This is a genomic window from Jannaschia halovivens, from assembly GCF_046452375.1.
GTDB lineage: Bacteria > Pseudomonadota > Alphaproteobacteria > Rhodobacterales > Rhodobacteraceae > Jannaschia > Jannaschia halovivens.
Window position 1 is genome coordinate 1 of sequence record NZ_JBKFDJ010000002.1, and the last position, 54276, is coordinate 54276.

62 protein-coding genes and 1 tRNA gene (1 of these 63 only partly in view) are annotated in these 54276 nt (G+C 66.1%); 37 read left to right on the forward strand and 26 right to left on the reverse strand.

Going from position 1 to position 54276, the window contains the following annotated elements; all coding sequences use genetic code 11:
* The first annotated feature begins 685 nt into the window (after positions 1–685).
* Genes ACK8OR_RS13220 through ACK8OR_RS13235 form a run of 4 tightly spaced genes read left to right on the forward strand, consistent with a single transcriptional unit; the run spans position 686 to position 4396 of the window.
* Positions 686–1429: a GP88 family protein gene (locus ACK8OR_RS13220; protein ID WP_410189910.1), complete on the forward strand. Its 744-nt coding sequence runs from the start codon at positions 686–688 to the stop codon at positions 1427–1429.
* Positions 1416–2669 carry a hypothetical protein gene (locus ACK8OR_RS13225; RefSeq protein ID WP_410189911.1) on the forward strand — a complete coding sequence of 418 codons (1254 nt, stop codon included), beginning with the start codon at positions 1416–1418 and terminating at the stop codon, positions 2667–2669. Before ACK8OR_RS13220 ends, ACK8OR_RS13225 begins: the two co-directional genes overlap by 14 nt.
* Positions 2666–3559 (forward strand): thymidylate synthase, encoded by an 894-nt coding sequence (locus ACK8OR_RS13230; protein WP_410189912.1) that lies wholly within the window; start codon positions 2666–2668, stop codon positions 3557–3559. The genes ACK8OR_RS13225 and ACK8OR_RS13230 overlap by 4 nt, the downstream gene beginning before the upstream one ends.
* A gap of 30 nt (positions 3560–3589) precedes the next feature.
* Positions 3590–4396 (forward strand): hypothetical protein, encoded by an 807-nt coding sequence (locus tag ACK8OR_RS13235; RefSeq protein WP_410189913.1) that lies wholly within the window; start codon positions 3590–3592, stop codon positions 4394–4396.
* Positions 4397–4657: 261 nt separating this feature from the next.
* Here ACK8OR_RS13235 and ACK8OR_RS13240 read toward each other — a convergent pair.
* Positions 4658–4733 (reverse strand) — tRNA-Thr (locus ACK8OR_RS13240).
* An 8-nt stretch (positions 4734–4741) separates the two neighbouring features.
* Positions 4742–6400, reverse strand: a complete 1659-nt coding sequence (locus ACK8OR_RS13245; RefSeq protein WP_410189914.1) for an ABC transporter permease — start codon at positions 6398–6400, stop codon at positions 4742–4744.
* A gap of 86 nt (positions 6401–6486) precedes the next feature.
* Here ACK8OR_RS13245 and ACK8OR_RS13250 point away from each other — a divergent pair, with 86 nt between their 5' ends.
* The gene (locus tag ACK8OR_RS13250; RefSeq protein WP_410189915.1) at positions 6487–7365 is read left to right on the forward strand and encodes a hypothetical protein; all 879 of its coding nucleotides are present in this window, start codon (positions 6487–6489) and stop codon (positions 7363–7365) included.
* A 50-nt stretch (positions 7366–7415) separates the two neighbouring features.
* Here the strand turns inward: ACK8OR_RS13250 and ACK8OR_RS13255 are convergent, their stop codons facing one another.
* Complete coding sequence (locus tag ACK8OR_RS13255; protein WP_298430668.1) at positions 7416–7691, reverse strand: DUF2312 domain-containing protein; 276 nt, start codon at positions 7689–7691, stop codon at positions 7416–7418.
* Between the two features lie 78 nt (positions 7692–7769).
* On the opposite strand from ACK8OR_RS13255, the gene ACK8OR_RS13260 reads away from it, so the two are divergent.
* Entirely contained in the window at positions 7770–7985 is a 216-nt protein-coding gene (locus ACK8OR_RS13260; protein ID WP_410189916.1) for a hypothetical protein, read from the forward strand.
* 98 nt (positions 7986–8083) lie between these two features.
* Positions 8084–8476 carry a response regulator gene (locus ACK8OR_RS13265; RefSeq protein WP_410189917.1) on the forward strand — a complete coding sequence of 131 codons (393 nt, stop codon included), beginning with the start codon at positions 8084–8086 and terminating at the stop codon, positions 8474–8476.
* A 4-nt stretch (positions 8477–8480) separates the two neighbouring features.
* Here the strand turns inward: ACK8OR_RS13265 and ACK8OR_RS13270 are convergent, their stop codons facing one another.
* The 3 genes from ACK8OR_RS13270 to ACK8OR_RS13280 are packed head-to-tail and all read right to left on the reverse strand — an operon-like array spanning position 8481 to position 11508.
* A complete protein-coding gene (locus ACK8OR_RS13270; RefSeq protein ID WP_410189918.1) occupies positions 8481–9014 on the reverse strand; it encodes an ester cyclase in 534 nt (177 codons plus the stop codon).
* Positions 9015–9017: 3 nt separating this feature from the next.
* Positions 9018–10472 carry a GMC family oxidoreductase gene (locus ACK8OR_RS13275; RefSeq protein WP_410189919.1) on the reverse strand — a complete coding sequence of 485 codons (1455 nt, stop codon included), beginning with the start codon at positions 10470–10472 and terminating at the stop codon, positions 9018–9020.
* On the reverse strand, positions 10459–11508 hold the full coding sequence (locus tag ACK8OR_RS13280; protein ID WP_410189920.1) for an ABC transporter ATP-binding protein: 1050 nt from the start codon (positions 11506–11508) through the stop codon (positions 10459–10461). The genes ACK8OR_RS13275 and ACK8OR_RS13280 overlap by 14 nt, the downstream gene beginning before the upstream one ends.
* A gap of 88 nt (positions 11509–11596) precedes the next feature.
* Between ACK8OR_RS13280 and ACK8OR_RS13285 the strand changes: the two genes are divergently transcribed.
* On the forward strand, positions 11597–12592 hold the full coding sequence (locus ACK8OR_RS13285; protein ID WP_410189921.1) for an ester cyclase: 996 nt from the start codon (positions 11597–11599) through the stop codon (positions 12590–12592).
* On the opposite strand, the gene ACK8OR_RS13290 is transcribed toward ACK8OR_RS13285, so the two are convergent.
* Positions 12589–13566 (reverse strand): phosphotransferase family protein, encoded by a 978-nt coding sequence (locus tag ACK8OR_RS13290; RefSeq protein ID WP_410189922.1) that lies wholly within the window; start codon positions 13564–13566, stop codon positions 12589–12591. The two genes, ACK8OR_RS13285 and ACK8OR_RS13290, sit on opposite strands and share 4 nt — an antisense overlap.
* 69 nt (positions 13567–13635) lie before the next feature.
* On the opposite strand from ACK8OR_RS13290, the gene ACK8OR_RS13295 reads away from it, so the two are divergent.
* Positions 13636–14874, forward strand: a complete 1239-nt coding sequence (locus tag ACK8OR_RS13295; protein WP_410189923.1) for an acyl-CoA dehydrogenase family protein — start codon at positions 13636–13638, stop codon at positions 14872–14874.
* A 125-nt stretch (positions 14875–14999) separates the two neighbouring features.
* Here the strand turns inward: ACK8OR_RS13295 and ACK8OR_RS13300 are convergent, their stop codons facing one another.
* From ACK8OR_RS13300 to ACK8OR_RS13310, 3 genes are all read right to left on the reverse strand, one after another.
* Complete coding sequence (locus ACK8OR_RS13300; protein WP_410189924.1) at positions 15000–15653, reverse strand: hypothetical protein; 654 nt, start codon at positions 15651–15653, stop codon at positions 15000–15002.
* A gap of 114 nt (positions 15654–15767) precedes the next feature.
* On the reverse strand, positions 15768–18056 hold the full coding sequence (locus ACK8OR_RS13305) for an NADP-dependent malic enzyme (RefSeq protein WP_410189925.1): 2289 nt from the start codon (positions 18054–18056) through the stop codon (positions 15768–15770).
* A 74-nt stretch (positions 18057–18130) separates the two neighbouring features.
* Positions 18131–18634 carry a hypothetical protein gene (locus ACK8OR_RS13310; protein ID WP_410189926.1) on the reverse strand — a complete coding sequence of 168 codons (504 nt, stop codon included), beginning with the start codon at positions 18632–18634 and terminating at the stop codon, positions 18131–18133.
* A gap of 190 nt (positions 18635–18824) precedes the next feature.
* Here ACK8OR_RS13310 and ACK8OR_RS13315 point away from each other — a divergent pair, with 190 nt between their 5' ends.
* Positions 18825–19718, forward strand: coding sequence for an EamA family transporter (locus ACK8OR_RS13315; protein ID WP_410189927.1), 894 nt, complete (start codon positions 18825–18827; stop codon positions 19716–19718).
* Here the strand turns inward: ACK8OR_RS13315 and ACK8OR_RS13320 are convergent.
* Positions 19715–20359, reverse strand: a complete 645-nt coding sequence (locus ACK8OR_RS13320; protein WP_410189928.1) for an NUDIX hydrolase — start codon at positions 20357–20359, stop codon at positions 19715–19717. The genes ACK8OR_RS13315 and ACK8OR_RS13320 overlap by 4 nt on opposite strands.
* On the reverse strand, positions 20356–20769 hold the full coding sequence (locus tag ACK8OR_RS13325; RefSeq protein WP_410189929.1) for a DUF983 domain-containing protein: 414 nt from the start codon (positions 20767–20769) through the stop codon (positions 20356–20358). The genes ACK8OR_RS13320 and ACK8OR_RS13325 overlap by 4 nt, the downstream gene beginning before the upstream one ends.
* A gap of 159 nt (positions 20770–20928) precedes the next feature.
* Between ACK8OR_RS13325 and ACK8OR_RS13330 the strand changes: the two genes are divergently transcribed.
* From ACK8OR_RS13330 to ACK8OR_RS13345, 4 genes are read left to right on the forward strand one after another with little or no spacing between them, the layout of a single operon-like run.
* Entirely contained in the window at positions 20929–21396 is a 468-nt protein-coding gene (locus ACK8OR_RS13330; protein ID WP_410189930.1) for an EF-hand domain-containing protein, read from the forward strand.
* 52 nt (positions 21397–21448) lie between these two features.
* Entirely contained in the window at positions 21449–22006 is a 558-nt protein-coding gene (locus ACK8OR_RS13335; RefSeq protein ID WP_410189931.1) for a sigma-70 family RNA polymerase sigma factor, read from the forward strand.
* Positions 22003–22302 carry a hypothetical protein gene (locus ACK8OR_RS13340; protein ID WP_410189932.1) on the forward strand — a complete coding sequence of 100 codons (300 nt, stop codon included), beginning with the start codon at positions 22003–22005 and terminating at the stop codon, positions 22300–22302. Before ACK8OR_RS13335 ends, ACK8OR_RS13340 begins: the two co-directional genes overlap by 4 nt.
* The gene (locus tag ACK8OR_RS13345) at positions 22299–22739 is read left to right on the forward strand and encodes a periplasmic heavy metal sensor (protein WP_410189933.1); all 441 of its coding nucleotides are present in this window, start codon (positions 22299–22301) and stop codon (positions 22737–22739) included. The genes ACK8OR_RS13340 and ACK8OR_RS13345 overlap by 4 nt, the downstream gene beginning before the upstream one ends.
* Before the next feature lie 23 nt (positions 22740–22762).
* Here ACK8OR_RS13345 and ACK8OR_RS13350 read toward each other — a convergent pair whose 3' ends face one another.
* Positions 22763–24172 (reverse strand): diguanylate cyclase, encoded by a 1410-nt coding sequence (locus tag ACK8OR_RS13350; protein WP_410189934.1) that lies wholly within the window; start codon positions 24170–24172, stop codon positions 22763–22765.
* A gap of 95 nt (positions 24173–24267) precedes the next feature.
* Between ACK8OR_RS13350 and ACK8OR_RS13355 the strand changes: the two genes are divergently transcribed.
* Entirely contained in the window at positions 24268–24543 is a 276-nt protein-coding gene (locus ACK8OR_RS13355; RefSeq protein WP_298430625.1) for a DUF3572 family protein, read from the forward strand.
* Positions 24544–24559: 16 nt separating this feature from the next.
* On the opposite strand, the gene ACK8OR_RS13360 is transcribed toward ACK8OR_RS13355, so the two are convergent.
* Positions 24560–26344 carry an extracellular solute-binding protein gene (locus tag ACK8OR_RS13360; RefSeq protein ID WP_410189935.1) on the reverse strand — a complete coding sequence of 595 codons (1785 nt, stop codon included), beginning with the start codon at positions 26342–26344 and terminating at the stop codon, positions 24560–24562.
* A 341-nt stretch (positions 26345–26685) separates the two neighbouring features.
* Here ACK8OR_RS13360 and ACK8OR_RS13365 point away from each other — a divergent pair, with 341 nt between their 5' ends.
* Positions 26686–27309: a helix-turn-helix domain-containing protein gene (locus ACK8OR_RS13365; RefSeq protein ID WP_410189936.1), complete on the forward strand. Its 624-nt coding sequence runs from the start codon at positions 26686–26688 to the stop codon at positions 27307–27309.
* A gap of 7 nt (positions 27310–27316) precedes the next feature.
* On the opposite strand, the gene ACK8OR_RS13370 is transcribed toward ACK8OR_RS13365, so the two are convergent.
* The 6 genes from ACK8OR_RS13370 to ACK8OR_RS13395 form a co-directional block, all read right to left on the reverse strand.
* Positions 27317–27712: a hypothetical protein gene (locus ACK8OR_RS13370; protein ID WP_410189937.1), complete on the reverse strand. Its 396-nt coding sequence runs from the start codon at positions 27710–27712 to the stop codon at positions 27317–27319.
* Positions 27709–28056, reverse strand: coding sequence for a hypothetical protein (locus ACK8OR_RS13375; protein ID WP_410189938.1), 348 nt, complete (start codon positions 28054–28056; stop codon positions 27709–27711). Before ACK8OR_RS13375 ends, ACK8OR_RS13370 begins: the two co-directional genes overlap by 4 nt.
* Before the next feature lie 69 nt (positions 28057–28125).
* Positions 28126–29142, reverse strand: a complete 1017-nt coding sequence (locus ACK8OR_RS13380) for a patatin-like phospholipase family protein (protein WP_410189939.1) — start codon at positions 29140–29142, stop codon at positions 28126–28128.
* Positions 29135–29473 carry a pentapeptide repeat-containing protein gene (locus ACK8OR_RS13385; protein ID WP_410189940.1) on the reverse strand — a complete coding sequence of 113 codons (339 nt, stop codon included), beginning with the start codon at positions 29471–29473 and terminating at the stop codon, positions 29135–29137. Before ACK8OR_RS13385 ends, ACK8OR_RS13380 begins: the two co-directional genes overlap by 8 nt.
* Positions 29470–30258, reverse strand: coding sequence for a 3-hydroxybutyrate dehydrogenase (locus tag ACK8OR_RS13390; RefSeq protein ID WP_410189941.1), 789 nt, complete (start codon positions 30256–30258; stop codon positions 29470–29472). Before ACK8OR_RS13390 ends, ACK8OR_RS13385 begins: the two co-directional genes overlap by 4 nt.
* Before the next feature lie 70 nt (positions 30259–30328).
* Positions 30329–30619 (reverse strand): DUF1330 domain-containing protein, encoded by a 291-nt coding sequence (locus tag ACK8OR_RS13395; RefSeq protein ID WP_298430609.1) that lies wholly within the window; start codon positions 30617–30619, stop codon positions 30329–30331.
* Between the two features lie 87 nt (positions 30620–30706).
* Here ACK8OR_RS13395 and ACK8OR_RS13400 point away from each other — a divergent pair, with 87 nt between their 5' ends.
* From ACK8OR_RS13400 to preA, 3 genes are read left to right on the forward strand one after another with little or no spacing between them, the layout of a single operon-like run.
* On the forward strand, positions 30707–32038 hold the full coding sequence (locus ACK8OR_RS13400; protein ID WP_410189942.1) for an NAD(P)-dependent oxidoreductase: 1332 nt from the start codon (positions 30707–30709) through the stop codon (positions 32036–32038).
* Complete coding sequence (locus ACK8OR_RS13405) at positions 32035–32562, forward strand: hypothetical protein (RefSeq protein WP_410189943.1); 528 nt, start codon at positions 32035–32037, stop codon at positions 32560–32562. The genes ACK8OR_RS13400 and ACK8OR_RS13405 overlap by 4 nt, the downstream gene beginning before the upstream one ends.
* Before the next feature lie 10 nt (positions 32563–32572).
* The gene (gene preA / locus ACK8OR_RS13410) at positions 32573–33877 is read left to right on the forward strand and encodes an NAD-dependent dihydropyrimidine dehydrogenase subunit PreA (protein WP_410189944.1); all 1305 of its coding nucleotides are present in this window, start codon (positions 32573–32575) and stop codon (positions 33875–33877) included.
* A 175-nt stretch (positions 33878–34052) separates the two neighbouring features.
* On the opposite strand, the gene ACK8OR_RS13415 is transcribed toward preA, so the two are convergent.
* Entirely contained in the window at positions 34053–34658 is a 606-nt protein-coding gene (locus ACK8OR_RS13415; protein ID WP_410189945.1) for a TetR family transcriptional regulator C-terminal domain-containing protein, read from the reverse strand.
* 149 nt (positions 34659–34807) lie between these two features.
* On the opposite strand from ACK8OR_RS13415, the gene ACK8OR_RS13420 reads away from it, so the two are divergent.
* The 15 genes from ACK8OR_RS13420 (at position 34808) to ACK8OR_RS13490 (ending at position 46133) form a co-directional block, all read left to right on the forward strand.
* The gene (locus ACK8OR_RS13420) at positions 34808–36061 is read left to right on the forward strand and encodes a Zn-dependent hydrolase (protein WP_410189946.1); all 1254 of its coding nucleotides are present in this window, start codon (positions 34808–34810) and stop codon (positions 36059–36061) included.
* A gap of 25 nt (positions 36062–36086) precedes the next feature.
* Positions 36087–36278 (forward strand): hypothetical protein, encoded by a 192-nt coding sequence (locus ACK8OR_RS13425; protein WP_410189947.1) that lies wholly within the window; start codon positions 36087–36089, stop codon positions 36276–36278.
* Positions 36278–37021: a class II aldolase/adducin family protein gene (locus tag ACK8OR_RS13430; RefSeq protein ID WP_410189948.1), complete on the forward strand. Its 744-nt coding sequence runs from the start codon at positions 36278–36280 to the stop codon at positions 37019–37021. Before ACK8OR_RS13425 ends, ACK8OR_RS13430 begins: the two co-directional genes overlap by 1 nt.
* Positions 37018–37266 carry a hypothetical protein gene (locus ACK8OR_RS13435; RefSeq protein WP_410189949.1) on the forward strand — a complete coding sequence of 83 codons (249 nt, stop codon included), beginning with the start codon at positions 37018–37020 and terminating at the stop codon, positions 37264–37266. The genes ACK8OR_RS13430 and ACK8OR_RS13435 overlap by 4 nt, the downstream gene beginning before the upstream one ends.
* Before the next feature lie 16 nt (positions 37267–37282).
* The gene (locus ACK8OR_RS13440) at positions 37283–37519 is read left to right on the forward strand and encodes a hypothetical protein (RefSeq protein WP_410189950.1); all 237 of its coding nucleotides are present in this window, start codon (positions 37283–37285) and stop codon (positions 37517–37519) included.
* A gap of 48 nt (positions 37520–37567) precedes the next feature.
* Positions 37568–39031 carry a dihydropyrimidinase gene (gene hydA / locus ACK8OR_RS13445; protein ID WP_410189951.1) on the forward strand — a complete coding sequence of 488 codons (1464 nt, stop codon included), beginning with the start codon at positions 37568–37570 and terminating at the stop codon, positions 39029–39031.
* A 23-nt stretch (positions 39032–39054) separates the two neighbouring features.
* Complete coding sequence (locus ACK8OR_RS13450; RefSeq protein WP_410189952.1) at positions 39055–39831, forward strand: hypothetical protein; 777 nt, start codon at positions 39055–39057, stop codon at positions 39829–39831.
* Positions 39832–39841: 10 nt separating this feature from the next.
* On the forward strand, positions 39842–40615 hold the full coding sequence (locus tag ACK8OR_RS13455; RefSeq protein WP_410189953.1) for an ABC transporter ATP-binding protein: 774 nt from the start codon (positions 39842–39844) through the stop codon (positions 40613–40615).
* Positions 40612–40782 (forward strand): hypothetical protein, encoded by a 171-nt coding sequence (locus ACK8OR_RS13460; RefSeq protein WP_410189954.1) that lies wholly within the window; start codon positions 40612–40614, stop codon positions 40780–40782. The genes ACK8OR_RS13455 and ACK8OR_RS13460 overlap by 4 nt, the downstream gene beginning before the upstream one ends.
* On the forward strand, positions 40779–41204 hold the full coding sequence (locus ACK8OR_RS13465; protein ID WP_410189955.1) for a GNAT family N-acetyltransferase: 426 nt from the start codon (positions 40779–40781) through the stop codon (positions 41202–41204). The genes ACK8OR_RS13460 and ACK8OR_RS13465 overlap by 4 nt, the downstream gene beginning before the upstream one ends.
* A gap of 100 nt (positions 41205–41304) precedes the next feature.
* Complete coding sequence (locus ACK8OR_RS13470) at positions 41305–42228, forward strand: ABC transporter permease (RefSeq protein ID WP_410190688.1); 924 nt, start codon at positions 41305–41307, stop codon at positions 42226–42228.
* Complete coding sequence (locus ACK8OR_RS13475) at positions 42225–43136, forward strand: ABC transporter permease (protein WP_410189956.1); 912 nt, start codon at positions 42225–42227, stop codon at positions 43134–43136. Before ACK8OR_RS13470 ends, ACK8OR_RS13475 begins: the two co-directional genes overlap by 4 nt.
* A gap of 48 nt (positions 43137–43184) precedes the next feature.
* Positions 43185–44180 carry an ABC transporter substrate-binding protein gene (locus tag ACK8OR_RS13480; RefSeq protein WP_410189957.1) on the forward strand — a complete coding sequence of 332 codons (996 nt, stop codon included), beginning with the start codon at positions 43185–43187 and terminating at the stop codon, positions 44178–44180.
* Between the two features lie 163 nt (positions 44181–44343).
* Positions 44344–44742, forward strand: a complete 399-nt coding sequence (locus ACK8OR_RS13485) for a hypothetical protein (protein ID WP_410189958.1) — start codon at positions 44344–44346, stop codon at positions 44740–44742.
* A 170-nt stretch (positions 44743–44912) separates the two neighbouring features.
* Positions 44913–46133: a hypothetical protein gene (locus ACK8OR_RS13490; protein WP_410189959.1), complete on the forward strand. Its 1221-nt coding sequence runs from the start codon at positions 44913–44915 to the stop codon at positions 46131–46133.
* A gap of 16 nt (positions 46134–46149) precedes the next feature.
* Here the strand turns inward: ACK8OR_RS13490 and phaR are convergent, their stop codons facing one another.
* The 3 genes from phaR to phaC form a co-directional block, all read right to left on the reverse strand.
* Positions 46150–46728: a polyhydroxyalkanoate synthesis repressor PhaR gene (gene phaR / locus ACK8OR_RS13495; protein WP_410189960.1), complete on the reverse strand. Its 579-nt coding sequence runs from the start codon at positions 46726–46728 to the stop codon at positions 46150–46152.
* Between the two features lie 172 nt (positions 46729–46900).
* Positions 46901–47344, reverse strand: coding sequence for a phasin, PhaP (locus ACK8OR_RS13500; RefSeq protein ID WP_410189961.1), 444 nt, complete (start codon positions 47342–47344; stop codon positions 46901–46903).
* A 320-nt stretch (positions 47345–47664) separates the two neighbouring features.
* Positions 47665–49494 (reverse strand): class I poly(R)-hydroxyalkanoic acid synthase, encoded by a 1830-nt coding sequence (phaC, locus tag ACK8OR_RS13505; protein ID WP_410189962.1) that lies wholly within the window; start codon positions 49492–49494, stop codon positions 47665–47667.
* Between the two features lie 120 nt (positions 49495–49614).
* Here phaC and phaZ point away from each other — a divergent pair, with 120 nt between their 5' ends.
* The 3 genes from phaZ to ACK8OR_RS13520 all read left to right on the forward strand — a co-directional run bounded on the left by phaZ (position 49615) and on the right by ACK8OR_RS13520 (position 52747).
* The gene (gene phaZ / locus ACK8OR_RS13510; RefSeq protein WP_410189963.1) at positions 49615–50931 is read left to right on the forward strand and encodes a polyhydroxyalkanoate depolymerase; all 1317 of its coding nucleotides are present in this window, start codon (positions 49615–49617) and stop codon (positions 50929–50931) included.
* A complete protein-coding gene (locus ACK8OR_RS13515) occupies positions 50931–51509 on the forward strand; it encodes a DUF6151 family protein (protein ID WP_410189964.1) in 579 nt (192 codons plus the stop codon). The genes phaZ and ACK8OR_RS13515 overlap by 1 nt, the downstream gene beginning before the upstream one ends.
* Positions 51510–51655: 146 nt before the next feature.
* A complete protein-coding gene (locus ACK8OR_RS13520) occupies positions 51656–52747 on the forward strand; it encodes a PAS domain-containing sensor histidine kinase (RefSeq protein WP_410189965.1) in 1092 nt (363 codons plus the stop codon).
* Positions 52748–52831: 84 nt separating this feature from the next.
* Here the strand turns inward: ACK8OR_RS13520 and ACK8OR_RS13525 are convergent, their stop codons facing one another.
* A complete protein-coding gene (locus tag ACK8OR_RS13525) occupies positions 52832–53611 on the reverse strand; it encodes an amino acid ABC transporter ATP-binding protein (RefSeq protein WP_410189966.1) in 780 nt (259 codons plus the stop codon).
* A gap of 9 nt (positions 53612–53620) precedes the next feature.
* Positions 53621–54276, reverse strand: the 3' portion of a protein-coding gene (locus ACK8OR_RS13530; RefSeq protein ID WP_410189967.1) for an amino acid ABC transporter permease. It continues 640 nt past the right edge of the window; 656 of the gene's 1296 nt are visible here — the last part of the coding sequence; the start codon falls outside the window, past its right edge; it ends in the stop codon at positions 53621–53623.

Here is a 54276-nt window from a genome sequence, read left to right on the forward strand (position 1 = left end):
GTGGTGCCCCAGAGCGAGACAGTCGCCGAACCAGTCAGGGCATCCTTCAGGATGATATGTCGCTGATTCAGCCCTTGTCTGACTTACTGGAACGCCTCAACTCCAGCCCTGACAAATCGTCGTGATTAAAGTCGTGGCTGCTAGCCAGTGAGTGATTTGTGTAGTGCCGCAGAGCAAGTCATTCGCCGAACCAGTCAGGAACGTCGGTAATAGTAACAATGTTGGAACCAAAAGGAGTTATATACCTTTCGGACCATACTAAACTATGAATAAGGAGCCTCTTACTGACAATGATCCCGAACCTTGAGTTCGATTTGCGCACCCGTCGGTGATCCAACCCTCGCCAGCGATCGAACTTTATCGCGCCGGGTGATAATGTGTTTCGTATGGGAGTTCGAAAAGTGGCGCACTTGCCGGGCTTACCCGAGTCACATTTCGACAGATTATCAAACTGTACGACAGTGTGACTCCTAGCCGACCCACTCGGTCTATGTCGCGGGCTTAACGTTTTACCTACCGTCGGAGGCTTTAAGATGTCTGCTCTGACTTCTGGCGGTCTCGTGTCGTTTATCGAACTGCATTGGACTTGCGGACCCGGCGTGCACACAACGTAGCTGTTTCACAAAAATGTTGCATCGCAGCTAGTGATGTGGAACCCTTTCCATAGTTCAGTCAGGATATTCCAATGTCCAATCGATCTAGGTCCAGAATTGACCCCTCGTCTGAAACGATTCGGAAACGAAAATCGAGGCTTGAAGAGCTTGCGGAAATTCAGCCGCTAAAGCCAAAAGAATCCAAGTATCAGCTGGAACTCGGTAACAAGAAAATTGGCTTTAACAGTGAATACTATTCTGCTGTGTTCGCCTGGAATATTCCACCGGCGGCTACATGTCCGGGTCGATCAAATTGGTGCATTGAAAACTGCTATAACGGGGATGATCGCCCAGATACCTATGATTTGAAAACTTGGCGACAAAATTGGTGGGGCGCGACGAATGAACCAGAGGTCGTTAAGGAGGCCATCGTCAGTCAGCTTAGGGGCTATGAAGACCCCACAGCTCTGCGAATACATTCATCAGGTGATTTTTTTTCAAACGCTTATATTCAGCTTTGGTGTGACATCGTAAATAGGTGTCCTAGAACATCCTTTTGGGCCTATACACGCTCTTGGACGGAATGTGACTTGAAGAGTGATCTGGAAGTTCTCAGATCACGAAACAACATGCAACTCTTCGCGTCTTGGGATGAGACTATGCCCGCTCCTCCAGATGACTGGAGAGTATCTGTCGTGGATGCAGCACCTATTGGGCGCAAGCGAGCCCTTCTAGACTGTCCGGAGCAGTATGATCTATCAAGAGAGATAAATTGCGCTAGCTGTCGTTATTGCTTGTTAGAAAAATCCGGAGACGTATTTTTTGCCTTACACTAAATTGATAGATCATCGTCCATTTTTGGTAATTCAAGGATCTTCGGGTTCCGGAAAGTCTACGTTGACAAGAGAAATAGCTCGCTCAAATGACTATCAAAGACCTATTTCGTACACTACTCGCGCACGGCGCAACGCTGAAGATGATGAAGAGTATGCGTTTTTAAGCACAGATGACTTTTTGGCGCTCTTTGGAAGAAAGTTTGACTACTATGATGAGTTTTCGCAAAACCTTTATGCTATGGACCGTCAGTCCATTATGGACTTGCTTGATATGGGGATTATTCCAGTCAAAGAAATATCGCTTGAGAACATCAATAAATTAGAGTTGAGATATGATTGCACCCCTCTAGTAGTTCAGTTACGTGGGGCCTTCCAACATCGCGAAGGTAGGTCGAGTACTAAAACCCTTGAGACTGTTCCTTATGTTTCGATTAGTTTTGATCCATCACTATCGGAAACTTCAGACCTAGCCAATTACGTACGAGCTTGGGTCGGACTTTTGGAGAAGTTTACTCAGATTCACGGTGGTCAGGTTTGGGACGAACTTTGGAATGATGACCAAAAGAACCTGGAGGGCTACAACAAGGTTGCGCCCTACTTTACAGACGAGCAGCGAGTGACAACTCATGCGTTTCATCAAATTAGTAGTAACTTCTGGAAGAGCGTATTGGAGTCTATTTCAGGAACTGTCTTAGAAGTTGGCCCTGGTCGAGGATGGCTCCGACAAAACTTTAATTGGAATGATATAGCTTATCAAGCAGTTGAGATTTCCGACTCAATGGTAGCGCTTAACTCAGATGCGGCATTAATTTCAGTTTGTCCACTTCAGATGCTTAAAGAGAGTGATAACACATTTGATGGAATTTTGGGCTCTCTAATTGATCCTTGTCTATCGCCTCCAAACTTGATGCATTCATTTAGGTTGTTGAAACCTGGAGGTTGCTTTGCAGGAACTGTACCGGCTCTAGAGTGGTCGGCAGCGTTGCGCCCTGAAAGGGGCTTTTCTAGTACTGAGACAGTTTTTCCAACACCAGATGGCAAAGCTTACGTAACTTCATACTGTTTTGAAAAAACTGGGATTGAGGAGCTTTTATCAATTGCCGGGTTCAATAATATTGATGTGGTTCCACTCAAATTATCGGAGCTAGCTATGAAGACCGTTCCGCCTGACATCGAAATTGTACTAGAGAAAGTAGGTCCTGACACACCTATTTTGTATGCTTGGAGGGCGTCAAAATGACCAACGTCTTTGAAACCTTTTCGGATGCATATAGTTCTGTCGTTGCAGAAGTAATGAAAATGGGGCTTCGCTGTGAGCCAGTTATTGATAACACTTCTGTCGGATCACAGTTCGGAGAAAAGTTTAGAGAAACAAAAGAAATAGTCGGTCACCAATTTACGGTTAGGCAGCCTCGAAGTAGATCTGTATGTTCACCTGTGCGAGAAGTTAGCGATACCTTCTGTCGGGCGAATTTTGTGTGGACCCTGACAGGTGGAAGCGATGTCGAAGGGGTGAGCTTTTACAACCCGCGTGGTCGTGTCTTCGCGAAGAAATCTGCTTTCTATGAAGCAGCGTTTGGCGCTAGACTTTTCTATCCCTTTCAGCAGTTCAGACTAGTTGAGGAGCGTCTCCGAAAGGATCCTGCATCAAGAAGAGGCCTGGCAATGATCTACATACCTGAAGATACACAGGTAGATAAATTGGATACACCATGCGCGGCATATCTTCACTTCATGATCCGCGACAACAGGCTCATATGTATTTGCAATATGAGATCACAGTCCGCTTTAATGGTCCTTCCATATGATTTTCATCTGTTTACGTTAATCCAGGAGTGTTTGGCTGTTCGACTAGAGCTTGAACTGGGTGAGATCATTTATACTTCAAATTCATTCCATATTTACAGTGATGAGTTCTCACACGCCGAGGATTTTCTGTCATCAGGATGCGAAGCCAAGCCGATAGATCCTCATATGCAGCATGCAGATGATGACACAATCAAAGCCTTGATCGCTGAAGAGCAACGAATTAGACTTCTGTCAGAGTATGACTCGAAGGGTTCGACTGCTTTGGATGAGTACTGGGAGCGCTTCCTGGAACCCCTTCGGAAGTTTTGCTCCTCCATTTGATTTACCCCAGAAAACGAGTACTCTAGAAATATGAGTGATCAAAAAGAGTTCCAACTAGTAAAATTTACAAACCGACCGACGGGTGAAATCGTTCGAGACGTGCTTGCTTTGCACAGGATGTGGAAATCTGGTGCTCTCGGCGGCGAGCATATGCCCGAAGATGTACACCCTGACTTGCCAGCTGATAGCCCTTTGCTCTTGCACTATTTGACACTAGGCATGTGTTTGAATTACCAGAGAAATTCCTATAAACTATGGGAGGCATGCACTTCAGCATATGACACTGAAGCGGATAGATGGGTATTTGACCCTATGGTGGTTTGCTCATCGGGAGAAGATCAGCTTAGGGAAGTACTAGTTCGACATCGGATTGCACTGCAACCCAATAAACATGTAGGAAATTGGTATCGTCTTTGTGGTGGGATTGTCCAGTTTGGTGATGGAGATGTGCGAAACATTCTCAAGCAGAACAGCTACGACATTGATTTAGTTCGTTCGTTTATCCAAGAGAATCGTAAGTTTTTCCCCTATCTTGCAGGGAACAAGATCTGCAACTACTGGCTGTATGTTCTTTGGCAATACACGTCTCTCCCAATTTCTAACAAGGAAGCCTTGACCGTCGCACCTGATACGCACGTTATAAACGCTTCAGTACGTCTTGGTCTGCTTAGCATTGATGACGCTGCGGCTAGTAACGCTCAGGAAAGGTGCGTTTTGGCTTGGGACGATATCTTAAAAAACACCTCATTTGCGCCGATAGATATTCACACGCCGCTTTGGCTCTGGAGCAGGCTAAAGTTTCCAAGTATCGACGTCAGCCTCACTAAAGACAGGTGACCACGATGGTTATCGTTCATAGTGAGCAAGACAACTCTTTTTCAACGAAATGACCATCAGGTACTTTACTCAATTGTGAACCTATCTCGAGCCTGTACCTACTTATTCTAGTATAAGTCTTTGGTTCAATACTGCCCGGGGCAGAACGGAACCACGGACATGAGGAGTGCTGCCTACCTCGATCCCGTAAGTTAATAGTCTCTTGTGAGCCTAAAACGAGCCTAAGAGCGGCCCTATTGTATGCTAAGCCTCAGAATTTAGTGGTGCCCCCACACGGACTCGAACCGCGGACCTACTGATTACAAATCAGTTGCTCTACCAGCTGAGCTATAGGGGCACTGACGCTCATCTAGCGGCGTTGGCGCGGGCCAGCAAGAGGACCGCGACCAAGCCGACGAGGGTGATGACCAAGGCTGCCGGGGCCGCGGCTTCGAGGCGCTCCAGCGACGCCTGGTCGTGGACCCGTGTGGCCAGCGTGTCGAACCCGAAGGGCCGCAGCAGAAGCGTGGCGGGCAGCTCCTTTACCGCATCGACGAAGACGAGGAGCAGCGCCATCGCCACCGAGCCGCGCATCAGCGGGAGGTGGACCGCGCGGAGCGTGCCGCCCGGTCCGCGCCCGAGCGACCGGGCCGCCAGCGGGAGCGAGGGCGGGATGCGGCCTAGTGCGGCATCCGCCGCCCCCTGCCCGATCGCGAAGAAACGAACCGTGTAGGCGAAGACCAGCGCGCCGATGCCTCCGGTCAGGATCAACCCCGGATCGTGGCCGGTCACGGCGAGGATCGCGTCGGCCACGCGGTTGTCGAGCGCGGCGAGCGGGATCAGCACCCCGAGGCCCAGCACCGCGCCGGGGGCGGCGTATCCGACCCCCGTGATCGGCATCAGGAGACGGGGCACGGTGCGCCCCGCCATCCGCACGCCGTAGACCATGAAGAGGGCCAGCCCCACGGTCAGAAGGGCGGCCGAGCCCGCGACGAGGACGGTGTTCGCGACGGCCTCGGCCAGACCGGGGGCCAGCCAGTTCTCGGTCCGGGTGAGCGCGTGCCACGCCATGACGCCCGCGGGGAATGCGAAGCCTGCGGTGAAGGGCAGAAGGCAGGCCAACGTCGCGACCCAACCCGCCTTGCGCGCCATGGCGGTCCGCGTCACGGGGCGCTGTGCACGGGCGGCCTGCCAGAAGCGTCGGCGGCGGCGGGAGGCGCGTTCGATCGCGACGAGCCCCGCGATCAGCACGAGGATCACGCAGGCGATCTGGGCCGCGCCGCCCGCGTTCCCGCCCGAAAGCCAGACCGAGAAGATCCCCGTCGTCAGCGTCTGGACCCCGAAGAAATCGACCGTGCCGAAGTCGTTGACCGCCTCCATCATGGCGACGGCGGTGCCCGCGGCGACGGCGGGCCGGGCGAGCGGCAGGCCGACGCGCAGGAACCGCGCCCAAGGGCCCGCCCCCAGTGCACGGGCAACCTCGAACCCCGCGCCCGATTGCTCGGAGAAGGCGGCGCGGGCCAAGAGGTACACGTAGGGATAGAGCGACAGCCCGATGACCAAGATCGCCGCCGGCATCGAGCGGATATCGGGAAAGGCGTAGTCGGCGGCACTGGTCCAGCCCATCGCGCCCCGAAGCGCGGTCTGGACGGGCCCTGCGTAATCGAGGAAATCGACCAGCGCATAGGCCCCGACATAGGCCGGGATTGCGAGCGGCATCAGGAGCGCCCAGGACAGCCAGCCGCGGCCCGGAAACTCGTGCATCGCGACGAGCCACGCGGTCCCCGTCCCGATCACCGCCGCGAGGATGCCGACGCCCGTCATCAGGACCAGCGTATTGCCCAGATAGCGCGGCAACACGGTCGACATGAGGTGCGGCCAGATGTTGTCCGTCGGATTGAAGGCCAGCCAGACGACCGCGAGGATCGGCACCATCACCAGCGCGGCCACGAGCAGTGCGCCGACCGACCACGGGTCGGGCCGATACCAGCGGAGCGGTGGAACCTGAGCGTTTCCGTCGGACATGGGATCGGGCCTAGGCCATTGCCGTTTGCCTGTCCAGCGGGGCACGGCTATCGTCCCGCCGATCGCAGCGGAAGGACGTCGGCCCCTTGGACATCGCCATACATCTCGGTGCGCATTGCACCGATGACGACCTCCTTCTGAAGACGCTGGCCCGGAATGCCGATGCTCTGGCCGCGGAGGGGGTCGTGGTGCCCTCGGCCGGGCGGGTGCGCCCCGCGATCCGCAAGGCGATGCAGGCGCGCGGCGGCAGCCTCATGCCCGGAGGCGGCCAGACCTTGGTCGACGAATTGCTGAACGGGGTCGCGGACCCCGACGGGACCCGCCGTATGGTGCTGAGCTACGAGGGCTTTCTCGGGACCTATGCCACGGTGCTGGCGGGCACGACGCTCTATGCCGACGCGGGTCGACGGGCCGAGACGCTGCGCGATCTCTTTCCGGGGCATTCGGTCGCGTTCTTCATCGCCATCCGCAATCCCGCGACCTTCGTGCCCGCGCTGTTCGAGGCGTCGAGCGTCGAGACGTTCGAGGCCTTCATCGCGGGTCAGGACCTGTCGCGCATGACGTGGTCCACCCCGCTCGCGGCCATTCGCGACGCCTGTCCCGAGGTGCCGCTGACGGTTTGGTGCAACGAGGACCTGCCGCTTCTCTGGCCCGAGATCCTGCGCGAGACCGCCGAAGTCGAGACCCCGCTCGACGGAGAGGACGCGATCCTGCGCGACGTGATGACGGCGACCGGATTTCACCGCCTCGAAACCTATCTTCGCGACAATCCCGCACCCGATCTTTCGACCCATCGCAAGGTCATGACGGCGTTCCTGGGCAAATATGCCGACGAGGCGAAGATCGACCAGGAGATCGCCCTGCCCGGCTGGTCCGAGGAGATGATCGCGGGTCTCTCGGCACTCTACGAGGCCGACCTCGAGCGCATCCGGGCCCGAGACGACATCGCCTTCATCCAGCCCTAGGCCGCGCGGGCGGCGTATACCCGGTGCACGGGCCGCGCGCCAAGCCCTGCTCAGGTCATTCCGAGCGCTTCCTTGTACATATCGAGCACGGCTTCTTCCTCGGCGATATCGTCGGGCTCGCGCTTCCGCAGCGCGATGACCTTGCGCATCACCTTGGTGTCGTAGCCGCGCCCCTTAGCCTCGGCATAGACCTCCTTGGACTGCTCGGCGATGTCCTTCTTTTCCTGCTCCAGACGCTCGATCCGCTCGATGAACTGGCGCAGCTCGTCGGCGGTGACGCGGTAGGTGTCGGTGGGTCCGTCGTCGACGACTTTAAGGTCGGCCATGGGGTCTGCTCCTCTTGTCCTGCTCGGATGCCTTCGGTAGCGCCCGGGACGGAATGATGCAACGCGGGAGGATGCGGCATGGCGGCCTTGGTCTGGATCGGAGCGGCGCTGGCGGTCACCGGGCTCGTGGGGCTCGGATGGTGCATCGCCGTGGCCCTGCGCGCCCGCCGCGAGGGGCTCGAAGGCGCAGCGATGGAGGCGCGGCTGCGCAAGCTCGTGGCGCTCAACCTCGGCGCGCTCGCGATCTCGACCATCGGCCTGATGATGGTGGTCCTGGGCGTCTTCCTGACGTGACGGAGGCCGACCCGCCCGCCCGGTGATGTCATTTGACAAGGCGGGCGTGCTTCGGCCAGACTTCACCTGCGACGTCAGACACCGCAACGGACCGAACGATGACACCGACCGAACGACCGCTCCAGGGGCGGACCATCCTGCTCGTCGAGGACGAGTTCCTGATCCAGATGGACCTGCAGATGCAGCTCGAGGATGCGGGCGCGACGGTGCTCGCGGCCAGCACCGTCTCCGAGGCCCGCGCCTGCGCCGATCAGGTCGTCGATGCCGCGGTGCTCGACGTGCGGCTGGCCGATGGCGACATCTTTCCCGCCGCCGACCGTCTGGCCGAGCGTGGCATCCCCATCGTGTTCCATTCCGGCCATGCCGATCCGCGCGCGATGGGCCACGCCTATCCCGGTTCGATCACCCTGTCGAAGCCCTCGGCCGAGGGCGCGCTTCCGATGGCGCTGGCGCGGCTGACGCCCGTCCGGCGGGCCAGCGCGGCGGGCTAGGCCGTCAGCCCGATAGCGGCGCGGGCGGTACCGCCTCGCCCCGGTCGAACGCCTCCCATCCCGCGCCGTCGAACACATCCACCCCGAGCTGCGCCAGGACGTGCGGAAAATCGACCATCACCCAGTTGTCGACGATCTTGCCGTCCACCACCTTCCAGAAATCCATGTACCGGATCTCGACCCGTTTGCCGGTGGGTTCCACGCCCATGAACGTTCCGCGATGGGTCGCTTCCTGCCGCCCGAACGCCGCGGCCCATTCGCCCATGTAGAGCCGCGCCTCGTCGATGCAGACCTTGTCGCCGAAGGCCGCCTGGAACGGCGCCTGCCAGTTGGCCTGGAATTCCCGCAGCCCGGTCTTCGTGCCGCACCCCCAGTTGCCCATCCAGCGGAACGTCTCCGAGAAGAATTCGCCGATATCGGCGATGCGGTGGTCGTTGAGGCCGTCGACCATGCCCTCGATCACGGCGCGGGTGGCCTCGGTCTTCGACAGGTCCGTGTCGCGGGTCAGGATCGCCTGTTCGGGGCGGGCTCCGGTCATCTCTCATCCTTTCAGGGCGTGGGCGACCATCCGGGCCGCGCGGTATCCGATCATGATCGAGGGGGCGTTCGTGTTGGCGGAGGTGATGCGCGGCATGACCGACGCATCCGCGACCCAAAGGCCGTCCACACCCCGCACCGCCAGCGCCGCATCCGTCACCGCGCCGATCGCGCAGGTGCCAACGGGGTGATAGGCCGTGCCTGCGCGGGAGTCGATATGGGCATCGAGGGCCGCGTCGTCGTCGCCGGTGGCCGGGAACACCTCCGGCGCAGCCCGCCGACCGAAGGGGGCGGCGGTCAGCAGGGCGCGAAGCCTGCGCAGGCCCGCCCGCAGTGTCGCCCGGTCCCGATCGTCCGACAGAAGCCCGAGGTCGATGACGGGCTGCCCCGACGCGTCCAGCGTCAAACGCCCGCGTGACCGCGGCTGCATCACGCAGACATCGGCGTAGTAGCCGGCCCCCCAGCCGATGGCCCGGCCCCCATGGCCGAGGCGGGCGGGGATGAAGTGCACCTGCACGTCCGGGTCCGCCCCGCCGGCGGTCGACAGGAAGGCCCCCGCCTCGACGGTATTCGACGCGAGCGGCCCCGTCCCGCGCAACGCCCAGCGCAGCGGTGCCGCGGCCCAGCCGGGCAGCTGCGCCAGCGTCAGGCCGCGCCCGGACCCCCGCCCCTCGTGGTGGACGGCGATGGCGGGGTGGTCGTGCAGGTTCGCGCCGACGCCCGGCAGGTCGGCGACCGCGCCGCCCGGCCCGATCCCGGACCGTAGCAGTAGCGTAGGCGAGCCGATCGCCCCGGCTGAAAGGACCACGCCCGCACGCGCCGCGATGCGCGTCCCGTCCGCCAGCACCGCGCCCGTCGCGCGGCCGTCCACGACCGTGAGGCGCTCGACCGCGCGGCCGGTCAGCACGGTGACGCGCGCGCCCGTGAGGAAGGCATCGACCGGCGAACGCCGCCGTCCCCGCTCGAGATTGCAGGTGAACGGCCCCGCCGAGACACGCTCGGGCGTCGGCGGGCCGGGATGCACCTGCGCCAGCGCGGCACTCAGCGGGTGGGGATCGGCGATGGGAGCGGGGCGCATCGCGGCCTCGACTGCATCGAAGGCAGGTGCGACATCGCTCCACGACCAACCCGGCCCCCAATGGCCGTAGTCATCCGCACGGCCCCGGAACCAGACCATCGAGTTGATCGAGGCCGAGCCGCCCAGCATCCGGCCCCGCGGGATCGCCACGCGGCGCCCGCCGAGCGAAGCCTGCGGCGCCGAGCGAAACGCCCAGTCCCGGCGCGACCCCATCAGCGCCACGAGACCGAACGGCATCCGCACGAAGGGGTGGCGGTCGCTCGGACCCGCTTCGACGATGGCGATGGAAAGCCCCGGCGACAGGCGCGAAAGCTCGCCCGCGAGCGTGGCGCCCGCGGCCCCGCCGCCCAGGACGAGGACGTCGAATTCAACCGTGGACACGCTCGCCGGTCTTGGAATCGAAGAGATGGCAGATCGAGGCAGGCACATGGGCGGCGAAGGGCGCCTTGATGGTGGTGCGGAACTCCTTCGGGGCCTTCACCGCAACCAAGCCGCCGCCCGCACGCACGGTCACCATCGTCGAGTCGCCCAGAAGCTCCATCGAGTAGACGGGCGCCGACAGCTCGCCCCCGGTCTCGGCCACCGAGGCGTCTTCGGCGCGGAAGCCGCAGGTCACCGGCCCCTTGATGCCCGGAAAGCCGGGGATCTCGATGCCCGGCGCCTGGAACACGCCGTCGATCACGTCGCCCTCCATCAGGTTCATCGCGGGGCTGCCGATAAAGCCCGCGACAAAGGTATTGGCGGGGTTGTCGTAGATATCGGTCGGGGTGCCGACCTGCTGGACGATCCCGGCCTTCATAACGACCACGCGGTCGGCCAGCGTCATCGCCTCGATCTGGTCGTGGGTGACGTAGATTGTCGTGACCTGAAGCTCGTGGCTGAGATTCTTGATCTGTGCCCGCGTCGAGACGCGCAGCTTGGCGTCGAGGTTCGACAGGGGCTCGTCCATCAGGAAGACCTTCGGCGTCCGCACGATGGCGCGGGCCAGCGCCACGCGCTGCCGCTGGCCACCCGACAGGGCGGCGGGCTTGCGATGCAGGAAGTCGTCCAGCTCGACCATGGCCGAGGCGCGGCGCACCCGCTCGTCATGCTCGGCCTCGGGGATCTTGCGGACCTTCAGCGGGAATCGGATGTTCTCGTAGACGTCCATGTTCGGGTAGAGCCCGTAGGACTGGAACACCATCGCGACATCCCGGTCCTTGGGGTCGAGGTCGTTCACCCGCGCGCCGTCGATGACGATATCGCCCGAGGTCGGATCCTCCAGCCCGGCGATCATCCGCATCGTCGTCGTCTTGCCGCAGCCCGAGGGCCCCAGCAGGACCAGGAACTCCCGATCCCGGATATCGAGGTCGAATTCGTGAACCCCCACGAAGTCGCCCCAGCGCTTCGTGACCTGCTTGAGTTTGATCTCGGCCATGACGTCCCCCGGACTTGTCTGACGATCACCCTAGACAGGCGAACACCCCTGCGGCAAGCATTTTGCAATCGTATGCAAAGAGGCCTCGATGATCCCCTATCCCGCCGCCGACCGACACGCCGCCCTCGCGACGCTCGAGAGATTGACCCGAGGCGACGACACGGCGGTCGCGTCGGACGCGCAGGCCGAAGCGGGGGCGCCCTTCAGTCAACTGGACGCGGCGGGGGTCGTCGATCTCTTCGCGCAGCTTCGCCGCGCGCTCCCCGATCTCGAACGGCGCGATGACATCTTCCTTGCCGGTGCCAATCACGAAGATGACAGTTGGACCGAGCCACGTCCCGAGCGCATCGTGGCCTGTTGCGGCAGCTATGTCGGCACGTTCCGCGAACCCTTTGCGGGCATCCCGCCCACGGGCGGCGTCGTCTCCCTCAATTACGGCGAGGCCCATGCCATCGAGGACGGTCGCGTCCGCGCGTCGTGGCTCGTCTGGGACATCGCCCAACTGATGATGCAGGCGGGGGTCTGGCCGATGTCGCCCCCGCTCGGCGCGCCGTTCCACTGGCCCGCGCCCCGCGGCGGCGAAGGTGTCCGCCTGACCCCGGCCGAGGAGGTCGGAAGCCTCGACCGCGTCCTCGACATGCATGCGGGGCTGAACGGGTTTCGCGGCGGCGATATCACGTCGATCCCGATGCACCACTGGCATCCCGACTTCATGTACTGGGCGGGCGGCAATATCGGCGCATGTCGCGGCGTCTCCGGGTTCCGGGCGCATCACCAGATCCCCTATCGACGCGCCTTCCCGCAGGCCCAGGGGGCCGGGCATTTCATCCGCGTCTCGGACGGGCCCTTCGCGGTCACCGGCGGCGATGTGGAGGTCGTGCATACGGGTGCGGACTATATGGGCATCGCGCCGACCGGCCGGACGCTGCGCTTCAGGGTAATGGACTTCTACCGCTTCGATGCGGACGGCCTGATCGCCGAAAACTGGCTGCCCAACGACACGATCGGGCTGATGGGGCAGATGGGCGTGGACGTGATGGGGCGGATGGCCCACCGCGCCGGCGCGCCGCGCACGAACCTCTAGGTCCAGCCGAGACCCAGCCGCACCAGATCGGGCACCATCGCCCCGTATCGCCGCCCCTGTTCGGGGTTCGACGCATTGCCCGCCGCCGCCCGCGCGCCCACGCCCGCGAGGATCGACGCCAGCCGGTAGGCCGAAAGGGGCAGCCACGCCTCCCAGTCATCGGGCGTGCTGTCGCTGACCCGCGCGAGGTGCTCCGCATCCGTCGGCAGCCCGAGGGCCGCGCGATCGACGCCGCCGAGCCCCCGGAGCGGGCCGTCATGGGGCAACTGCCACTGCATCACCTGATAGGCCGGGTCGGCGGTCGGGTGGCCGAGCGTCGACAGCTCCCAGTCGAGCAGGCCGATCACCCGCGGCTCGGTCGGGTGGAAGATCATGTTGTCCAGCCGGAAATCCCCGTGGACCAGCGTGGGCGGCGCGTCGGCGACCGCCCTGGCGGTCAACCAGTCGCCCAGCGCCTGCATCTCCGGGTCGGGCACCTCGACAGATGCGGCATAGGCCTTCGTCCAGATCGCGACCTGCCGCGCGAAGAACCCCTCGGCGCGCCCATAGGTCTCGAGACCCACGGCTGCTGGATCGACCCGCCCCAGCGCGGCCAGCACGTCCCCCATCGCGGCGTAGATCGCGCCCCGATCCGGCGCGTCCGGCAGCGCCGGATCCCAGAAGATGCGCCCGTCCAGATGCGCCATCACGAAGAAGGCGCGGCCCAGCGGGTTCTCCTCCTCGACCAGCAGGTGCATCGCAGGCACCGGCACCTCGGAGGCGGCCAGCGCGGCCATCACGCGGTACTCCCGCTCGATCATATGCGCCTTCGGCAGCAGCCGCCCCGGCGGCTTGGCGCGCAGCACCAACGGCCCGGCCTCGGTCTCCAGCGCCCATGTCGGGTTCGACTGGCCGGTGCCGAAGCGCCGCGCGCTTGTGATCCGGGGCCGCCCCGGCAGGCGGGCCGAAAGCCAGGGCGCAAGCGTGTCGGGCAAACCATCCATCCGCCGAGGGTTGCGCGCCGCGCGCGGCTTGGCAACTGTGCCCCGACGGGAGGATGATCCATGGACCTTGGACTGAGCGCGCGCGGGCGCGAGCTGCGCGACGCGGTGGCCGCGATGGTGCGGGACGAGATCGCGCCGATGGACGCCGAATACCACGCCGCCACCGGCGCGGACGGCGACCGCTGGCACCATGCGCCGCGCCAGACGGAGATCCTCGAGGGGCTGAAGGCCGAGGCGCGCGCGCGGGGCCTCTGGAACCTGTGGCAGACCCATCTCGACGGCGGGCCGGGCATCGGCACCGTCGACTACGCCTGGATCGCCGAGGAGATGGGGCGGTCCTGGCTGGCCCCCGAAATCTTCAACTGCAACGCGCCCGACACCGGCAACATGGAGGTCTTCGCCCGCTACGGCTCGGACGAGATGCGCGATCGCTGGCTAGCACCGCTGATGGCGGGCGAGATCCGCTCGGCCTACCTCATGACCGAGCCGCAGGTCGCCTCATCCGATGCCACAAACATCGAGATGCGCTGCGACCGCGACGGGGACGAATGGGTGCTGAACGGCGAGAAATGGTGGGCGACCGGCGCGGGCGATCCGCGCTGCGCGGTGCATATCGTACTCGCCCGCTCCGACCCCGACGGCCCCCGCCACGGCTCCCATTCCATGCTCGTCGTGCCCACCGCCACCCCCGGCGTCGAGATCCTGCGCGGCATGCAGGTCTTCGGCGACGACGAGGCGCCGCATGGCCACATGCATGTCCGCTACACCGACGTTCGCGTGCCCGCCGATGCGATGCTGCTCGGGCCGGGTCGCGGGTTCGAGATCGCGCAGGGCCGCCTCGGGCCGGGACGCATCCACCACTGCATGCGCGCGATCGGGATGGCCGAGAAGGCGCTGGCCCTCGCCGTCGCGCGCGGCGCGTCCCGCGTGGCCTTCGGCCGCGACCTCTTGGAGTTGGGCGGCAATGCCGAGCGCATCGCCGAGGCCCGCATGATGATCGACACCGCGCGCCTGACCACGCTGCGCGCAGCCGCCGAGATGGACGCCGCCCATCGCGACACCGGCGACATGAAGCGCGCCGCCCCCGCCATCAGCGCGGCCAAGGTGCTGGTCCCCCGCGTGGCCCAGGACGTCTGCGACATGGCGATCCAGCTCCACGGCGCCGCCGGCGTCAGCCAAGACACCGAGCTCGCCCGGCTCTACGGCCATATCCGCACGCTCCGGCTGGTCGACGGCCCGGACGCGGTGCATCTGCGGACGGTGTACCGGGCGGAGATGAAGGCGCGGGGGTTGAGATAGGAGGGGCGGAGGTCCGCTTTGAGCCCACTTTAACCACTTTCTGCGGTGTAGCTAAAGTCCGCGCTTAGGAAACACAATACAGCGCGCAGGCAACCCGCCTCGAATATGAACTTCTAGAAATATAGCTACGTGGGTAACAGGAGATATTCGGCGAAGTCTTCAGTAAACTCAAATCGGTCGGTATTGTTGTAGGTCGTCTCAATAATCGCGTCGTAATTTTGCATCACCTTCAGCATCGGCTTCAAGTTATCGTGGTCTTCGAAATAATAATGGAAAATTGGGTTCTCTGAGTCGCCATAATAGAACAATTTCTTGGAAACGATAATGAATTCACGAGTGAATGGCGCCTTGGCTATATCGTCTCGCATTTCCGCGAAAAGGCCTGGCATCTTGTCCTCAAGCTTCTGAAAGCTCCGAGATACTACAATTGCAAATCCGCGAATGCCTAGAAACGCGCGCATCTCTGCTAAGGTTTTCCATTCTCTTAGCTGATCAACGGAATTACTGGTGACATCCACATCTACCAGCCTGCTACAGGTCTGACAGAGCCAAATGCCATTTTCGGCAGCGGCTCGTTCCTCGGCAGTCAAAGTAGGATCATACCTCGGCCCGCCCTTAGCAGCGGCAGTAATGTGCGCGGCAACACCAATGCTGGCGCTTTCATCGGCCCCGTCCGGACCGATGGTCGGGCGCAAACAGGTCTGATTTGAACAACGGTAACCTGCACGTTGCGCAATTGTTCTTATTATTGGCGCTCTAAATTCGTCGCGTTTTGCCATACTTAAAGCAATACAGCATCGGGAGTTCTATGAAAAGCAGCCGTTGTCCGCGTCGTTGGGAACGTCAGCTCCGTCCGCATAGCGGCCTTCCCCACCTGGCCTCGCTCCCCCCCCTCACCCGTAATGCGCCACCGGCGTGCCCGCCAAAGCCGAAACGTTGAGCAATCCGCGCGCCGTGATCGAGGGGGTCACGATATGGGCCTTGTTGCCCATGCCCATCAGGAGCGGGCCGACCTCCAGCCCGCCGGCGCGGGCCTTGAGGATATTGCGTGTGGCACCCGCCGCGTCGGTCGAGGCGAAGACCAGCACGTTGGCCGCGCCGTCCATCCGGCAATCGGCGAGGAAGCGGGCGCGGAGTTCGGGATCGAGGGCCGCGTCGACATTCATCTCGCCCTCGTACTGGAAGTCGAGTGCCATCGCGTCGAGCAATGTCATCGCGTCGCGCATCGTCTGGCCGCTGGCCGAGGCGAGGTTGCCGAATTGCGAGGCCGAGCAGAGCGCGATCCGGGGCTCCACCCCGAAGCGGCGGACGTGGCGGGCGCAGGCGATGACCGTCTCGGCCACCTGGTCAGGCGTCGGCTGGGCGTGGACATGGGTGTCCGCGATGAAGAGCGGCCCCTCCTCCTGAATGATGAGGCTGAGCGCGCCGACCGCGTGGAGCCCGCCCTGCCCCAGCACCTCGGTGATGTAGCGCAGGTGCCAGAGGAACTGTCCGAAGGTGCCGCAGATCAGTGAATCCGCCTCGTCGCGGCTGACCATGACGGCGCCGATCGCGGTCGTGTTCGTCCGCATGACGGCGCGGGCGAGGTCGGGGGCGATGCCGCGCCGGGCCATCAGGGCGTGATAGGTCTCCCAGTAGTCGCGGTAGCGCGGGTCGCTTTCGGGGTTCACGATCTCGACGTCGCGGCCCGGCTCGATCGTCAGGCCCGCGCGCGCCGCACGGGTGGCGATGACGTCGGGGCGGCCGATCAGGATGGGAATGTCGGTCGTCTCCTCCATCATGGCCTGTGCGGCGCGCAGCACGCGCTCGTCCTCGCCCTCGGCAAAGACGATACGGCGCTCGGCCTCGCGGGCGGCGGCGAAGACGGGGCGCATGATCATGGACGACTTGAAGACACTGGCGTCGAGCTTGGCCTTGTAAGCTTTCATGTCCTCGATCGGGCGGCGCGCGACGCCGCTCTCCATCGCGGCCTCGGCCACCGCCGAGGCGACGACCCCCATCAAGCGCGGATCGAACGGCTTGGGGATCAGGTAGTCGGTTCCGAAGGTCAGCTGTTCCTCCTGATAGGCGGCGGCGGCCTCGGCGGAGGTGGTTGCGCGCGCCAGGGCCGCGATCCCCTCGACGCAGCCAATCTTCATCGCCTCGTTGATCTCGGTCGAGCCGACATCCAACGCGCCGCGGAAGATGAAGGGAAAGCACAGGACGTTGTTGACCTGATTGGGATGATCGCTGCGCCCGGTGGCGATGATCGCGTCGGGGGCGGTGGCCTTGGCGTCGGCATAGGCGATCTCGGGGTTCGGATTGGCCAGCGCGAAGATGATCGGGCGCGCCGCCATGCGGCCCACCATCTCGGGCGTCAGAACGCCGGGGCCGGAGAGCCCGAGGAAGAGGTCCGCGCCCTCGATCACCTCGCCCAGGCCGCGCGGGCCGCCGGGCTGGGCGAAGGCGGCCTTCTGCGGCGTCATATCCGCGTCGCGGCCCTCATGGACGAGGCCGTGGAGGTCGCAGAGCCAGACATTCTCGCGCTTCACGCCAAGCGACAGGAGCATGTTGAGACAGGCGATCCCGGCCGCCCCGCCGCCCGTCGAGACGACCTTGATCCCGGCCCAGTCGCGATCCGTCAGCCGCAGCGCGTTGAGTGCCGCCGCGCCCACGACGATGGCCGTGCCGTGCTGGTCGTCGTGGAAGACGGGGATGTTCATGCGCTCGCGGCAGAGCTTCTCGACGATGAAGCAGTCGGGCGCCTTGATGTCCTCGAGGTTGATCGCCCCGAAGGTCGGCTCGAGCGCGCACACGATATCGGCCAGCTTCTCGGGATCAGCACAGTCGAGCTCGATGTCGAAGCAGTCGATATTGGCGAACGTCTTGAAGAGGACGGCCTTACCTTCCATCACCGGCTTAGACGCCAGAGCGCCGATATTGCCGAGGCCCAGCACGGCCGAGCCGTTGGTCACCACCGCCACGAGATTGCCGCGCGCGGTATAGTCTTCGGCCGTGGCCGGGTCGTCGCGGATCGCCACCGATGCCTCGGCCACGCCGGGCGAATAGGCCCGCGCGAGGTCGCGACCGTTGGCCAGGGGCTTGGTCGCGCGGATCTCGAGCTTTCCGGGGCGCGGAAGACGGTGATAGTCCAGCGCCGCTTGTCGAAGGGCCGCGTTCTGGTCGTCGGTCCGGTCGCTCATGGGGCTCTCCTGCGGGCGGTCTGCCGCAGATGCTTTAACATTGAACTATCATGGACCGCCAGAGGCGGCAGGCATCAGACGCCGCGCAGGAAGGGCGGTATGCGCTCGATCGGATCGACCGTCAGGCGACGGCTCTCGGCGATGCAGAGCAGGATCTGGTTCCGCGTCAGCGCGGGTCCCTGGATCATCCGGAAATCGGTCGCGTTCTGCAGGTAGACGCCGACACTGGTGATGACCTCGCGATCCGTCAGCGTGAAGGATTCGCGCAGATACCATGCGAAAATCTCCGGCTCGGTCATCGTCAGCAGGAGCGCATGATCGGCGGCCCATCCGTCGGGGCATACCGACGCCTCGAAGCCCGCATCGACGACCGCCCGCCTCAGCGCCGCCTCGGTGTCGATCACCGAGGGCAGCATCGCCTGCGCGACCGTGACGCCAAGCGCCGTCGCGAGGCCCCCCAGCCCCAATGTCAGGCACATCGTCTCGAAGCGGGACACGCCTTCGACGCCGTCGATCAGACGCGCCCCGAATTCCCGAAAAGACGAGAATGTGGCGGAAACGGCGTCTTGAAGCGACATTCAGGCAGGACTCCAGCAGAATTAAGACGAACCTAGAGCGGATTTGTGGCGGGAATGTGGCAAAACGGCCGGGCCCTGTCCACGAATTCCGAACGACTCGCCCCCGTTTCACTGCATCATCCCCGTCCCGGCGACCACCCGTCGGCACATTGTTCTGGCCTATGTGAATCGCCCCGTGCCAGATGCGCGCATGTCGCTCTGGCTCGCCGCCACCCTCTTCGCCGCCACGGTCCAGGCGCTGCGCTTCCTGTTGCAGAAGCGGCTGGCCCAGGCGGGTCTTTCGCCGGCGGCGTCGACGCTGGCGCGGTTCATCTGGCCACCCTTCGTCATCGCCGGCGCGCTGGCGGTCTGGACCTCGGTCACGGGCCTCTCCCTGCCGGCCATCGCGCCCGCGTTCTGGGGCTATGCCATCGCGGGCGGGCTCTGCCAGATCCTGGCGACCATGTGCGTGGTCGCCCTGTTCGCGCATCGCAATTTCGCGGTCGGGATGGCGTTCTCGAAGACGACGGTTCTCATGACCGTGGTCACGGGCTTCATCGTGCTGGGCGAGACCGTCACATGGGTCAGCTTCGCGGCGATGGCCGTCGGGTTCCTCGGCGTGGTGCTGCTCTCGGTGCCGGTGGATGGCGGCTGGAAGCTGGGCAACCGCGCGACCTTGCTGGGCCTCGCGTCCGGCGCGTTCTTCTCGGTTTCGGCGGTGGGGTATCGCGGCGCCTCGCTCGCGGTCATGTCGGACCTGCCGATCCTGCGGGCGACGGTCACGCTGGGCCTCGTGACGGTGCTGCAATCGGCGATGCTGATCGCGTGGATGGCCTGGCGCGAGCGCGACATGCTGCGCGCGGTCTTCACCCGCTGGCGCGTCACGACGCTGGTCGGCGCGACCTCGATGGCGGGTTCGCTGGGGTGGTTCACGGCCTACACGCTCCAGACGGCGGCCTATGTGAACGCGGTCGGCCAGGTCGAACTGATCCTGTCGATGGGAATCTCTTGGCTGATCCTGGGCGAGCGGCAGACCCGAAAGGAGCTGGCGGGCATCGTCCTTTTGACCGTCAGCGTGGTCGGGCTGATCCTTCTCCAGACCTAGAGGCGGTGGAAGGTCGAGGCCGCGCCCGAGTTGTCGAAGAACGGCACGCCGGGCACGTCCGTCCCCTCGCTGATGGCCGCGATCTCGGCCAGAACGACCTCGGTGATGAACGGCATGTCCAGCGCCCGCGCCTCGGCCAGCGGCACCCAGTGCAGATGGCTCAACTCGTCCTCAGCCGCCGAGAAATCGTCTGGATCTGTTACCAGCGCATCCGCCGTCGCAAGGAAGAACCGCGCGTCGAAGCGGCGCGGTCGCGCGGGCGGCGTGATCGCTCGGAATACGAAGCGCAGCGGCTGGGCGTCGGGCGCGCGATCCGCGAAGCCTGGCCAGCCGCAGCCCGGCCCCGCGCCCGCGATCACCTGCCCCGTCTCCTCGGCCAGCTCGCGCAACGCAGCCCCGGCCAGCGCCTCGGGTGCGGTCGCCGCGCGCCGCGACAGCGCCGCGCGCACCGGTTCGGCCAGCGGGCGCGCGAAGGTCACATCGCCATCGCCCGCATCCACGGCCCCGCCGGGAAAGACGTATTTCGACGGCATGAACGCCGCCGACGCGCCGCGCTGACCCATCAGGACCGCCGGCCCCGCCCCCGTCTCGCGCAGGACGATGACCGTCGCGGCATCGCGGATCGGCGGGCCCTCCGTCACGCGGCGGGATCGACGCGGCCGAACCCGCCCATCCGCGTGGCCCATTGCATCGCCACGAGGAACCCCTTCAGGCGCGGCAGGAACCACAGCGACATCAGGATCGAGGCGAGGCCGAACACCGCGATGAAGACCAGCGGCGTCGGCTCGTAGGCGACGTACCCCCACAGCATCGCGGGCCCGACGATATGCCCGACGATCAGCAACGTCAGGTAGGGCGGGCCGTCATCGGCACGGTGGTGGTGCAGCGCCTCGCCGCAGTGCGGACAGGCATCGTTCACGGCGAGGTAGCCGTCCATCATCGCCCCTTCACCGCAATTCGGGCAGCGCCGCCGCCAGCCGCGCCAGAGCGCGCGCTTCATCTCGCGGTCGGTGGTGGTGCCGGGCACCGTTTCGGACGTCGTGTCGGTCATGGCGGTCTCCTCGCGGCGTATCCTAGACCCGTCCTTTCGGGTCTTACAGGGGGGTGCGGCAACATCGCGAAAAAACGCGCGACGGAATCCGAACGTTCCCCCGTGTGAGAGGGGAGCGCACCGCAGATGGGCGGCGCGTCGAACCCAGAAGGACACCCGATGACCAAGACCCTGACTCTCCTTGCCCTCGCCGCCGCACTGGCCGCCCCCCTCGCCGCCGAGGCCCGCGGCGACGACCGCCAGCGCCCGACCTTCCAGCAGCTCGACGCCGATGGCAGCGGCACGATCACCCCGGCCGAGCTCGAGACGTTCCGCACGTCCCGCGGCGCCCAGCGCTTCGCGCAGACCGACACCAACGGCGACGGCACCGTGACCGAGGCCGAACTCCTCGCGGCGGCGGGCGACCGCGCCGCGACCCGCGCGGGCCGGATGATCGAACGGCTCGACACCGATGGCGACGGCGCGCTCTCGCAGGCCGAGTTGACGGCCGGGCGCGAAGGGCGCGAAGGTCGCCGCGGCGACCGCGGCGCGCGCATGTTCGAGCGGGCGGACGCCAATGGCGACGGCGCGATCGACGCCGCTGAGTGGGCCGCGATGGCCGACCGGCGCGGCGCGCGCGGCAATTGAAGACCCGAGGGCGGTGCGGGGCGATCCCCGTGCCGCCGCCGATGGGGACGGGATGGATGACACCGATGACGACGCCGCGCTGCTGGCCCGCTTCGCCGCAGGCGACGACCGCGCGGCCGCGACCCTGCTCGACCGGCAGGGCCCGCGCCTGATGGCGTTCGTGCGCCGGATGACGGGCGGCGACACCGCCGAGGCCGAGGACATCGTCCAGGAGGCGTTCCTGCGCCTCTGGACGAAGGCGGGCGCGTGGGATGCGGGCGGCGCGGCACAGGTCTCGACCTGGCTCGGCCGGGTCGCGGCGAACCTCGCCATCGACCGCCAACGGCGCGCCGCGCGCCTGACGGGGTTGCCCGACGGCTACGACGCGCCGGACCCCGTCCCCTCGGTCGCCACACGGATGATCGCTGCCGAGGGGGCGTCCGCGCTGGATGCGGCGCTCGCCGCCCTGCCCGATCGCCAGCGGCAGGCGGTGGTGCTGCGGCATGTCGAGGGCTATTCCAACCCCGACATCGCCGCGATGATGGGCTGCGGCGTCGAGGCGGTCGAAAGCCTGACCGCGCGCGGCAAGCGCCGCCTGGCCGAGCTGATGAGGACGGAGGACCCGCGATGACCCGTGATCTCGACGATGCCCTCGCCGCGCTGCGCGATGCGCCCGCACCGATGCCCCGCGCGCTTCGGTCCCGCATCCTCGCCGACGCCGCCGCGGCACGCCCCGCCCCAGTGCGCCCGGCCCCGTGGTGGCGCATCTGGCCCGGTCTCGCGGGGCTGTCGGCGGCCGCGTTGACCGGCCTCTGGATCGGCGGCACGCAGCCGGAGGCGGTCTGGGACGTCGTGCCCGGCCTCGTGGCGCAGGAGGCCGTGTTCGAAGATGTCTTCGCCGGCCCGCTCCTCGGGGACGAGGCATGACCCCGCGCGGCCTCAAGATCGCGCTCGGGCTGTCGCTGGCACTGAACCTCGTGGTGGCGGGCGCGGTCGTGGGTGCGCTCCTATCGGGCGGGCCGCCCGGTCGCGACGGCGGCACGGGCCGGTCCGAGATCGGGGCCATCGCCCGCGGGCTCGATGCGCCGACGCGCCGCGCGATGGGGCGCAAGCTGCGTGACGATCCCGCCATCCGCGCCGACCGCGCGGCGATGCGCGCCGCACAGAGCGACCTGCGGGCCGCGCTGGTGGCTGATCCGTTCGACCGGGATGCCCTTCTCGATGCGATGCGCGCGCGCCAGGCGCTTCAAGGTCGGCTGACCGATCGGGGGTTCGAGGCGTTCGCGGATGCCGTGGCCGGGATGACGCCCGAAGCGCGCGCCGAACTGGCCGAGCGCATGAGCCGTCGTCGCCCGCCGGGCTGACGCCGCCCCGTTCGATCAAGACGTCAGTCGGCGGCGACCCGCACCCGGTTCCGTCCGTCATGCTTGGCCGCATAGAGCGCGCGGTCCACGCGGGTCAGCGCGTCCGTCCCGGCATCGTCGCGATCGGTCAGCATCGCCACGCCCAGCGACATCGTCACGCCCAGCGTTCCGCCCTCGGGCAGGGTCACGCGGATATCGGCGATGGCGGTCCGCAGGCGCTCGGCCACGGCGCGCACCTGATCGGGGCCCGCATCGGGCAGCACCGCGAGGAACTCCTCGCCCCCGATCCGGCAGACCAGATCCTCGCCGCGCAGACTGTCGGCCAGGATCTGGGCCACCCGCGACAGGACACGGTCGCCCGCCGGGTGGCCATGGGTGTCGTTGACCGCCTTGAAGTGGTCGATATCCATCAGGATCACGCCCGCCTTGATGCCTTGCGCCCGGCAGCGCATCGCCACGCGGTCGAGATGGTGCAGCGCGTAGCGGCGGTTGTGCAGGCCCGTCAGCGGGTCGATCACCGCCAACCGCAACCCGGTGTCGAGCGTGTCGCGCATCCGGTCGGCGCGGCGCTTGCGCGAGAGTTGCGTGCGCACCCGCATCGCCACCTCGTCGACGGGGAACGGATGATAGGCCACGTCGGCAGCCCCCATGTCGAGCGCGGTGGCAGCCCGCTCGCTATCGCCCGCCGGCAGCAGCACGATGAACGCCGCGTGCCGCGTCGCCTGCCGCGAGCGCAGCTCGGACATCAGGCGCAGGCCCTCGTTGCGCTTGCCCATATCGGCGTCGATCAGGAAGAGGTCGGGCGCCCGCTCGGGCGTCAGCGCCAGCGCGCGGTCGCGGTCGATCACCGACACCTCCTCGCGAAAAAGCGGGCGGAGACGGTCGCGCTGCGACAGGAGCCATCCGGCCTCGGCGCCGCCGATCAACGCGATGCGCCCCTCGGCCGGTCCGGCCGGCGCGACGGCGAAGCCCGCCTGCGCCCGCTCGCCGAAGCCCCGGCGCATGTCGTCGCCCGCCATTTCAAGAAGGGCACCGCCCCGCGCCTCGTAGTCGCGCTCCTCCTCGCGGGTCCGCAGAAGCGAGCGCACGCGCGCCAGAAGGGCGATCTCGTCCACCGGCTTCGACAGGAAGTCGTCCGCCCCCGCAGACAGCCCCTCCATCCGGGCCTCGCTGTCGTCGACGGCCGTCACGAGGATCACGGGGATCGCCGCGGTCGCGGGATCGGCGCGCAACATCCGGCAGGTATCCGCGCCCGTCAGGCCGGGCATCATCATGTCCATGATGATGATATCGATTCCACCGCCCCGCGCGATCTCTATCGCTTCGGCACCGCTCGCCGCGGGCACCACGTCATAGCGCGCGGCCGCGAGCTTCACTTTCATCACGATGCGGTTCGTGGCCACGTCGTCGACGATGAGAATGCGCCCTGTCATGGGTTGGATGTCTCGCAATGTTTACCGGTCGGGTCACCTTCCTTAATGGACCGTGAAAGTTAATAAACCGTTTCCAAATGGAGGGAGTGGCCGGAATGCGACAGGAGCAGGCGGAGGTCGTGGCGCTTCGGGCCCTTGAATGGCTGGTCGGAGCCGAGCTCCTCGATACCTTCCAGGCCACGACCGGCGCGGAGCGCGCGCAAATCGTCGCAGCGGCCGAGGATGCCGACTTCCTGGGCGCCGTGCTCGATTTCATCCTGATGCAGGATGATTGGGTCGAAGGCGCCTGCGCGGCGCAATCGCTTCCTTATGACCGCCTTCTCGCCGCGCGCGCGGCCCTGCCGGGCGGCAACCTGCCCCATTGGACCTGACCGCCGCCCCGCCCGATCACTCCTCGAACCACCACAGGTCGGGCTGGAACCCGATCCAGTCGCCATAGATCGGCAGGCGGTCGGCGGGATAGGAAAGCGACGCCTCGTGCGCGATCCAGCTGACCGGATTGTGCCAGCTCGGGATCACGTAGCGCCCCGCCGTCAGCACCCGGTCCAGCGCGCGCACGGCCGCGACGTAGTCCTCCTGCGTCTCGGACCCGAGCATCGAGTCGATCATCGCTTTGATCGCCGGATCGTCGGCGCCCATCAGGTTGCGCGTGCCCGGCGTCTCGACCCCGTCCGGCCCCCAATAGGCCAGCTGCTCGTTGCCGGGGCTGAGCGACAGGCCCCAGATGTACCAGATCATGTCGAAATCGTAGGCGGTCTGGCGTTCCTTGAACTGCGCGCTGTCGATCGAGGCGACGGTCGGCGCGATCCCCAGCCGCTTCAGCCCCTCGATGTAGATATCGACGATCGACTGCACCTCGGAGGAACCCTGCGGCAGCAGGATCTCGAAGGCGACGGGGCCGTCCGGGCCGGTGAGCACGCCGTCCTCGACCACGTAGCCCGCCTCCTCCAGAAGCCGGGTCGCCGCGCGCAGGCCCCGCCGGTTCGCCGCCTGACCGTCGCCCTCGGGCAGGGTATAGCCCTCGATCGTGCCAGGCAGCAGGCTGTCGGCCATCGGCGCGAGGAGTTCTGCCACGCGCCCCTCGGCCGGCCCCTCCAGCATCCCCAGCGGCGAGTTGGCGAAATAGGACGTGATGCGCGGCTGGGTGCCGCCGTTGATGACGCCGTTGATGTATTCGAAGTTGAACGCCTGGATCAGCGCCTCGCGCACGCGCCAGTCGTCGAAGGGCGCGCGCCGCGTGTTCATCACGAGGCCCGTCATCCCCGTCGGCCGCTGGTGCGGGATCTCCGACAGGACGACCTCGCCCGACTGGACGCGCGGGAAGTCGTATTCCCGGCCCCATTTCGCGGCATTGGTCTCGCGCATGGTCGACAGCTCGCCTGCCTTGAACGCCTCGAAATGGGCGGTCCCGTCGCCGAAGAACTCCATGCGGATCGTGTCGACGTTGTTGGTGCCGCGCCGGAATGGCAGGTCGGCGCCCCAGTAATCGGGATCGCGCGTCAGCTCGACATAGCGACCGGCATCGAAATCGGTGATCTGGTAGGGCGCCGAGGTCATCGGAACGATATCGGTGCCGGAGGTGAAGAACGCCTCCTCGCGGCCTTCGAACTGCGCCTTCTTCATGATCGGACGCATCCCGAGGACCATCAGAAGCTCGCGGTCGGGGGCATCGATGGTGAACCGCACGCCCCGCTCGCCCACGGCCTCGACGCCCGTGACCTTCGAGAACGCCGTGCGGTAGCGTCCGTTCGCCCCCTCCTGGCCCAGGATGTCGTGCGACCAGATGACGTCATCGACCGTGACCGGCGCGCCGTCGGCAAAGCGGGCGGCCGGGTTCAGGGTGTAGGTCACCTGCGTCGCGTCATCCGAGACCTCGACCCGCTCGGCCAGCAGACCGTAGAGCGTGAACGGCTCGCCATAGGAGCGGCCCATGAGGGATTCGTAGGCGAGGAATCGCAGCTGCCACGGGACCCGCCCCTGCTGGATATGCGGGTTGAGACTGTCGAAGCTGCCGACCTGCCCGTCCGAGAACGCACCCCCCTTCGGCGCGTCGGGATTGACATGCGGCAGGTGGGTGAAATCGGCAGGCAGCGCAGGGTCACCGTAGAGGGCGATCCCGTGCCCGTCGGCCATCGCCGCTCCGGCCTGTAAAACAAGGGCTGCGACCGCCATTCGCGCGCCTGTCGCGCGGGTGCCCGAACGGGTGCGATCTGGTGCCCCGGTGAACCATTTGCTTAGCATTGTCTCGATCCGCCTCAGAAGCCCATGTTTCCTTGGCCCAGACCCTATCCGGCCCGGAATCCCAGTGCAAAACTTTTGCTTGGACTCGGTGACGTTAACGTCTATAAAACAAGCACTGCTCGATAGGTTTCTTGCCTGTATGAAACCTGCCTCAATGACTTGACGCCCGCCTTGTGCGGGCGTTTTTTTTGGCACCCCCGAACGGTCTCGTCCAGCGTGACGCGACGCCGCGCCGCCTTGCCGCGCGAACGGCCCGGGCCTAGACCCCGCCCATGACCGAGATCCCGACCCTGATCCAGCTCGCCCGCGAGGGTGAGGCGCGCGCTGCGCCCGAACCGCTCGATCTGGGCTCGCGGGTTCGCGATTTGCGCACCTCGCGGGGCTGGACGCTGGAACAGGCGGCGCGGCAGGCAGGTCTGGCGCGTTCGACCCTCTCGAAGATCGAAAACGGCCAGATGTCACCGACTTACGATGCGCTCAAGAAGCTCGCGACGGGATTGGAGATCGGCATTCCGCAGCTCTTCACACCGCCGACGCGAGGCCTGGTGAACGGGCGGCGGGACGTGACGCGGGCGGGCGAAGGTCAGGCGCACCTGACCACGACCTATGAACACGAGTTGCTTGCCGGTTCGCTGACCCGCAAGGCGATGCTGCCCTACCGTGCCCGCATCCGCGCGCGCACGTTCGAGGAGTTCGACGGCTGGGTCCGCCATGACGGCGAGGAGTTCCTGCTGGTCCTGACCGGCACCATCCGTCTCTTCACCGAGTTCTACGAACCGGTCGACATGAAGCGCGGCGACAGCGCCTATTACGATGCCACGATGGGCCACAACGTCGTCAGCACGTCCCCGGAGGACGCGACGATTTTGTGGGTCACGGCGCGTTCGGGCGAATAACCGCCGATCAATACCACAGATCGGTGGCCAGCCGCCCACCGCGCAGCGGCTCGAGGTCCAGCGCGTTCACCCGGATCGCGGGATAGGCGCGCACGACCTCGTGGAAGGCGTGGTGCCGGGCGCGGGCGATCTGGTGGTGCCCAATGGGCCCGATCAGCGCCAGCTGCGCGAGGCAGCGTTTGTATTCGCGCTGGTACATGTCGAACTGGTTCACGCCGAGCACGGCCGCGACGCGGTGCCCGTGATAGACGAGGCGGATGCGCCCGTCGCCCGCACGCTTGGCCGTCGGGCCGTCGTTCCAGTAGATCGCGGGCTCATGCGTCAGGCGCTGGCCGGGACGCTCATGCGCCGTTGCGGGAAGGGCGAGGGCGATCGCCAGCGCGGCGAGGACCGGGGCCCTCACCGGTCACGTCCCATCGGCGTGGACGGAACGTTGTCGTCCCCGAAGCGGCGGTCGTCAGCCAGCGGGTCCTCGCCCGCGGGCACGTAGTCGGCGCTGTCCATCACGGCCGCGTTGTCATGAAGCGGCGCGGCATAGGCATCGGCGGGCATCGGACCGTCGAGGAATTCATGCAGACGCTGCTGCGCCTCGGCGGGCTCGATCCCGTCCCTGCCGGCGATGGTCTTGGCCAACGCCGCGGTCGAGCCGTCGGCATCCGACAGGTCGCCATCGGTTAGCGACGGGTAACGGCTGAGCAGGGCATCGCGGAAGGGTCTCCAGTCGTCCTGGAACTGCTGGCGGCTCATGGCGGATCTCCATTCGAGTTGTGCGTGGCGCGGGATCAACGCCCCCTGCCCGCGCCGGTTCCTCCGGGGTCAGGCGAACATCGCCTCCAGATCGACGGTCGACCCCTCGCCCAGCGCGTCGAAGTCGCGCGCAAGGAAGGTCTCGGCGGCGACCCGCCCCGCGTCCCGAAGCTGGTGCATCACGGTCGGGTTGGGCACCGTCTTCGTCGCCACCGAGAGCTGCCGCATCAGCCCGTCATCGGCCACCATGTGGATCAGGACGTCCTTCATCGCGCCTTCGGGCACGCGGCCCGTCCGCACGAGGCGCTGAACGAATTCGATCGCGCGCAACTCGCGCAGGAGCGAGGTGTTGAAGCTGATCTCGTTGATCCGGTTCTGGATATCGCGCGCGGTGACCGGCAGGTCGGGCCGCTCCAGCGGGTTGATGTTCACGATCAGGATGTCGCGCGGCAGGTCCGCTTCGAACAGCGGAAACAGCGCCGGATTGCCGGTATAGCCACCATCCCAGTAATGCTCGCCCTCGATCTCGACCGCCGGGAACAGCGTCGGCAGGCAGGCCGAGGCGAGGATCGCGGCGGGCGTAATATCGTCTCGCGTGAAGAGGCGGATCTTCCCCGTCCGCACATTGGTCGCGCAGACGTGGAATTGCGGCCCCCGGTCCGAGCAGATGTTCTCGAAGCTCAGGCCCGCGACGATCCGCTCCAACGACCGTTGGCCGAAATCGGCACCCATATAGGGCGAGATCGCGCGGCTCATCCCGTCGGCCACCTGATAGAGCGGCGACATCTCGATGGCATAGCTGACCGCCATCGGCGACCAGGCCGAGAACCAGCCCGTCAGCCGCTCGTCGGTGACCGCGCCGACCTGCGTCCAGACCTCCTCGAGCGTGTCCATGGCCAGCGCGCGCGACCCCCGCGCGAGCCCGCATTTCACGGCCGCCCCGTTCAGCGCACCCGCGCTCGTCCCCGAGATGCCTGCGATCTCGATCCGGTCGTCCGACAGGATCGCGTCGAGCACGCCCCAGGTGAACGCGCCGTGCGCGCCGCCGCCCTGCAAGGCGAGATTGATCCGCTTCGCCTCAGCCATTGCGCCACCGCTCCAGAAGGTCCGTCACACGGATGCCGTCGATGGTCATGCCGTCCAGCGCCGCATCGACGATGGCCACGTCCGTCAGGTTCACGTCCCGAAAGGTCGCGCCGGCGAAGTTCACGTCCGAAAAGGTCGCGCCCGCCAGCCGGACGTCGCGAAAGACGGCCCCCTCGGCGATCACGTCCTCGATCCGGGCGCGGGTCAGGATGCTGTCGCTGAGCGACGCGTCGCGCAGCGAGGCCCGCGCCAGGCGCGCGCCGTCCAGAGACGCGTCCTCGATCTCCAGCGCGGTGGGCGGCGGCGCATCGTCGCCCGGCCCGCCGCTCACAACGCGGTCCAGCCGCCATCGACGCTGATGGTCGTGCCGGTGATCTGCGCCGCGTGATCCGAGCAGAGAAACAGCGCCGTTCCACCCAGCTGGTCCGTCGTCGCGAATTCCTTCGACGGCTGCCGTGTCAGCAGCACGTCGCGGATCGCCGTCTCGCGGTCCATGCCGTATTTCTCCATCGTGTCGGGGATCTGGCTCTCGACCAGCGGTGTCATCACGTAGCCGGGGCAGATCGCATTGGCAGTGATCGGCTCCTCCGCGGTCTCCAGCGCCACGACCTTGGTCATGCCCACGACGCCGTGCTTGGCCGCGACATAGGCCGACTTGTAGGGCGATGCCGTCAGCCCGTGGGCCGAGGCGATGTTGATGACCCGGCCCCAGCCGGCCTTGCGCATCATCGGCAGCGCTTCGGCAGTCGTGTGGAACGCCGATGACATGTTGATCGCGATGATCGCGTCCCACTTCGCCGCCGGGAACTCCTCGATGCCGGCCACGTGCTGGATTCCCGCGTTGTTCACCAGCACGTCGCAGGCGCCCGCCTCGCGCACCAGCCGCCGGGCCGCATCCCCGTCCGACAGGTCCGCCGAGATGTAGCGCACCTCGGTCCCGAACTCCGCGGCCATGTCGCGGGCCAGCGCGTGATCGTCCTCGCGGTCGGTGTAGGAATTCAGCACGACCCTGAGCCCGGCTTCGGCGAAGCTCCGCGCGATGCCCAGTCCGATGCCGGAATTCGATCCCGTGACGATCGCGGTCTTGCCCTTGAGGCTTTCGGTCCCGGTGCCCATCGGCCCCTCCTGTCATGGCGTATCGGAGGGGATCATAGATGCTGCGGGTGCGAAGGGAAGGCCGGTGGCCTCAGTCCGCGCCCTCGAGCAGCATGATCTGCGCGTCCCCCGCCCCGTCGCGATGCGCCCGCGCCGCCTGATATTCGGGCGAGTCGTAGCAGGCCTGCGCCGCGGCGAGGCTCTCGAACTCGATGATGACGTTGCGCGGTCGGCTCTCTCCTTCGAGGCCCACGACCGTCCCGCCGCGCGCGAGGACCTTCGCGCCATGCTTGGCGAAGGCCTCCGTCGCGCCCTTGGCATAGAGCGCATAAGGCTCGGGGTCCGTCACCGTGACATGCGCGATCCAGTATCCCTTGGGCATGGCCGTCTCCAAACTGCTGAAATTTTACCAGTTGATAAAAAATGAAGCCGTGGCACTCTGTCCAGTGAATTCATGCGAGGGCGCGACATGACCGAGGCGATGCGACTGGACGGAATCCGGGCTGGACGGCTGGGGGCCGAGGATCTGGCGGCGAATTTCGACGACCTGCATCCCGCGCTCTCGGATCACGAGGCGCTGGTGGCCGCCGACCGCTGCTACTTCTGCCACGACGCGCCCTGCGTGACCGCCTGCCCCACCGACATCGATATCCCGCTCTTCATTCGCCAGATCGCGACGGGGATGCCCGAGGCCTCGGCCAAGACGATCTTCGACCAGAACATCCTCGGCGGCATGTGCGCCCGCGTCTGCCCGACCGAAACGCTCTGCGAGCAGGTCTGCGTCCGCGAGGTGGCCGAGGGCAAGCCGGTCGAGATCGGCCGCCTGCAACGCTACGCCACCGACAGCATGATGGCGGCGGGCGAGCATCCCTTCACCCGCGACCCCGCCACCGGCAAGACCGTCGCGGTCGTCGGCGCGGGGCCCGCGGGTCTTGCCTGCGCGCACCGGCTGGCGATGCACGGCCACGACGTGACCATGTACGACGCGCGGCTCAAGCCCGGCGGCCTGAACGAATACGGCATCGCGCAATACAAGACCCCCGACGGCTATGCCCAGGCCGAAGTCGATTGGCTGCTGAAGATCGGCGGCATCACCGTCGAGACCGGCAAGTCCATCGGGGACGGCCTGACGCTCGAAGGCCTTCGCGACGCGCATGACGCGGTCTTCCTCGGCATCGGTCTCGCGGGTGTCGGCGCGCTCGGACTCGAGGGCGAGGATCTGACCGGCGCCGAGAACGCCGTCGATTTCATCGCGGCGCTGCGCCAGCAGGACGATCTGACGCAGTTGCCCATCGGGCGGCATGTCGTCGTGATCGGCGGCGGGATGACGGCCGTGGACGCCGCCGTGCAGGCCAAGCTTCTGGGGGCCGAGAGCGTCACGATCGCCTATCGTCGCGACCGCGCGAAGATGCCCGCGAGCCGCTGGGAGCAAGATCTCGCGGCCAGCCACGGCGTCCGTCTCGTCTTCGGCCTGATCCCCCACGCGCTCCATGGCGACGACCGTTTGCGCGAGGTGGAGTTGGCGTATGTCGGCCCCGACATGGCGCCGACGGGCGAGACGATCCGCCTGCCCGCCGACCAGCTCTTCCGCGCCATCGGCCAGAAGCTCGAGGCGGTCGACGGCCTGTCGCTCGACGGCGGCAAGATCGCCGTCACCGGCGCGGGTCGGACCAGCGTGACGGGCGTCTGGGCGGGCGGCGACTGCGCCTCGGGTGGCGAGGATCTGACGGTCACCGCCGTCGCCGAAGGGCGCGATGCGGCCATGGACATCCACGCGGCCCTGTCCGAGGATCGCGGATGAGCAAAACCAAGACACCCCCCGCCAAACCCGCCCAGACCGAAGCCGAGATCGCCAAGCGCGATGCGGCCGCCCTCGCCCGCGTGGCCACGATGGACGACCCGGACGGTCTCCGAAACCTGATGGCCAACGCCGAACGCCTCGGGGTCGAACCCGTGCGCGCCGCCGCCTTCCGCCGCCTCGCCGCCGTCCAGTCCGAGGGCGAGGAGGGCTCGGTCGAGAACGCGATCTGGCAGATGATCCACGCCGTCGAGCAGATCAAGCGCGAGGCCGCCGGCAAGACCATCCGCCTGAGCTACCTGCGCCGCGACATCGAGAAGGTCGGCGCGGCCCCGGCCATCGGCAAACTCGTCTCCAAGCCCGGCCCGTCCGAGCGCTTCGACGAGCTGATGGAGCGCGGCGAGCCCACGCTCACCGCCGAGGCCATCGTGCTGGCCCACCCGGACGATTTCGACGACGAGACCCGCGCCGCCGCGACCACCCGCCTGGAAGGGGCGGGCGTGGACGTGGCGTCGCTCAGCCCCTGAGGAGACCCCCATGGCGAGCCTTCAAACCGACTTCGTGGGCATCAAGTCCCCCAATCCGTTCTGGCTCGCTTCCGCGCCGCCGACCGACAAGGAATACAACGTCCGGCGCGCCTTCGAGGCCGGTTGGGGCGGCGTGGTCTGGAAGACGCTGGGCGCCGAAGGCCCGCCCGTCGTCAACGTCAACGGCCCCCGCTACGGCGCGATCTACGGCGCCGACCGGCGGCTCCTGGGGCTCAACAACATCGAGCTGATCACCGATCGGCCTCTTCAGACGAACCTAGACGAGATGAAGGCGGTCAAGCGCGATTATCCCGACCGCGCCCTGATCGCGTCCATCATGGTCCCCTGCGAGGAAGAAGCCTGGCGCGCCATCCTGCCCCGCGTCGAAGAGACGGGCGCCGACGGGATCGAGCTGAACTTCGGCTGTCCGCACGGCATGTCCGAGCGCGGCATGGGTGCCGCCGTGGGCCAGGTGCCCGAATATATCGAGATGGTTACCCGCTGGTGCAAGCAATACAGCCGGATGCCCGTCATCGTGAAGCTGACGCCTAACATCACCGATATCCGCAAGCCCGCGGCGGCGGCGAAGCGCGGCGGCGCGGATGCCGTGTCGCTGATCAACACGATCAACTCGATCACCTCGGTCGATCTCGACAGCTTCTCGCCCGAGCCCTCGATCGACGGCAAGGGCAGCCATGGCGGCTATTGCGGCCCCGCCGTGAAGCCCATCGCGCTGTCCATGGTGTCCGAGATCGCCCGCGACCCCGAGACGGCGGGCCTGCCTATCTCGGGCATCGGCGGCATCACCACCTGGCGCGACGCCGCCGAGTACATCGCGATGTCCTGCGGCAACGTTCAGGTCTGCACGGCGGCGATGACCTACGGCTTCGGCATCATCAAGGAGATGACCGCCGGGCTCGAGCGCTACATGTCGGAAAAAGGCTACGAGACGATCGAGGATTTCCGCGGCGCAGCCGTTCCGAACGTGACGGACTGGCAATATCTCAACCTCAACTACGTCGCGAAGGCCAAGATCGACCAGGATCTGTGCATTTCCTGCGGTCGCTGCTACGCCGCCTGCGAGGATACCTCGCACCAGGCCATCGCGATGTCCGCCGACCGGACCTTCACGGTGATCGACGAGGAATGCGTCGCCTGCAATCTCTGCGTCGACGTCTGCCCGGTCGAGGACTGCATCGACATGGTTGCCATGGAACCCGGCAGCGTGGACCCCCGCACCCAGAAGGTGGTCGAACCCGAATACGCCAACTGGACGACCCACCCCAACAACCCGGCCGCCGCGGCGGCGGAGTGATCGACAGCCGCGCATGACCCGGCATGTTGCGGGGCCATGCCGGCGAACGGCTATCGTCGGCGATATCCTGGCGGGTCGGCCGGTGTTGTCGTCGGGGGGCGCAAAGGTTTGCCCAGCGCGCGGCGAAACCATCCGCATGAACATCGATCGTCAATATATTGACGAATAATGATATTCAGGCCGAGAGAACCCGTTTGAAGTGGCGCTCCACTTCGCGCTCCGCCTCGGCCCAGGGATCGCGATTTTCACCGAGGACAGCGCGCACCTGCACGTCGAAATCCGCGTAGTGCTGGGTCAGCGCCCAGATCGAGAATATGAGGTGGTGCGGATCCGAATGCGCCAATCGCCCCGCTTCCATCCAGCCGCCGATCACCCCGGCGCGGTCGTCCACCAAGCGCCGCAGATCGCCCGCGAGCGCCCCCCCCATGACCGGTGCCCCGCGCAGGATCTCGCCCGCGAAGAGCCGGCTTTCACGCGGGAAGTCGCGCGCTAGGGCCAGCTTGCGTCGCACGTAGCCCAACATCTCGTCCAGCGGCACGCCGCCCGGATCGAGCGCGCGGAGCGGGTCGAGCCACGTGTCGAGCAACTGGTCCAGCAGCGCGGTGTAGACCGCATCCTTGCCGGCGAAATAGTAGAGAAGGTTCGGTTTGGACAAGCCGGCCGCCGAGGCGATCCCGTCCAGCGTCGCCCCGCGAAAGCCCTCGGCGGCGAACACATCGAGCCCGGCATCGAGGATCCGCGCGCGCCGGTCCTTCTGTATCCGGGTATCCCCGTCCGCCATCGCTGCCCGCTCCTCATGCCGGGGCCCGTCCCCGCCGCCTTGAAACCGGGCATCCGCCGGATCGGGCCGCCGGGCGGCGCGGGCCGGTTGACTGCCCTTCGACCCGTGATAGCGTCGCTTTTACCGAACGGTCAAATATCGGGGGATACATGGCAGCCGCAGGACAGAATCTCCGCATCGACCCGGACCGCCTCTGGGACAGCCTGATGGAGATGGCCAAGATCGGCCCCGGCGTCGCGGGCGGCAACAACCGCCAGACCCTGACGGACGCCGATTCCGAAGGCCGCCACCTGTTCCAGCGCTGGTGCGAGGACGCCGGCTGCACAATGGGCGTCGACGCCATCGGCAACATGTTCGCCCGCCGCGAAGGAACAGAGGACCTGCCCGCCGTCTATGTCGGCTCGCATCTCGACACCCAGCCGACCGGGGGAAAATACGACGGTGTCCTGGGCGTCCTCGGCGGGCTGGAACTGATCCGCACGCTCAACGACCTCAACATCCGCACCCGGCACCCCATCGTCGCCACCAACTGGACCAACGAGGAGGGCACGCGCTTCGCCCCCGCGATGCTCGCCTCGGGCGTCTTCGCGGGTGTCCACACGCAGGACTGGGCCGAGGACAAGACCGATGCCGAGGGCCACCGCTTCGGCGACGAGCTGGACCGCATCGGATGGCGCGGCGACGAGGAGGTGGGCGCCCGCCGGGACGACATGCACGCCTTCTTCGAGCTGCATATCGAACAGGGCCCCATTCTCGAGGCCGAGGGCCGCGACATCGGCGTCGTCACGCATGGGCAGGGCCTGAGCTGGACGCAGGTGACCGTCACCGGCAAGGACGCGCATACCGGCTCCACCCCGATGCCGATGCGCAAGAATGCGGGGCTCGCCATGGCGCGCATCCTCGAGGCGGTGGAGGCGATCGCGCTGTCGCACGCGCCCCACGCCGTCGGCGCCGCGGGCCATATCGAGGTCCACCCGAATTCCCGCAACGTCATACCGGGCAAGGCAATCTTCACGGTCGATTTCCGCTCGCCCGATCTTTCGGTGATCGAGGATATGGAGGCACGGCTGCGCACCGAAGGCCAGAGGATCGTGGACGAGATGGGCCTCGAGATTGTGTTCGAGAAGGTCGGCGGGTTCGATCCGGTCACCTTCGACGAGGGCTGCGTCACCGCAGTCCGCTCGGCCGCCGAACGCCTTGGCTACAGCCATATGGACATCATCTCGGGTGCGGGCCACGACGCCTGCTGGATCAACCGGGTCTGTCCCACGGCGATGATCATGTGCCCCTGCGTCGACGGACTAAGCCACAACGAGGCCGAGGAGATCACCAAGGACTGGGCCCGCGCGGGGGCCGACGTTCTGCTGCACGCGGTGGTCGAGACGGCCGAGGTCGTGTCGTGACCCGCCGCGCCGGAGGGCCGTGCCGATGACGCCCCTTATGCGCGCGCTCGCCCTCTTTGCGGGCATCTTCTTCGTGGTCAATCTGGGCTTCGACGCCTACCGCGCGGGTGGTCTGACGGCGGCGGCCTTCGCATCGGCCTTCGTGACCACCGCGATCGCCACCCTGCTCTACTGGCTGTTCCTGCGGTGGCAGGCCTCGCGGAAGGACCCGGACTGATGCTCGACCAGCCCCGCGCCGACGAGACCCAGCTGCGCATCGACCTCACCGCCTGCCTGCGCCTCGCCGCCCGGAACGACTGGCACGAGGCGGTCGCCAACCACTTCTCGGCCGCCGTGTCGGATGACGGGCGCCGCTTTCTCGTGAACCCCCGCTGGGTGCATTTCTCGACTGTGCGGGCTTCGGACCTCTTGGCTGTCGATGCCGACGACCCCAGCACGATGGACCGCCCCGACGCGCCCGACCCGACCGCCTGGACGATCCACGCCGCCCTGCACCGCGCGCTGCCGCAGGCCCGCGTGGCCCTGCACCTGCATCCGCCCTACCTCACCGCGCTGGCCGGGCTGAAGGATCCCCGGATCAAGCCCATCGACCAGGTTACCGCCCGGTTCCACAACCGCCTCGCCTACGATCTCGATTTCGGCGGGATCGCCCATGACGCGTCCGAGGGCGACCGGATCGCGCGCAGCTTCGGCAACCACGCCGCCGTTCTCATGGGCAATCACGGGGTGACCACGCTGGGTGCGACGGCGGCCGAGGCCTACGACACGATGTATCACCTTGAACGCGCCGCGCGGACGATGGTGCTCGCCTATTCGACGGGCCAGCCGCTCGCGGTCATGCCCGACGACCTGGCCGAGGAAACGGCCCGCGGCTGGGAAGTCGATCCGACCGAGCGCACCGCCCATTTCGAACAGATGAAACGCATCCTCGACGCCGAGGAACCGGAGTACCGCCAATGATCCGCGCCCTCGCCGCCCTCGCGCTCGTAACGCTCGCCGCCTGCCTGCCCACCGCGCAGACCCCCGTGCCGGACCCGCAGACCTACGGTCCCACATCGGCGCCCGTCCCCTTCGCCGTCAGCCGCCTCCTGCCGCGCGGCGTCACCGCCCAGGACGTGCGCGTCGCCGACAACTGCTATGGCTACGCCTACCAGGGCCTGATCTACCCCGTGCTGATCCCGCGCGGGACGCAATACTGCCTCTGACCACGGACCATCCCGAATGCATCGCTTCCTTTTTCCGCTTCTCCTTCTTCCGGTCGCTTGTGGCCCCGCGGCCGGCGGTCTCGGCGGCGGCACCCTGCCCGTCCCCGAGATCCTGCCCCCCGAGGTCGAGCGCAACCTGCCGCCCGGCGCCGGTCGCGAGGCGCTCAGCCTGCAATCGGGCTGCTGGTATGTCGATGACGGCGCCGGCGCCCGGCCCCTGACCGATATCGAGGGCACCCCCATCTGCCTGTGACGCGCGCCCGCGCAGTTTCTTCCACCCGCCCGTAATCCGGAGGTTCCCATGTCCAAGGTCATCAAGAACGGCACCATCGTCACCGCCGACCGCCAGTGGAAGGCCGACGTCCTGATCGAGGGCGAGCGCATCGCCGAGATCGGCGAGAACCTCTCGGGCGACGAGACGATCGACGCCAGCGATGCCTATGTCATCCCCGGCGGCATCGACCCGCACACCCATCTGGAAATGCCCTTCATGGGCACGACGGCCGCCGAGACCTTCGAGAGCGGCACCTTCGCCGCCGCCGCGGGCGGGACGACGATGCTCGTCGACTTCTGCCTGCCGGGCGAGGACGGATCGCTCCTGAACGCCATCGACGAATGGGACCGCAAGAGCCGCGACCAGATCTGCTGCGACATCAGCTACCACATGGCGATTACCGGCTGGAACGAGGGCATCTGGGGCGAGATGGAGGCCGTCGTGAAGGAGCGCGGCATCAACACGTTCAAGCACTTCATGGCCTACAAGGGCGCGCTGATGGTCGAGGATGACGAGATGTTCGCGTCCTTCCGCCGCTGCGCCGAGCTGGGCGCGCTTCCCCTCGTCCATGCCGAGAACGGCGACATCGTCCAGGCCATGCAGGAAAAGCTGCTCGCCGACGGCGTCACGGGCCCCGAGGGCCACGCCTACAGCCGCCCGCCCGAGGTCGAGGGCGAGGCCGCCAACCGCGCCATCATGATCGCCGATGCCGCCGGCACGCCGCTCTATATCGTCCATGTCTCCTGCGAGCAGGCGCACGAGGCCATCCGGCGCGCACGCCAGAAGGGGATGCGCGTCTACGGCGAGCCGCTGATCCAGCACCTGACGCTGGATGAGAGCGAGTATTTCGACAAGGACTGGCAATACGCGGCGCGCCGCGTCATGTCCCCGCCGTTCCGGTCCAAGGACCACCAGGACAGCCTCTGGGCGGGTCTCGCCTCCGGCTCCCTCCAGGTCGTCGCCACCGACCACGCGGCGTTCTCGGACGAGCAGAAGCGCATGGGCGTCGACAACTTCACCCTGATCCCCAACGGCACCGGCGGCCTCGAGGAGCGGATGGCGATGCTCTGGACCCGCGGGGTCGAGACGGGCCGCCTGACGCCCGAGGAATTCGTCGCGGTGACCTCCACCAACATCGCCAAGATCCTCAACATCTACCCCATGAAGGGCGGCATCGCGGTGGGCGGCGACGCGGATCTCGTGGTCTGGGACCCGTCGATCCACCGCACGGTCGCCGTCAGCACCCAGAAGTCGATCATCGACTACAACGTCTTCGAGGGCATGGAGCTGAAAGCCGCCCCCCGCTACACCCTCAGCCGCGGCGACGTCATCTGGGCCCACGGCCAGAACTCCCAGCCCCAACCGGGCCGGGGCCGGTTCGTGAAGCGGAAGCCGTTCGCGAGCGCGAGCCAGGCGCTGAGCAAGTGGAAGGCGCTAAACACGCCACGGAAAATCGAGCGCGATCCGATGAACATTCCGGCGGGGGTTTGATGGCGGTTCTTAGTGTGCGTTAAATGCCCTCTGTCCTGCTTTCACACCGGAAAGAACTAAGAGTGTCCGTTCCAGATCTTCCAGACACGAGTGGTCTTCTTCTACTTTCAGAAGAAGAGTGGGACGCCCTTTCGCCGGATGACCAAGTTGAAAACCTCGTGAATTGGTTCCTAGTGAACTACGAGGACCCAGCAAACGAGCTGCCCTACAATGGGCGTGAAGGAGGTTATCAGTGGATTAACGGGGAATCTTCGACAGCTGAAAGTGCCTTATCAGAAAATTTCAATATATTCGTTGCTGACGAGATAATCAGTGCAGCGGTGTCTAAGATCGAAGATGATTGGGGAATTTATGAGTGGTCACCGGCATCGGACAGGAGCCAAATAGAAAGCGAAGTCCCGCCGCTGGAAATTGAACTAAAATCTCAGCTGGATCAGCTTATAGTTCAACTCGAAAGTCTTAAATCTCCCGCTGGATTGGGCCATAACCATCCGCCCGCTCGCATCTCAGACAGCCCGATGACTAATGACGAAATTGATGAGGCGATAGTTGCGGCTACAACTTTAGCTTCGGCGACAGGAAATAATGCTGTTACGACGTTAGAGACACACGCATCACTACGGCTGCTACAGAGAACGTCGATTAAAGTCGGCAGCTGGCTTGGAGCAAGGGCAACGATTGGAGCAGATGCTTTGGTAAAATCGACGGCTACGGTCGCCGGTGCAAAAATAGTAGTTTCTTGGGACGAGGTTCAGATGCTTCTGGAAAACGCTATTAAAATTGCAAACATGATGTTTTAGGCTTTTGTCCATGACCACCATCTCTGCCCAATCCCTCGACCTCGTCTTCCCGGCCCCCGACGGGCCCGTCCATGCGCTCTCGGACATTACGCTCGACATCGCCGAAGGCGAGTTCGTCTCCTTCATCGGCCCCTCGGGCTGCGGCAAGACCACCTTCCTGCGCTGCGTCGCGGCCCTGGAGACCCCCACCGGCGGCACGCTGACCGTCAACGGCATGACGCCCGACGAGGCCCGGCGCGCCCGCGCCTATGGCTACGTGTTCCAGGCCGCCGGGCTCTATCCGTGGCGGACCATCGGGAAAAACGTCACCCTGCCGCTCGAGATCATGGGGTATTCCAAGGCCGACCGCACCGCGCGGATGGAGGAGGTGCTGGAGCTGGTCGAGCTCGGCAACTTCGCCAACAAGTACCCCTGGCAGCTGTCTGGGGGCATGCAGCAGCGCGCCTCCATCGCCCGCGCGCTGGCCTTCGACGCGCCGATCCTGCTGATGGACGAGCCCTTCGGCGCGCTGGACGAGATCGTGCGCGATCGGCTGAACGAAGAACTCCTCGCCCTTTGGGCGCGCACGACGAAGACCACGCTCTTCGTGACCCATTCGATCCCCGAGGCGGTATACCTGTCGACCAAGATCGTCGTCATGTCCCCGCGCCCCGGCCGGATCACCGATATCATCGACTCGCCGCTCCCAAAGGAGCGCCCGCTCGACATCCGCGACAGCCCCGAATTCCTCGCCATCGCGCACCGCGTCCGCGAGGGCCTGCGCGAGGGGATGGAGGCCGCATGATGCCCTGGCCCACCGTCGCCGACCTCGTCGCGGTCGCCGTCGCGCTCTGGTTCCTGTTCGCGCCGCGCTTCGACGAGCTCGTGAACCCGCTGACCGGCGCGCTGGCGGGCTTCGTGGTGCTGTCCTCGCTCTGGCGGATTTGGAAGCGCCACGGGTCGGCCTCGTGATCCTCCGCCGCGCCACCGCCGCCGACGCGCCCGCCTGCGCCGCGATCGTCGCGCGCTGGATCGACGCGACCGACTGGATGGCCGATGGCCCGAGCGTGGCCGAACTGGAAGCACTGATGCGCGACGGCTTCCCCCGGCGCGAAGCCTGGGTCGCGGAGGCGGAGGGCCGCATCGCCGGGTACCTCTCGATGCGCGCGGAGGAGGACCACATCGTCGGCCTCTACGCCGATCGGCCCGGCCACGGCACCGGCCGCGCCCTCATCGACCAGGTCAAGACGGGCCGCGACCGGCTCCAGCTCAACAGCCACGCGCCCAACACCGCCGCCCATCGGTTCTACGAGCGCGAAGGCTTCCGCGTCACCGCGACGGACCTGCCCGGCGAGGACGGCGTCCCCGAAATCCGGATGGAGTGGACGCGATGACGCCGCGCGCACAGAGGCGTCCCGCATGACCGACGCGCCGCTCTCCGCGCCCGGTGCCGCCATCGGCCGGTCGGGCCGCGTGGCCCTGATCGTGCGGCGCATGGCCCATGGCACGCTGCCCGTCCTCGTGGTCATCGCGGCGCTGCTGGCGCTCTGGTACGCGGCCTGCATCCCGATGAACGCTCAGCAATCCGCGCTCGAGGCCGAGCGGGCCGGGATCGCCGTCTCGCCCCCCACCGCCGCCGAGCGGCGCGACATGGCAGGCCTCGCCATCGCGCTCGCCAATCCCGGCCCCGCCACCGCCCGCGCCTTTGCGCAGGAGCGGCCGCGCCTGCCCGCTCCACACCAGGTCGTCACCGAACTCTGGAACACGACCGTCGGGCAGGAGATCACCTCACGTCGCAGCCTCGTCTTCCACGCGGGCATCACCCTCGGGCCGACGCTTCTGGGCTTCGTCATCGGCTCGCTCGCGGGGATCCTGCTGGCCATCGGCATCGTCCACAGCCGCGTCATGGATGTGAGCGTCATGCCCTGGGCCATTGCGTCCCAGACGATCCCGATCCTCGCCATCGCGCCGATGATCATCGTCGTCCTGAACTCCATCGGCATCCAGGGACTGATCCCGAAGGCGATCATCTCGGCCTACCTGTCGTTCTTTCCGGTGACGGTCGGTATGGTGAAGGGCCTCCGCGCGCCCTCGACCGCCGACCTCGACCTGATGCGGACGTGGAACGCGGGGGCCGGGCGCACGCTGGTGTCGCTCCGCCTGCCGACCTCACTCCCCTATCTCTTCGCCTCGCTCAAGATCGCCGTTGCCGCGGCCCTCGTGGGCGCGATCATCGGAGAGCTGCCCACCGGTGCCGTCCGCGGCCTCGGCGCGCGGCTGTTGGCGGGAAGCTACTACGGCCAGACGGTCCAGATCTGGTCGGCGCTCTTCGGCGCGGCGATCGTCGCCGCCCTCCTCGTGATGCTGATCGCGGGGATCGAACGTCTGACGCTCCGCCGCATGGGTCTGGCGCGATGACCCTCGCCGCCCTCCCCCGCGGGCCCTCGGCCCTCCTGATCCTCGCCGGGCTGGCGCTGCTCGTGGACCTGCGGATCGCGGTCCTCCTGACGCTCTGGGCGATCTTCTGGGCGGCGAACGCGGCCCTCGTCCGCCATGGCGGCCGCGCGGCCGACCTCGCGGCGCCCATCCTCTTCGGCGTCACGCTCCTCGTCCTCTGGGAGGCGACCGTCCGCCTCTTCGACGTGCCCACGGTCATCCTGCCCGCGCCCAGCCTCATCGCGGGGGCCATCGCCTCGAACCTCCCGATCCTCTGGGCGGATTTCGTGCAGACCGTCCTCAAGGGTGCGCTGACCGGCTGGCTGATCGGCTGCGGCGCGGCCATCGGCGCCGCACTCCTGGTGGCGCGCTCGGACCTACTGCGCCGGGGTCTCCTGCCGGTCGGTAACTTCGTTGCGGCCCTGCCGATCGTCGGCACCGCGCCGATCCTCGTGATGTGGTTCGGCTTCGGCTGGGAATCGAAGGCGGCGGTCGTCGTGGTGATGGTGTTCTTCCCGGTCCTCGTGAACACGGTCGCGGGCCTCTCGGACAACACGGCCATGCAGCGCGACCTGATGCGCACCTACGGCGCCACGCCGGGCCAGACGCTCCGCCACCTGCGCCTGCAATCGGCGCTGCCCTTCATCTTCAACGGGCTCAAGATCGCGACCACCCTCGCCCTGATCGGCGCCATCGTCGCGGAATTCTTCGGCAGTCCGACCGTCGGCATGGGCTTCCGCATCTCGACCGAGGTCGGTCGCTTGAACCTTCCGATGGTCTGGGCCTCCATCACCGTCGCGGCGCTGGTCGGAAGCCTCAGCTACGGCCTCATCGCCATGTTGGAAAAACGGATGACCTTCTGGCATCCTTCGCAGAGATCCCGTCGCTAAAGGCGGGCCGGGCGGGACACCCCCGCCTGATAACAGGGAGACGACGACTTGAAACATCTCATCGCTTCGGCCGCCATCGCATGCGCGGCCACCGGCGCGGCCTTCGCCGACGCCCATGCCGACAACGCGGTCACGCTGCAACTGCAATGGGTCACGCAGGCCCAGTTCGCGGGATATTACGTGGCGCTCGACAAGGGCTTCTACGAAGAGGAAGGCCTCGACGTCACGATCCTGCCCGGCGGCCCCGACATCGCCCCGCCGCAGGTGCTCGCGGGCGGCGGCGCGGACGCCATGCTCAACTGGATGCCCTCGGCGCTGAGCGCGCGCGAAAAGGGTCTGCCGGTCGTCAACATTGCCCAGCCCTTCAAGACCTCGGGCCTGATGCTGACCTGCTGGAAGGACACGGGCATCGAGGGTCCCCAGGATTTCCGCGGTAAGACCATCGGCGTCTGGTTCTTCGGCAATGAGTTCCCGTTCCTCAGCTGGATGTCGCAGGAAGGCATCCCGACCGAGGGCGGCGATGACGGCGTGACCGTGCTCAAGCAGGGCTTCAACGTCGATCCCCTCCTCCAGCGCCAGGCCGACTGCATCTCGACGATGACCTACAACGAATACGGCCAGGTCCTCGATGCGGGCATCTCCGAGGACGAGCTCGTGACGTTCAAATACGAGGACATGGGCGTCGCGACCCTCGAGGACGGCATCTACGTGCTGGAAGAGAATCTCGAGGATCCCGCCTTCGTCGAGAAGATGACCAAGTTCGTGCGCGCCTCGATGAAGGGCTGGAAATACGCCGAGGAGAACCCCGAGGAGGCCGCGGGGATCGTGCTCGACAACGACGAGACCGGCGCCCAGTCCGAAGCCCACCAGCTTCGCATGATGGGCGAGATCGCCAAGCTGACCGCCGGCTCCAACGGCGCGCTCGACGAGGCCGATTTCCAGCGTACCGTCGACACGCTGCTGGCCGGCGGCTCCGACCCGGTCATCACCGCCCAGCCCGAGGGCGCGTGGACCAGCGTGATCACCGACGCCGCGCTGGAGTGAACCGCGACGCGCGCGATACCGAACGGGGGCGGCCTTCGGGTCGCCCCTTTTCACGTGAGCCACACGCACGACGGATGACCATGGTTCCCGACCCGTTCCCCACACGCTGCCGTTCCGATCCGACCCACGGATCGTACGGAGCCGCGCCCCATGGGGATGCACCGTGAACCGGCTCATGGAATGGCTGCGCCGCCTGAGCGGTCGAGCGCCGCTCGATCCGCGCCTCCGTCGCATGACGGACACGCCACGCAACGAATACATCTTCTTCGAAGTCCCACCCGGCGAGACACCCAACAGCGCTTTCACCAAGCTGACGACGGCAAGCGATCCGATCCATGCAAGCGACGGCGGGGCGTCGGAACATGGCTGCTCGGTCGAGACACCGGACGGCGTCGTCTACCATTGTCTCGTGACCAATCGGGATGTCGATGGGTGGAGGACGGATATCGCCGCCGGGGCGCGACACCACGGCTGGTCGCTCGCGAAGATCGAGGGGCGCCGCTTCGCCCTCGATGACGGTCGGACCTATCCCCTGGCCGATTGCCGCATCGCGTTCTTCTAGCGGCGGGCGCCAATCGCGGCGTGTGCCCGGCGGCCATGACCCGACCGATCCTCGACGTGATGCCCCGCCATACGCCCCCGATCCCGGTCGACATGCCGTGCCCGCACTGGACCGCATCCCGGCCCGGGCCTAGGCTCGGGACACACCCCACCGACCGCCGGAGACACCCCATGCCCCGCCTCGCCGCCGCCCTTCTCCTTGCCGCCGCCCTGCCCGCGCAGGCGCAGGACGCACCGATCTGCGGCGGGATCAGCCTCGTGGGGGACTGGCTCGGCGGCACCGCCGACGCCTCCGACATCGCCACCGCCGAGGCGCCCTTCGATGCAAGCGGCGCGGTTCCCATTGCGGGCCATCTCGTGCGGATGTTCACCCTGTCGGCCCGCGCCGAGATCCGGGTCGAGGTCGCCGCCCGCCCCGAGGGCGACCCCTATGTGACCATCTTCGACGCCGCAGGCACGCAGGTCGGCGAGGATGACGACGGCGGCGGCGACTTCGCCGCCCGGGCCGAGATGTCGCTGGAACCGGGGTCATATTGCCTCGCCGCGCGGAGCTACGAATCCGGCGTGACCGAGGTGGATCTTCGCGTCGGGCGCGCCGACCAGCCCGCCATGACCGCGCGGGCCGAGACCGCCCCGGCCTATCAGGGCGAGGCGTCGGGCGGCTGCGGCGCGCCCGACATCGCCGTGCTGGCCGAGGGGATCACCGCCGCCGACATCGCCGACGGGCTGTCGGCGGGCGGGCCGACGGGCGCGACCCCGGCCTGGGCGCTGTCGCTGGCCGAGCCACTCTCGCTGACGCTGACCGGGGTGAGCGAGACGGGCGATCCCGTACTGCGGCTGCGCGACGGGACGGGACGGCTTCTGGCCGAGAACGACGATGCCGACGGGCTCGACAGCCGGATCGACATCGCGGACCCATTGCCGCCGGGCGAGTACTGCCTCGAGGTGGAAGACCTGAACGGTTCCGAGAACGACGTGTTCGTCGAGATCTTGTCCTTCGATCCCGATGCCGAGCGGCGGCGCGAGATCGCGGCGGGCAACATGGCCCCCGGCCCCTCGGACGACACGCCGCTGCGCGAGATCGGCACACTCGAGACGGTGCTCGTGACCGAGGCGCAGGCGACAACCGAGGCCGTTTGGTTCAGCCTAAATGTCGCGCAGGGCGGGCTGGTGCTGATCGAAGCCCTGGGCAATGGGCTCGACCCGGCGGTCAGCCTCTTCGACCGGGCGGGCCGCGACATGGGGCGGAACGATGACGGGCCGAACGGGCTCGACGCGCAGCTCGTTACCAAGCTCTTTCCCGGCGAGTACCTGCTTGCGCTGCGGATGGTCGGCGACGGCCAGAGCGGCCCCGTGCGCATCGTGATGGAGCGTTACGTCCCCGCGCAATAGGCCGCCGCAGCCCGGCCTACTTGTTCATCTTCGACAGCATCGCCTGCATCTCGGCCAGCTGCTTGCGGATCGCATCGAGCTCTTCCTTCGATTGCGGTGCCGCGTCGCTGCCCTCCGCGGGCAGCTCGCCCGGCGCGGCGCCGCCCTCGACCGGGGCGGTCCAGCCGCCGGTCATCGCCTTGAAGAACGCGGCCTGCTGCTCCTGCATGGCCTTGAAGCCGGGCATCTGCGCCATCGGGTTCATCGCGGTCATATTCTCGACCATCTTCGACTGGCCCGAGCGCAGCATCTCGAAGCTGGAGGCGAGGAAGTCCGGCACCACCGATTGCGCCGCGCCGGTATAGGAGCGGACGAGGTCGGTCAGCACACCCAGCGGCAGCACGCTGTCGCCCTTGGATTCGTGCTCGGCGATGATCTGCAGGAGGTAAGAGCGCGTCAGGTCGTCACCCGATTTCAGGTCCACGATCTGCACCTCGCGGCCGGCGCGGATGAAGCCCGCGATGTCCTCGAGCGTGACGTAGTCGCTGGTCTCGGTATTGTAGAGCCGCCGGCTCGCGTAGCGCTTGATGAGCAGCGGCTTCGTGTCATCCGACATCGCTGGACCTCCGTTGGGTGCAGTGCAGCGTAGCGGTTCCGCAGCGCAGCGCAAACGAAAAGGTCCGACCCGGACCTTGCCGCTTCGTAAGGCGGAGGGCTCCATGATGCGGATGCAGAAAGGGCGGGCCCTCGCGGACCCGCCCCTCACGGTCGTTCGACCGGCGACGTCCTTACTTGGACGCGGCCTTCTTGCTGGCGGCTGTGGCCTGCGCGGTCGCCTTCTTGACGGCCACGGTGGCGTCTTCCTGGGCTTCCTTGCCGGCGGCCATCATCAGCTCGACGGTGTCCATCTGGACCTTCTTGGCGATCTCGGCGAAGGCGGCCATGTTCTCGGCAGCCACTTCGGCAGAGGCCGAAGCGAAATCGGTGAAGGACTTGGCGTAGTCGGCCGGCTCGTCCTTGACGGAGGCGACGGGCGCCATCTTGTTCAGTGTCTCGCGGGTCCACTTGTGGCTGATCTCGGCCGACTGCTCGGCGGCGTTCAGGGCCACGGCGGACATCTTCTCGGCGAAGGCGGCCTGCGTCTTGAAGGCCTCGGTCATCGCACCGGTGTCGACCGGCATCATGCCCATCATGTCGGACATGTACTTGGTGAAATCTTGCGTCTTGGTCATCATGTTGTTCTCCTCGCGTGTCTCTGGCGCCAGCGGCCGATTGCGGAACCGGTCCGTGCTGCGTCTGCGAAAGGATATACATGCTGCATCGCGGCATTGCAAGGGTGGATTGCTGCACTGCAGCATAAAAATTCCGCCACGAAATCGCGGATGGCCAATGCCGGATGCGTCGCGCCGAGCCTTATATAACCCACTGATTATGTATAGTTATTTTTAGCGTCTGGTGCCGCCCGACCCGAAACCACCTCCACATCGCCTCGCCCACCCGGCGAAAATACTCGCGACGAACGAACGTTCCGCCGTGCGACCCGGCTAACCCGTCAGGCCGCGCGATCCTTCGACTTCACGTATTGCCCCGGCGCCGCCTCGATCACCGGGTGGTTCGGCCCGCCGGGCTTGCGCGCCGCGACCTTCTTGCCCGAACGCGGCCGCACCCATTCCTCCCACCGCGGCCACCATGACCCCTCGTGATAGACGGCCTTTTGCTGCCAATCCTCGGGCGTCTCGGCTTCCAGCCCCTCGTCGTTGATGTAGTGGCCATATTTTTTCTTCGAGGGCGGATTCACGATGCCCGCGATATGCCCGCTCTCGGAGAGGATGAACGTCTTGTCGTCCGAGCCCATCTTGTCGACCGTGTGCCACGCGCCCTTCCACTGGGCGATGTGGTCGGTCTCGCAGGCGATCGCGGCCAGCGGCACCGTCACGTCCCCAAGCGTCAGCCCGTCCTCGCCCAGAAGCGAGAAGCCCGTCGTCGCCAGCTCGTTGGCCAGGCAGAGCTTGCGGAGGTATTCGGTCACCATCGGGCCGGGCAGGTTGGTGCCGTCGCCATTCCAGTAGAGCAGGTCGAAGGCGGGCGGCGCCTCGCCCAGCATGTAGGACTTGATCGCGGGTCCGTAGACGAGGTCGTTGGACCGCAGGTAGCTGAAGGTCCGCCCCATGAAGAACTTGTCGAGATAGCCCTTCTGCTTGCTCTCGCGTTCGATCCCGTCGACGAAGTCGTCATCGAGGAACACGCCCATCTCGCCGGGATCGCTGAAATCCGCCAGCGTCGTGAAGAAGGTGGCCGACGCCACCGAGGTATCGCCCCGCCGTGCCATCAGCGCCAGCGTCGCGGCCAGCGTCGTCCCCGCGATGCAGTAGCCGATGGCGTTGACCTGGTCCTGCTGCGTGATCTCGCGGGCGACGTCGATCGCGGTCAGGTAGCCGTCAGTCACGTAGTCGTCGAGGCCCACATCCGCATAGCTCGCATCGGGGTTCACCCAGCTCACCACGAAAAGCGTGTAGCCCTGGTCCACGATCCATTTGATGAGACTGTTCTGCGGCTTCAGGTCGAGGACGTAGAACTTGTTGATCCAGGGCGGGAACAGGACGATCGGCCGCGCATGGACCTGCTTCGTCGTCGGCGCGTACTGGATCAGCTCGAACATCCGGTTGCGGAACACGATCGATCCTTCGGTCGCGGCGATGTTGCCGCCAACCTGGAACGCGTCCGGGTCCGACAGGGTCACCAGCCAGTCGCCGTGGTTCGCTTCGATATCCCGCACGAGGTTCTCCAGCCCCTTCACGAGGCTTTCGCCCTCGGTCTCGACGGCGCGTTGCATCGCCTCGGGGTTGGTCGCGAGGAAGTTGGTCGGCGCGAAGAGATCGACGATCTGCTGGCTGAAGAACTCGACCCGCCGTTTGTCGGCCATGTCGAGCCCGCCCAGGTCGGCCACCGTGTCGCGGATCGCCGAGGCGCTGATCTGATACTGCTGCTTGAGGAAATTGTAATAGGGATGCTCGTCCCAGAGCGGGTTGGCGAAGCGGCGGTCCTTGGGCAGGTCGTCCGCCGCCGGGGCGGGCTTGCCCTGGGCCAGAGCGCCCTGCGCCTCCATCGCGTGGCGCAGCGCCTGCCCCCAGTATCCGACCTGCCGTTCGATCAGTTTGCCGGGATTGTTGGCCAGCTCGGCCCAATAGGCCGCCATCGCCTTGGCGTAGAGTTCCGGTCCCGGCCCCTGCAATCCCTGGTCCGAGGATTGCCGCTGCGACAACGCACCGACCAGCCGCTTGGTCAGTTCGTCCATCCGCGCAAGATTGGCGTTCATGCGCTCCAGCGCGCCCCCGTCCGTTTCGTCACGCTTCGTTGCATTCGCACCATCTTCGCTCGTCATCGCTTGCCTTCCGCGTTCATGCTGCACATGCTAACACCGCAAGACCTAGCACGTTGGGTCTGCGGACCCAATGCGGCAGGGTCCAAATCCATGCCGCGTCGCTCTTCGAGGGAATACCCCATGCGCTTCATGGCCGCCTACGACATGATGGAAGCCGCCCGAAACACGAACGCATGGCTGGGGGCCACGGCCCGCACGATGGCCAGCTATCCGGCCTTCGCGCTGATCCCGAACCCCGCCTTCCAGTGGATGGCCGCCTGGGGCGAGGTCACCGAGCGCAGCTTCGAGCGCATGATCGTCAAACCCGACTGGAACATCCCGCCCCTGACGGGCGAAGACGGGCGCGACCACATCGTCGCCGTCGAGACCGAGGTCGAGCGGCCCTTCGGCGACCTCATCCGCTTCAACGTGCAGGGCCGCGCCCCGATGGCCCGCCGCATCATGCTGGTGGCGCCGATGTCGGGCCATTACGCCACGCTGCTGCGCAGCACGGTCGTCTCGCTCCTGCCCGATGCGGATGTCTACATCACCGACTGGCACAACGCCCGCGACATCCCCGTCAGCGCCGGCAAGTTCGACGTCGAGGATTACACCCTCTACCTCGTCGATTTCATGAAGGCGCTCGGCCCCGACATCAACGTCATCGCCGTCTGCCAGCCCGCCCCCCTGACGCTGGCTGCGACGGCCCTTCTGGCCGAGCAGGACCCCGACGCCCAGCCCTCGACCCTGACGCTGATCGGCGGTCCCATCGACCCCGATGCCGCCGCCACCGACGTCACCGATTTCGGCCGCCGCGTGACCATGGGCCAACTCGAGCAGTCGATGGTCCAGCGCGTCGGCTTCAAGTACCCGGGTGTGGGGCGGATGGTCTATCCGGGCCTGCTGCAGCTCGCGTCCTTCATGTCGATGAACGCCGAGACCCATTCCAAGGCCTTCGCCGACCAGGTGATGAACGTGGCCGAGGGCACGGCCAGCGATCACGACCGGCACAACAAGTTCTACGACGAATACCTCGCCGTGATGGACATGACCGCGGAGTTCTACCTCTCAACCGTCGAGCGCATCTTCAAGGGCCTCGAGATCGCGCAGAACCGCTTTACCGTCGACGGCCACCAGGTCGATATCGGCAAGATCACCCGCGTCGCCGTCAAGACGGTCGAAGGCGGCAAGGACGACATCTCGGCCCCCGGGCAATGCGTCGCGGCGCTCGATCTGCTGACGGGCCTGCCCGACGACAGGAAGGCCAGCTATCTCGAACCCGAGGCCGGGCATTACGGCATCTTCGCGGGTGGCTCGTGGCGGCGGAACATCCGGCCACTCGTGCTCGACTTCATTGACGCCAATTCCGGCAAGGCGACGCCCAAGCGCCGCAAGCCGAAGCTGCGCGCGGTCGAGACGGCCGACGTCCCGCCGCCCTCGCCCAACGTCGCGGTCTGATGCCCGATCTCGGCTTCGCCTGTCGCTGCGGCGAACTTCGCGGGGTCGTCGCCGATGTCGCGCCCGCCGACTATACGCATATCGCCTGCCACTGCGCCGATTGCCGGTCGGCCTATACCCATCTGGGCCTCGCCGATCCCGAGAAGGTCGAGATCCTGCAGACCGCGCAGGACCGCATCCGCATCACCCAGGGCGGCGAGAACCTCCGCATCATGCGCCTGTCGCCGAAGGGCGCGCTCCGCTGGTACGCGACCTGCTGCGACACGCCGCTGTTCTTCACGCCGACCAAGGCGCGCTTCGTCCATGTCGGCGTGAATGCCGACCGGCTGGACGATGCGACCGAGGCGGGGCCCGTCGTGGCCGAGGCCTTCATCCCGGCCCCGGACGGCAAGGCCGGGCACAAGGGCATGCCGAAGATGGTGGGCAAGATGCTCGTGCGGATGGCCGCCAAGAACCTCAATGGCGACTGGAAGGACAGTCCGTTCTTCGAGGCCGACGGGACCACCCCGACCGTGATCCCGCAGGTCCTGACGCGCGAGGAACGGGCCGCCGCCCTGATGGGCGTCCGCCGGGCCTGACGAGCCGTCCCCGAAACGGCCCGTATCGAATCGGATTCTCCGAACTTCGCGGGTGTGTCCGCCGCGCGCGTTCACACGGCGTTAGCACCTGTGGCGGCATTGTGGCGCGGAATCGGAGCGATGCGCTCCCGCGCCGAGAGGATGTGATGACCGCCCGTCAGAACCCCGAGAGCCAGACGTGGCACGTGACGCCCGACCTCCTCGGGGTGCTCGATGCCGACGGCAAGTTCATGCGCACCAATCCCGCGTGGTTCGCGACGCTCGGGCGCACCCCCGAGGATATCGAGAGTCGGCTCTTCTTCGATTTCATCCATCCCGAGGACATCGCCCGGACCGCCAAGGCCTTCGTCGATATCCAGCACGGTCGCCCCATCCTGCAATTCGAGAACCGCTATCGCCACAAGGACGGCAGCTATCGCTGGCTCTCGTGGAACGGCGTCCCCGAGGGCGACCTGTTCTTCTGCTCCGCCCGCGACGTGACCGAGGCCAAGGACAATGTCACCAAACTCGCCCTGCGCGAGATCGAGGGCAAGCTGCGCGAGCAGTTCATCTCCATCCTCGGCCACGACCTGCGCAACCCGCTGGCCGGCGCGACCTGCGCCGTCGAGTACCTGCGCGATCGCGAGACGCTGTCGGACCGCGGCCGCACCGTGATCGCCACAGCGGACCAGTCGCTGCGCCGGATGTCGACGCTGATCGACGACGTTCTCGATTTCGCGCGAGCGCGGCTCGGCGGCGATATCGGCGTCGACCGGCGCTGCGGCGTGGTGCTTCGCCCCGTCCTCGCCCAGACCGTCGCCGAGATCGCGATGGCCCATCCCGACACCGTCTTCGAGGAAGAATACGCCTTCACCGATCCCGTCGCCTGCGATCCCGACCGTATCGCACAGCTCGTCTCGAACCTTCTCGGGAACGCGGTCTTCCACGGCGAGCCGGGCGGGACGGTCCGTATCCGCGCGGCGGACGACGGCGACCGTCTCGCCGTCGCCATCACGAACCACGGCGGCCGCATCCCCGCGGCGGTCAAGGCGATGCTGTTCCAGCCGTTCCGGCGCGCCGACCCCGGCAACAGTCCGAACGGTCTGGGCCTCGGACTCTATATCTCAAAGCAGATCGCCGACGGCCATGAGGGCGACATCGCGGTCGACTCCGACGGGACCGAGACCACCTTCACGCTGCGCATCCCGCGCGACCTGACCCCGGCGGCATCCGACGCGCCCGAACGGCTGAGCGCGTGAGACGGAGACGGGCGTGCCGGTCCCCCGGCGCGCCCGCATCTTCATCATTCGCAGGGGGCAACGGCCCCCGGCGCGACCCCGGATTCAGTGCCCTAGGATCTGGCTCAGGAAGAGCTTCGTGCGCTCGTTCTGCGGGTTGCTGAAGAAGGCCTCCGGCTCGTTCTGTTCGACGATCTGGCCCGCATCCATGAAGATGACCCGGTTCGCGACCTGGCGGGCGAAGCCCATCTCGTGCGTCACGCAGAGCATGGTCATCCCCTCCTCGGCGAGCTGGATCATCGTGTCCAGCACCTCCTTGATCATCTCGGGGTCGAGCGCCGAGGTCGGCTCGTCGAAGAGCATGATCCGGGGCCGCATGCAGAGCGACCGCGCGATGGCCACCCGCTGCTGCTGACCGCCCGAGAGCTGGCCGGGATACTTGTTGGCCTGGTCGGGGATCTTCACCTTCTCGAGGAAGTACATCGCCGTCTCTTCCGCCTCGCGCTTGGGCGTCTTGCGAACCCAGATCGGCGCCAGCGTCAGGTTTTCGAGCACCGTCAGATGCGGGAACAGGTTGAAGTGCTGAAAGCACATGCCGACCTCGGACCGAATCTTGTCGATATTCTTGAGATCCGACGAGAGCGGCGTGCCGTCGACCACGATCGAGCCCTGCTGATGCTCTTCCAGGGCGTTGATACAGCGGATCAGCGTCGACTTGCCCGAACCCGAAGGTCCGCAGATGACGATCCGCTCACCCCGTTGCACCGTCAGGTCGATGTCGCGCAGCACGTGGAACGACCCGTACCACTTGTTCATGTTCTGGATATCGATCGCCACCTCGTCGGAGACGGTCATGCCCTGCGGGTTGGTGTCCAATGCAGCCATGTCGGCCTCCTATCGATGGTCGGTGCGCAGCTGGCGTTCGAGCCACTGCGAATATTGCGAGATGCCGTAGCAGACGACGAAGAACAGCACGCAGGCCGCGGCCCAGAGCTCCCAGTAGACGCCCGTCCAGTCGGTCGAGCTGAGGATCGGGCCCCGGATCATGCCGACGAGGTCGAACATCGAGATGACCGAGACCAGCGTCGTGTCCTTGAAGAGGCCGACCGCGACGTTGACGATGCCGGGGATCGAGATCTTCAGCGCCTGCGGCAGGATGATCAGCCGCATCGCCTGCGGGTAGTCGAGCCCAAGCGAATCCGCCGCCTCGTACTGGCCCTTCGGCAGCGCGGCGAGACCGCCCCGGATCACCTCGGCGATATAGGCCGAGGAGAAGGCCGTGATCATGATGATCACCCGCACGATCAGGTCGAAGTTCGAGTTCGGCGGCAGGAAGTAGGCCAGGACCACGTTCGCCACGAAGAGTAGCGTGATCAGCGGCACGCCGCGGATGAACTCGATGAAGACCACGCAGAAGCCCTTGACGATGGGCAGGCGCGATTGCCGTCCCAGCGCCAGCACGATCCCGATCGGCAGCGACAGGGACACGCAGACGACGCCGAGGATCATGTTGAGCATGAACCCACCCATCTGGCGCGACGGCACGGCCT

Coding starts and splice junctions, on each gene's coding strand:
- ACK8OR_RS13220 (WP_410189910.1), top strand. CDS start 686: ATGTCCAATCGATCTAGGTCCAGAATTGACCCCTCGTCTGAAACGATT.
- ACK8OR_RS13230 (WP_410189912.1), top strand. CDS start 2,666: ATGACCAACGTCTTTGAAACCTTTTCGGATGCATATAGTTCTGTCGTT.
- ACK8OR_RS13235 (WP_410189913.1), top strand. CDS start 3,590: ATGAGTGATCAAAAAGAGTTCCAACTAGTAAAATTTACAAACCGACCG.
- ACK8OR_RS13245 (WP_410189914.1), bottom strand. CDS start 6,400: ATGTCCGACGGAAACGCTCAGGTTCCACCGCTCCGCTGGTATCGGCCC.
- ACK8OR_RS13255 (WP_298430668.1), bottom strand. CDS start 7,691: ATGGCCGACCTTAAAGTCGTCGACGACGGACCCACCGACACCTACCGC.
- ACK8OR_RS13260 (WP_410189916.1), top strand. CDS start 7,770: ATGGCGGCCTTGGTCTGGATCGGAGCGGCGCTGGCGGTCACCGGGCTC.
- ACK8OR_RS13265 (WP_410189917.1), top strand. CDS start 8,084: ATGACACCGACCGAACGACCGCTCCAGGGGCGGACCATCCTGCTCGTC.
- ACK8OR_RS13270 (WP_410189918.1), bottom strand. CDS start 9,014: ATGACCGGAGCCCGCCCCGAACAGGCGATCCTGACCCGCGACACGGAC.
- ACK8OR_RS13280 (WP_410189920.1), bottom strand. CDS start 11,508: ATGGCCGAGATCAAACTCAAGCAGGTCACGAAGCGCTGGGGCGACTTC.
- ACK8OR_RS13285 (WP_410189921.1), top strand. CDS start 11,597: ATGATCCCCTATCCCGCCGCCGACCGACACGCCGCCCTCGCGACGCTC.
- ACK8OR_RS13295 (WP_410189923.1), top strand. CDS start 13,636: ATGGACCTTGGACTGAGCGCGCGCGGGCGCGAGCTGCGCGACGCGGTG.
- ACK8OR_RS13300 (WP_410189924.1), bottom strand. CDS start 15,653: ATGGCAAAACGCGACGAATTTAGAGCGCCAATAATAAGAACAATTGCG.
- ACK8OR_RS13305 (WP_410189925.1), bottom strand. CDS start 18,056: ATGAGCGACCGGACCGACGACCAGAACGCGGCCCTTCGACAAGCGGCG.
- ACK8OR_RS13310 (WP_410189926.1), bottom strand. CDS start 18,634: ATGTCGCTTCAAGACGCCGTTTCCGCCACATTCTCGTCTTTTCGGGAA.
- ACK8OR_RS13315 (WP_410189927.1), top strand. CDS start 18,825: ATGTCGCTCTGGCTCGCCGCCACCCTCTTCGCCGCCACGGTCCAGGCG.
- ACK8OR_RS13325 (WP_410189929.1), bottom strand. CDS start 20,769: ATGACCGACACGACGTCCGAAACGGTGCCCGGCACCACCACCGACCGC.
- ACK8OR_RS13330 (WP_410189930.1), top strand. CDS start 20,929: ATGACCAAGACCCTGACTCTCCTTGCCCTCGCCGCCGCACTGGCCGCC.
- ACK8OR_RS13335 (WP_410189931.1), top strand. CDS start 21,449: ATGGATGACACCGATGACGACGCCGCGCTGCTGGCCCGCTTCGCCGCA.
- ACK8OR_RS13340 (WP_410189932.1), top strand. CDS start 22,003: ATGACCCGTGATCTCGACGATGCCCTCGCCGCGCTGCGCGATGCGCCC.
- ACK8OR_RS13345 (WP_410189933.1), top strand. CDS start 22,299: ATGACCCCGCGCGGCCTCAAGATCGCGCTCGGGCTGTCGCTGGCACTG.
- ACK8OR_RS13350 (WP_410189934.1), bottom strand. CDS start 24,172: ATGACAGGGCGCATTCTCATCGTCGACGACGTGGCCACGAACCGCATC.
- ACK8OR_RS13355 (WP_298430625.1), top strand. CDS start 24,268: ATGCGACAGGAGCAGGCGGAGGTCGTGGCGCTTCGGGCCCTTGAATGG.
- ACK8OR_RS13360 (WP_410189935.1), bottom strand. CDS start 26,344: ATGGCGGTCGCAGCCCTTGTTTTACAGGCCGGAGCGGCGATGGCCGAC.
- ACK8OR_RS13365 (WP_410189936.1), top strand. CDS start 26,686: ATGACCGAGATCCCGACCCTGATCCAGCTCGCCCGCGAGGGTGAGGCG.
- ACK8OR_RS13375 (WP_410189938.1), bottom strand. CDS start 28,056: ATGAGCCGCCAGCAGTTCCAGGACGACTGGAGACCCTTCCGCGATGCC.
- ACK8OR_RS13380 (WP_410189939.1), bottom strand. CDS start 29,142: ATGGCTGAGGCGAAGCGGATCAATCTCGCCTTGCAGGGCGGCGGCGCG.
- ACK8OR_RS13390 (WP_410189941.1), bottom strand. CDS start 30,258: ATGGGCACCGGGACCGAAAGCCTCAAGGGCAAGACCGCGATCGTCACG.
- ACK8OR_RS13395 (WP_298430609.1), bottom strand. CDS start 30,619: ATGCCCAAGGGATACTGGATCGCGCATGTCACGGTGACGGACCCCGAG.
- ACK8OR_RS13400 (WP_410189942.1), top strand. CDS start 30,707: ATGACCGAGGCGATGCGACTGGACGGAATCCGGGCTGGACGGCTGGGG.
- ACK8OR_RS13405 (WP_410189943.1), top strand. CDS start 32,035: ATGAGCAAAACCAAGACACCCCCCGCCAAACCCGCCCAGACCGAAGCC.
- preA (WP_410189944.1), top strand. CDS start 32,573: ATGGCGAGCCTTCAAACCGACTTCGTGGGCATCAAGTCCCCCAATCCG.
- ACK8OR_RS13415 (WP_410189945.1), bottom strand. CDS start 34,658: ATGGCGGACGGGGATACCCGGATACAGAAGGACCGGCGCGCGCGGATC.
- ACK8OR_RS13420 (WP_410189946.1), top strand. CDS start 34,808: ATGGCAGCCGCAGGACAGAATCTCCGCATCGACCCGGACCGCCTCTGG.
- ACK8OR_RS13425 (WP_410189947.1), top strand. CDS start 36,087: ATGACGCCCCTTATGCGCGCGCTCGCCCTCTTTGCGGGCATCTTCTTC.
- ACK8OR_RS13430 (WP_410189948.1), top strand. CDS start 36,278: ATGCTCGACCAGCCCCGCGCCGACGAGACCCAGCTGCGCATCGACCTC.
- ACK8OR_RS13435 (WP_410189949.1), top strand. CDS start 37,018: ATGATCCGCGCCCTCGCCGCCCTCGCGCTCGTAACGCTCGCCGCCTGC.
- ACK8OR_RS13440 (WP_410189950.1), top strand. CDS start 37,283: ATGCATCGCTTCCTTTTTCCGCTTCTCCTTCTTCCGGTCGCTTGTGGC.
- hydA (WP_410189951.1), top strand. CDS start 37,568: ATGTCCAAGGTCATCAAGAACGGCACCATCGTCACCGCCGACCGCCAG.
- ACK8OR_RS13450 (WP_410189952.1), top strand. CDS start 39,055: ATGCCCTCTGTCCTGCTTTCACACCGGAAAGAACTAAGAGTGTCCGTT.
- ACK8OR_RS13455 (WP_410189953.1), top strand. CDS start 39,842: ATGACCACCATCTCTGCCCAATCCCTCGACCTCGTCTTCCCGGCCCCC.
- ACK8OR_RS13460 (WP_410189954.1), top strand. CDS start 40,612: ATGATGCCCTGGCCCACCGTCGCCGACCTCGTCGCGGTCGCCGTCGCG.
- ACK8OR_RS13470 (WP_410190688.1), top strand. CDS start 41,305: ATGGCCCATGGCACGCTGCCCGTCCTCGTGGTCATCGCGGCGCTGCTG.
- ACK8OR_RS13475 (WP_410189956.1), top strand. CDS start 42,225: ATGACCCTCGCCGCCCTCCCCCGCGGGCCCTCGGCCCTCCTGATCCTC.
- ACK8OR_RS13490 (WP_410189959.1), top strand. CDS start 44,913: ATGCCCCGCCTCGCCGCCGCCCTTCTCCTTGCCGCCGCCCTGCCCGCG.
- phaR (WP_410189960.1), bottom strand. CDS start 46,728: ATGTCGGATGACACGAAGCCGCTGCTCATCAAGCGCTACGCGAGCCGG.
- ACK8OR_RS13500 (WP_410189961.1), bottom strand. CDS start 47,344: ATGACCAAGACGCAAGATTTCACCAAGTACATGTCCGACATGATGGGC.
- phaC (WP_410189962.1), bottom strand. CDS start 49,494: ATGACGAGCGAAGATGGTGCGAATGCAACGAAGCGTGACGAAACGGAC.
- phaZ (WP_410189963.1), top strand. CDS start 49,615: ATGCGCTTCATGGCCGCCTACGACATGATGGAAGCCGCCCGAAACACG.
- ACK8OR_RS13515 (WP_410189964.1), top strand. CDS start 50,931: ATGCCCGATCTCGGCTTCGCCTGTCGCTGCGGCGAACTTCGCGGGGTC.
- ACK8OR_RS13520 (WP_410189965.1), top strand. CDS start 51,656: ATGACCGCCCGTCAGAACCCCGAGAGCCAGACGTGGCACGTGACGCCC.
- ACK8OR_RS13525 (WP_410189966.1), bottom strand. CDS start 53,611: ATGGCTGCATTGGACACCAACCCGCAGGGCATGACCGTCTCCGACGAG.